The sequence below is a fragment of the Micromonospora sp. NPDC005205 genome (assembly GCF_040608275.1).
In the GTDB taxonomy this organism is placed as follows: domain Bacteria; phylum Actinomycetota; class Actinomycetes; order Mycobacteriales; family Micromonosporaceae; genus Micromonospora.
On record NZ_JBEXHV010000003.1, the window covers coordinates 347,121 to 404,075 of the forward strand.

At 72.2% G+C, this 56,955-nt stretch carries 53 protein-coding genes (2 of these 53 running past the window's edge); 24 read left to right on the forward strand and 29 right to left on the reverse strand.

The features are described 5' to 3' along the window. From panD to ABZU43_RS09015, 3 genes are all read right to left on the reverse strand, one after another. Positions 1–94, reverse strand: the 5' portion of a protein-coding gene (panD, locus tag ABZU43_RS09005; protein ID WP_355005947.1) for an aspartate 1-decarboxylase. It extends 335 nt beyond the left edge of the window; the window shows 94 of its 429 coding nt (coding positions 1–94); its start codon is at positions 92–94; its stop codon lies off the left edge, out of view. A 47-nt stretch (positions 95–141) separates the two neighbouring features. Further along, positions 142–990 (reverse strand): pantoate--beta-alanine ligase, encoded by an 849-nt coding sequence (gene panC, locus ABZU43_RS09010; RefSeq protein WP_355005948.1) that lies wholly within the window; start codon positions 988–990, stop codon positions 142–144. 114 nt (positions 991–1,104) lie between these two features. Further along, entirely contained in the window at positions 1,105–2,070 is a 966-nt protein-coding gene (locus tag ABZU43_RS09015) for a Rossmann-like and DUF2520 domain-containing protein (protein ID WP_355005949.1), read from the reverse strand. Between the two features lie 256 nt (positions 2,071–2,326). Here ABZU43_RS09015 and ABZU43_RS09020 point away from each other — a divergent pair, with 256 nt between their 5' ends. Continuing rightward, positions 2,327–3,670 carry an SAM-dependent methyltransferase gene (locus ABZU43_RS09020; RefSeq protein WP_355005950.1) on the forward strand — a complete coding sequence of 448 codons (1,344 nt, stop codon included), beginning with the start codon at positions 2,327–2,329 and terminating at the stop codon, positions 3,668–3,670. Next, entirely contained in the window at positions 3,667–4,854 is a 1,188-nt protein-coding gene (locus ABZU43_RS09025; protein ID WP_355005951.1) for an NADH-quinone oxidoreductase subunit D, read from the forward strand. Before ABZU43_RS09020 ends, ABZU43_RS09025 begins: the two co-directional genes overlap by 4 nt. Positions 4,855–4,872: 18 nt before the next feature. Here the strand turns inward: ABZU43_RS09025 and ABZU43_RS09030 are convergent, their stop codons facing one another. The 4 genes from ABZU43_RS09030 to ABZU43_RS09045 all read right to left on the reverse strand — a co-directional run bounded on the left by ABZU43_RS09030 (position 4,873) and on the right by ABZU43_RS09045 (position 9,278). Continuing rightward, entirely contained in the window at positions 4,873–6,540 is a 1,668-nt protein-coding gene (locus ABZU43_RS09030) for a hypothetical protein (protein WP_355005952.1), read from the reverse strand. Between the two features lie 109 nt (positions 6,541–6,649). Beyond that, complete coding sequence (locus ABZU43_RS09035; RefSeq protein ID WP_355005953.1) at positions 6,650–7,654, reverse strand: glycine betaine ABC transporter substrate-binding protein; 1,005 nt, start codon at positions 7,652–7,654, stop codon at positions 6,650–6,652. A 200-nt stretch (positions 7,655–7,854) separates the two neighbouring features. Continuing rightward, positions 7,855–8,595, reverse strand: a complete 741-nt coding sequence (locus ABZU43_RS09040) for an ABC transporter permease (protein ID WP_355005954.1) — start codon at positions 8,593–8,595, stop codon at positions 7,855–7,857. Next, positions 8,592–9,278 (reverse strand): ABC transporter permease, encoded by a 687-nt coding sequence (locus ABZU43_RS09045; protein ID WP_091403225.1) that lies wholly within the window; start codon positions 9,276–9,278, stop codon positions 8,592–8,594. The genes ABZU43_RS09040 and ABZU43_RS09045 overlap by 4 nt, the downstream gene beginning before the upstream one ends. Positions 9,279–9,307: 29 nt before the next feature. Here ABZU43_RS09045 and ABZU43_RS09050 point away from each other — a divergent pair, with 29 nt between their 5' ends. Beyond that, entirely contained in the window at positions 9,308–10,285 is a 978-nt protein-coding gene (locus tag ABZU43_RS09050; RefSeq protein WP_355005955.1) for an ATP-binding cassette domain-containing protein, read from the forward strand. 73 nt (positions 10,286–10,358) lie between these two features. Here ABZU43_RS09050 and ABZU43_RS09055 read toward each other — a convergent pair whose 3' ends face one another. The 7 genes from ABZU43_RS09055 to folP form a co-directional block, all read right to left on the reverse strand. Next, a complete protein-coding gene (locus tag ABZU43_RS09055) occupies positions 10,359–10,862 on the reverse strand; it encodes a hypothetical protein (RefSeq protein WP_355006089.1) in 504 nt (167 codons plus the stop codon). Between the two features lie 53 nt (positions 10,863–10,915). Continuing rightward, on the reverse strand, positions 10,916–11,224 hold the full coding sequence (locus ABZU43_RS09060) for a hypothetical protein (RefSeq protein ID WP_355005956.1): 309 nt from the start codon (positions 11,222–11,224) through the stop codon (positions 10,916–10,918). Positions 11,225–11,277: 53 nt separating this feature from the next. Continuing rightward, positions 11,278–12,492, reverse strand: a complete 1,215-nt coding sequence (locus ABZU43_RS09065) for an ABC transporter permease (protein WP_355005957.1) — start codon at positions 12,490–12,492, stop codon at positions 11,278–11,280. 119 nt (positions 12,493–12,611) lie between these two features. After that, entirely contained in the window at positions 12,612–13,148 is a 537-nt protein-coding gene (locus ABZU43_RS09070; protein ID WP_355005958.1) for a DUF3180 domain-containing protein, read from the reverse strand. 19 nt (positions 13,149–13,167) lie between these two features. Next, a complete protein-coding gene (gene folK / locus ABZU43_RS09075) occupies positions 13,168–13,695 on the reverse strand; it encodes a 2-amino-4-hydroxy-6-hydroxymethyldihydropteridine diphosphokinase (protein WP_355005959.1) in 528 nt (175 codons plus the stop codon). After that, positions 13,692–14,060 carry a dihydroneopterin aldolase gene (gene folB, locus ABZU43_RS09080; protein WP_355005960.1) on the reverse strand — a complete coding sequence of 123 codons (369 nt, stop codon included), beginning with the start codon at positions 14,058–14,060 and terminating at the stop codon, positions 13,692–13,694. The genes folK and folB overlap by 4 nt, the downstream gene beginning before the upstream one ends. Continuing rightward, a complete protein-coding gene (folP, locus tag ABZU43_RS09085) occupies positions 14,057–14,953 on the reverse strand; it encodes a dihydropteroate synthase (RefSeq protein WP_355005961.1) in 897 nt (298 codons plus the stop codon). The genes folB and folP overlap by 4 nt, the downstream gene beginning before the upstream one ends. Positions 14,954–15,309: 356 nt before the next feature. Between folP and ABZU43_RS09090 the strand changes: the two genes are divergently transcribed. The 7 genes from ABZU43_RS09090 (at position 15,310) to ABZU43_RS09120 (ending at position 23,798) form a co-directional block, all read left to right on the forward strand. Then, complete coding sequence (locus ABZU43_RS09090) at positions 15,310–15,624, forward strand: hypothetical protein (RefSeq protein ID WP_355005962.1); 315 nt, start codon at positions 15,310–15,312, stop codon at positions 15,622–15,624. Positions 15,625–15,637: 13 nt separating this feature from the next. Then, positions 15,638–16,000: a hypothetical protein gene (locus ABZU43_RS09095; protein WP_053654782.1), complete on the forward strand. Its 363-nt coding sequence runs from the start codon at positions 15,638–15,640 to the stop codon at positions 15,998–16,000. 70 nt (positions 16,001–16,070) lie between these two features. Further along, complete coding sequence (locus ABZU43_RS09100) at positions 16,071–19,505, forward strand: ATP-binding protein (RefSeq protein WP_355005963.1); 3,435 nt, start codon at positions 16,071–16,073, stop codon at positions 19,503–19,505. A gap of 1 nt (position 19,506) precedes the next feature. Continuing rightward, entirely contained in the window at positions 19,507–21,456 is a 1,950-nt protein-coding gene (locus ABZU43_RS09105; RefSeq protein WP_355005964.1) for an MFS transporter, read from the forward strand. Next, entirely contained in the window at positions 21,453–22,010 is a 558-nt protein-coding gene (locus tag ABZU43_RS09110; protein WP_355005965.1) for a hypothetical protein, read from the forward strand. Before ABZU43_RS09105 ends, ABZU43_RS09110 begins: the two co-directional genes overlap by 4 nt. Next, positions 22,007–23,185, forward strand: coding sequence for a M23 family metallopeptidase (locus ABZU43_RS09115; protein WP_355005966.1), 1,179 nt, complete (start codon positions 22,007–22,009; stop codon positions 23,183–23,185). The genes ABZU43_RS09110 and ABZU43_RS09115 overlap by 4 nt, the downstream gene beginning before the upstream one ends. A gap of 13 nt (positions 23,186–23,198) precedes the next feature. Further along, a complete protein-coding gene (locus ABZU43_RS09120; protein ID WP_355005967.1) occupies positions 23,199–23,798 on the forward strand; it encodes a hypothetical protein in 600 nt (199 codons plus the stop codon). A 3-nt stretch (positions 23,799–23,801) separates the two neighbouring features. Here ABZU43_RS09120 and ABZU43_RS09125 read toward each other — a convergent pair whose 3' ends face one another. Then, complete coding sequence (locus tag ABZU43_RS09125) at positions 23,802–24,215, reverse strand: hypothetical protein (protein WP_355005968.1); 414 nt, start codon at positions 24,213–24,215, stop codon at positions 23,802–23,804. Between the two features lie 336 nt (positions 24,216–24,551). Between ABZU43_RS09125 and ABZU43_RS09130 the strand changes: the two genes are divergently transcribed. After that, complete coding sequence (locus tag ABZU43_RS09130) at positions 24,552–27,113, forward strand: FtsK/SpoIIIE domain-containing protein (protein WP_355005969.1); 2,562 nt, start codon at positions 24,552–24,554, stop codon at positions 27,111–27,113. Positions 27,114–27,192: 79 nt separating this feature from the next. Next, entirely contained in the window at positions 27,193–27,861 is a 669-nt protein-coding gene (locus ABZU43_RS09135) for a hypothetical protein (protein ID WP_355006090.1), read from the forward strand. Between the two features lie 102 nt (positions 27,862–27,963). Here the strand turns inward: ABZU43_RS09135 and folE are convergent, their stop codons facing one another. From folE to ABZU43_RS09155, 4 genes are all read right to left on the reverse strand, one after another. After that, complete coding sequence (gene folE / locus ABZU43_RS09140) at positions 27,964–28,629, reverse strand: GTP cyclohydrolase I FolE (protein WP_091403265.1); 666 nt, start codon at positions 28,627–28,629, stop codon at positions 27,964–27,966. Between the two features lie 35 nt (positions 28,630–28,664). Then, complete coding sequence (gene ftsH, locus ABZU43_RS09145; RefSeq protein ID WP_355005970.1) at positions 28,665–30,683, reverse strand: ATP-dependent zinc metalloprotease FtsH; 2,019 nt, start codon at positions 30,681–30,683, stop codon at positions 28,665–28,667. A gap of 528 nt (positions 30,684–31,211) precedes the next feature. Continuing rightward, the gene (hpt, locus tag ABZU43_RS09150; RefSeq protein ID WP_091403272.1) at positions 31,212–31,787 is read right to left on the reverse strand and encodes a hypoxanthine phosphoribosyltransferase; all 576 of its coding nucleotides are present in this window, start codon (positions 31,785–31,787) and stop codon (positions 31,212–31,214) included. Between the two features lie 100 nt (positions 31,788–31,887). Beyond that, a complete protein-coding gene (locus ABZU43_RS09155; protein WP_355006099.1) occupies positions 31,888–32,076 on the reverse strand; it encodes a hypothetical protein in 189 nt (62 codons plus the stop codon). A gap of 99 nt (positions 32,077–32,175) precedes the next feature. Here ABZU43_RS09155 and ABZU43_RS09160 point away from each other — a divergent pair, with 99 nt between their 5' ends. Continuing rightward, complete coding sequence (locus ABZU43_RS09160; RefSeq protein WP_355005971.1) at positions 32,176–33,138, forward strand: helix-turn-helix domain-containing protein; 963 nt, start codon at positions 32,176–32,178, stop codon at positions 33,136–33,138. A 15-nt stretch (positions 33,139–33,153) separates the two neighbouring features. On the opposite strand, the gene tilS is transcribed toward ABZU43_RS09160, so the two are convergent. The 3 genes from tilS to dacB form a co-directional block, all read right to left on the reverse strand. After that, positions 33,154–34,146: a tRNA lysidine(34) synthetase TilS gene (gene tilS, locus ABZU43_RS09165; RefSeq protein ID WP_355005972.1), complete on the reverse strand. Its 993-nt coding sequence runs from the start codon at positions 34,144–34,146 to the stop codon at positions 33,154–33,156. Between the two features lie 10 nt (positions 34,147–34,156). Continuing rightward, the gene (locus ABZU43_RS09170; RefSeq protein ID WP_091403614.1) at positions 34,157–35,227 is read right to left on the reverse strand and encodes a zinc-dependent metalloprotease; all 1,071 of its coding nucleotides are present in this window, start codon (positions 35,225–35,227) and stop codon (positions 34,157–34,159) included. Positions 35,228–35,320: 93 nt separating this feature from the next. Further along, on the reverse strand, positions 35,321–36,790 hold the full coding sequence (gene dacB, locus ABZU43_RS09175; RefSeq protein ID WP_355006091.1) for a D-alanyl-D-alanine carboxypeptidase/D-alanyl-D-alanine-endopeptidase: 1,470 nt from the start codon (positions 36,788–36,790) through the stop codon (positions 35,321–35,323). Positions 36,791–37,347: 557 nt separating this feature from the next. On the opposite strand from dacB, the gene ABZU43_RS09180 reads away from it, so the two are divergent. Further along, entirely contained in the window at positions 37,348–37,854 is a 507-nt protein-coding gene (locus ABZU43_RS09180; protein ID WP_099849144.1) for an inorganic diphosphatase, read from the forward strand. Between the two features lie 31 nt (positions 37,855–37,885). Here ABZU43_RS09180 and eccD read toward each other — a convergent pair whose 3' ends face one another. Then, positions 37,886–39,289 carry a type VII secretion integral membrane protein EccD gene (eccD, locus tag ABZU43_RS09185; RefSeq protein ID WP_355005973.1) on the reverse strand — a complete coding sequence of 468 codons (1,404 nt, stop codon included), beginning with the start codon at positions 39,287–39,289 and terminating at the stop codon, positions 37,886–37,888. Between the two features lie 101 nt (positions 39,290–39,390). Between eccD and eccCa the strand changes: the two genes are divergently transcribed. The 4 genes from eccCa to ABZU43_RS09205 all read left to right on the forward strand — a co-directional run bounded on the left by eccCa (position 39,391) and on the right by ABZU43_RS09205 (position 46,378). Then, positions 39,391–43,377 (forward strand): type VII secretion protein EccCa, encoded by a 3,987-nt coding sequence (gene eccCa / locus ABZU43_RS09190; protein WP_355005974.1) that lies wholly within the window; start codon positions 39,391–39,393, stop codon positions 43,375–43,377. A gap of 74 nt (positions 43,378–43,451) precedes the next feature. Further along, positions 43,452–44,792: a type VII secretion-associated serine protease mycosin gene (mycP, locus tag ABZU43_RS09195; RefSeq protein WP_355005975.1), complete on the forward strand. Its 1,341-nt coding sequence runs from the start codon at positions 43,452–43,454 to the stop codon at positions 44,790–44,792. Positions 44,793–44,844: 52 nt separating this feature from the next. Further along, positions 44,845–45,636, forward strand: coding sequence for a phosphatase PAP2 family protein (locus ABZU43_RS09200; protein WP_355005976.1), 792 nt, complete (start codon positions 44,845–44,847; stop codon positions 45,634–45,636). 37 nt (positions 45,637–45,673) lie between these two features. Then, positions 45,674–46,378, forward strand: a complete 705-nt coding sequence (locus ABZU43_RS09205) for a phosphatase PAP2 family protein (protein WP_355005977.1) — start codon at positions 45,674–45,676, stop codon at positions 46,376–46,378. Between the two features lie 19 nt (positions 46,379–46,397). On the opposite strand, the gene ABZU43_RS09210 is transcribed toward ABZU43_RS09205, so the two are convergent. The 6 genes from ABZU43_RS09210 to ABZU43_RS09235 all read right to left on the reverse strand — a co-directional run bounded on the left by ABZU43_RS09210 (position 46,398) and on the right by ABZU43_RS09235 (position 51,745). Continuing rightward, entirely contained in the window at positions 46,398–47,576 is a 1,179-nt protein-coding gene (locus tag ABZU43_RS09210) for a MarP family serine protease (RefSeq protein ID WP_355005978.1), read from the reverse strand. Positions 47,577–47,639: 63 nt separating this feature from the next. Then, the gene (locus ABZU43_RS09215; protein WP_355005979.1) at positions 47,640–48,332 is read right to left on the reverse strand and encodes a CoA pyrophosphatase; all 693 of its coding nucleotides are present in this window, start codon (positions 48,330–48,332) and stop codon (positions 47,640–47,642) included. Beyond that, positions 48,329–49,021 carry a redoxin family protein gene (locus tag ABZU43_RS09220; protein ID WP_355005980.1) on the reverse strand — a complete coding sequence of 231 codons (693 nt, stop codon included), beginning with the start codon at positions 49,019–49,021 and terminating at the stop codon, positions 48,329–48,331. The genes ABZU43_RS09215 and ABZU43_RS09220 overlap by 4 nt, the downstream gene beginning before the upstream one ends. Beyond that, complete coding sequence (gene nth / locus ABZU43_RS09225; protein WP_355005981.1) at positions 49,018–49,806, reverse strand: endonuclease III; 789 nt, start codon at positions 49,804–49,806, stop codon at positions 49,018–49,020. Before nth ends, ABZU43_RS09220 begins: the two co-directional genes overlap by 4 nt. Before the next feature lie 41 nt (positions 49,807–49,847). Then, positions 49,848–51,026 carry a CapA family protein gene (locus ABZU43_RS09230; protein ID WP_355005982.1) on the reverse strand — a complete coding sequence of 393 codons (1,179 nt, stop codon included), beginning with the start codon at positions 51,024–51,026 and terminating at the stop codon, positions 49,848–49,850. Between the two features lie 11 nt (positions 51,027–51,037). Continuing rightward, positions 51,038–51,745, reverse strand: a complete 708-nt coding sequence (locus tag ABZU43_RS09235; RefSeq protein ID WP_355005983.1) for an adenosylcobinamide amidohydrolase — start codon at positions 51,743–51,745, stop codon at positions 51,038–51,040. 143 nt (positions 51,746–51,888) lie between these two features. Here ABZU43_RS09235 and ABZU43_RS09240 point away from each other — a divergent pair, with 143 nt between their 5' ends. The 6 genes from ABZU43_RS09240 to ABZU43_RS09265 form a co-directional block, all read left to right on the forward strand. Then, positions 51,889–52,566 (forward strand): Crp/Fnr family transcriptional regulator, encoded by a 678-nt coding sequence (locus ABZU43_RS09240; protein WP_007466162.1) that lies wholly within the window; start codon positions 51,889–51,891, stop codon positions 52,564–52,566. 110 nt (positions 52,567–52,676) lie between these two features. Next, a complete protein-coding gene (locus ABZU43_RS09245; protein ID WP_355005984.1) occupies positions 52,677–53,420 on the forward strand; it encodes a metallophosphoesterase family protein in 744 nt (247 codons plus the stop codon). 46 nt (positions 53,421–53,466) lie between these two features. Further along, positions 53,467–54,141, forward strand: coding sequence for an ATP-binding protein (locus tag ABZU43_RS09250; protein ID WP_355005985.1), 675 nt, complete (start codon positions 53,467–53,469; stop codon positions 54,139–54,141). A 174-nt stretch (positions 54,142–54,315) separates the two neighbouring features. Continuing rightward, positions 54,316–54,921 (forward strand): TetR/AcrR family transcriptional regulator, encoded by a 606-nt coding sequence (locus ABZU43_RS09255; protein ID WP_355005986.1) that lies wholly within the window; start codon positions 54,316–54,318, stop codon positions 54,919–54,921. Positions 54,922–54,958: 37 nt separating this feature from the next. Next, entirely contained in the window at positions 54,959–55,756 is a 798-nt protein-coding gene (locus ABZU43_RS09260; RefSeq protein WP_355005987.1) for a TIGR03084 family metal-binding protein, read from the forward strand. Further along, a protein-coding gene (locus tag ABZU43_RS09265; protein ID WP_355005988.1) for an acyclic terpene utilization AtuA family protein crosses the window boundary here: on the forward strand, positions 55,753–56,955 show its 5' portion. 474 nt of this gene lie beyond the right edge of the window; only the first 1,203 of its 1,677 coding nucleotides appear in the window; the start codon lies at positions 55,753–55,755; its stop codon lies off the right edge, out of view. The genes ABZU43_RS09260 and ABZU43_RS09265 overlap by 4 nt, the downstream gene beginning before the upstream one ends.

Genomic DNA, 56,955 nt, shown 5'->3' on the forward strand with positions numbered 1-56,955 from the left:
GATCCTCGTCCACGGTCACCGAACCGACGTAGTGCAGGTCGGCCTGGGTCACCGTGGCTCGGTGGATCTTCGACTTGAGCATGGTCCGCAACATCTTCAGTGGCCTTTCGCGGGTATTCGGGGGCGGGTGGTACGGCCGGGTCAGGGGCGCGGGGCGAGGTGGATCGCCGCGTTGTCGATCAACCGGGTGCCGCCCACCCAGGCGGCGATCACCAGCCGAGCCGGCCCAGCCACCGGCCCCGGTTCCAACTCGGGATCGGTGAGCACCAGGTAGTCGAGGCGGGCACCGGGCGTACCGGCGCCGAACGCGGCGTGCGCGGCGGTCAGCACCGCAGCCGCGTCCAAGCCGTCGTCGGCGGCCTGCGCGCCGGCCCGCAGCGCGGCGGACAGACTCAGCGCGGCGGCCCGCTCCGGCTCACTCAGGTAACGGTTGCGACTGGAGAGGGCCAGCCCATCCGGCTCCCGAACGGTCGGTACGCCGACCACCTCGACCGGCACGTCCAGGTCGCGGGCCATCCGCCGGACCAGGGTGAGCTGCTGATAGTCCTTCTCGCCGAAGAACGCCAGGTCCGGCCGGGTGAGCTGGAGCAGCTTCAGCACCACAGTGAGCACCCCGTGAAAGAAGCCGGGGCGGCTCGCCCCCTCCAGCTCGCCGCCGAGCTGGCCTGGATCGAGGCGTACGCGGGGCTGACCGTCCGGGTACATGTCCGCCACCGACGGGGCGAAGACCAGATCCGCGCCCGCCCGCCGGCACACCTCCAGATCGGCCTCAAGGGTGCGCGGGTAGCGGTCGAAGTCCTCGTTCGGCCCGAACTGCAACGGGTTCACGAAGACCGTAACCAGCACGTGGTCGGCCTGTTCCCGGGCCGCGCGCAGCAACGTCTCGTGGCCGGAGTGCAGCGCACCCATGGTCATCACCACCCCGACAGTGCCCTTCAGCCCGGCCCGGGCCTCGGCCAACTCGGCGCGCGTGTGCACCACCCGGGTCACAGCGCCGCCTCGGTTCGCGACTGCGGGGCTCGCACGATCGGCTCACTCCTCGCGCTCACAGCGACACCTCGGTTCGCGACTGCGGGGCTCGCACGATCGGCTCACTCCTCGCGCTCACGCGGCCACCTCCCGACCGCTGTCGGCCAGCACGCCGAGCAGCGACTGTGCGTCCACCGGCCGCAACCGGCCGGCGGCGATAGCCCGGTCGGCGGTCCGACGGGCCAACGCCAGGTACGCGGGGACGGATTCCGGTGCGGTGGCCGCCAACCGGGCCAGGTGCCGCTGCACGGTGCCCGCGTCGCCACGGGAGACCGGACCGGTCAACGCGTCGTCACCGAGCCGCAGCGCGTTCTCCAGGGCGGCCCGCAGCAGCGGGGCGAGCACCTTCTCCGGCCGGGACACCCCGGCGTCCCGCAACCGGTCGGCCGCCTCGTTGACAAGGGTCACCAGGTGGTTCGCGCCGTGGGCCAGCGCGGCGTGGTAGAGCGGGCGGTCCGACTCGGCCACCCACTCGGGCACGCCGCCGAGGTCGGCGACCAGTCGGGCAGCCAGCGGGCGCAGCTCCGCCGGGGCGGTCACCCCGTACGAGATACCGTCCAGACGGGCCAGGTCGTCCGGCGTACCGGTGAAGGTCATCGCGGGGTGCAGGGCGAGTGGCCGGGCGCCGGCCGCGACGGCCGGCCCGAGCACGGCCAGGCCGTGAGCCCCCGAGGTGTGCGCGACGACCTGACCCGGGTGCAGAGCGCCCCGCTCGGCGAGGTCGGTCACCACACCGGCCAGCCTGTCGTCCGGCACCGCGATCAGCAGCAGGTCGGCGGCGGCGTGGGCCACGGCGGTGACCGGGCGGCGGGGCACCTCGGGCAACAGCAGGGCGAGGCGGGCGCGGCTGGCTCCGGAGCTGCCGGAGACGGCGACCACCCGGTGCCCGGCGGCGGCGAGCGCAGCGCCCAGCACGGCGCCGACCCGACCGGCGCCAATGACACCGACGGTGAGCAGACGGGAGGTGCGGGGAGTGGCGGAGGCACCGAGAGCGGCGGGCCCCTGCGGGGCGGCCGAACGCGGGCGCATCGGTGCGCTCATGTCGATGATCCAGTCCTCGAGAAGGGGTACCGGTCGATCGCAAGTATGCGCCCGGCCCACCGAACCCGGACAAGCATGTGTGAAAACCTTCACCACCGCCTCAAGTGCCCTTCACCACCGTCCCCGACCGCCCCAGGCCAGCGCGTCCCCGTGCCACCATGATCAAGTGCTGAAAAGTAGGTAACCGGAGCGTTTCTGACCTACTTTTCATCACCTGATCACCGTGCGCCGCGCCCGCTGCATTCGGAGTGAACTGATGTCGATCGCCTGGCGAGACGCAATGAGCCAAGCCCTCTATGGGCCGGGCGGCTTCTTCGTCGCCGGCACCGGCCCGGCCGAACACTTCCGCACCAGCGTGCACGCGTCCCCGGCCTTCGCCACCGCGCTGCTGCGCCTGCTCACCCAGGTCGACGCGGCCCTCGGGCATCCGTCGCGGTTCGACGTGGTCGACGTGGGGGCGGGGCGGGGCGAGCTGCTACGGGCTCTCGCCGGGCTCGCTCACGATCCCGCCGGGCTCGCTCACGATTCCGCCGGGCTCGCTCACGATCCCGTCGGGCTCGCGGTGGGGGTTTCCGGGGAGCCCGCCCACTCCGGGCGGTCAGGCTTGATCCCTGCGTGGTCGGGCTCCCCGGAAACCGTGACTTCCACGACCTCCGCCCGTCCGGCACCCGACGGGCCGTCGTTGGCCGCCGTCGCTCCGTCGCTCGCCGAACGCGTCCGCTTCACAGCCGTCGAGTACGCGCCCCGCCCGGAGAACCTGCCCAAAGAGATCAACTGGTCGTCTGAGATCCCTGCCGGGATCACGGGAGTGCTGCTCGCCACCGAGTGGCTGGACAACGTCCCCCTCGACGTGGCTGTGCATTCCGAAGATGGCTGGCGATACGTGCTGGTCGACCCGGAGAGTGGTGCCGAATCGATTGGTGAGCAGGTCAGCCCTGACGATCTTGATTGGCTCAAACAGTGGTGGCCCAGCCCCACGAGCCTGCCCAGTACGGACCGTGCGCCGAATCCGGAGGTGACCTGGACGGACTCGACCAGCGACAGCGAGTCGGGTTTCGGGGCAGCCCGGCCGGCGCAGGGATCAAGCCTGACCGCCCGGAGCCGGCCGGGCTGCCCCGAAACCCCCGCCGGTGACTACCTACGAGCCGAGGTCGGCCGCAGCAGAGATGAGGCCTGGGCCGACGCGGTGCGAAAGATCAGCCGAGGGCTGGCGGTGGCAGTCGACTACGGGCACCTGATCGGCGACCGACCTGTGGACGGGACGTTGACCGGGTACCGGGGTGGGCGGCAGGTGCCTCCGGTGCCCGACGGGTCGAGTGACGTCACAGCGCACGTGGCCATGGACTCGGTCGCCTCCGCTGGTGCGGCGGTCGCCCGGTGCGCGTACTCCCTGGTCCTGCAGCGGGAGGCGCTGCGGGCGCTCGGGGCCGACGGCGGGCGACCACCGCTCAGCCTGGCCGGCACCGACCCGGTCGGCTACGTGCGGGCGCTGGCCGCCGCGTCGACGGTGGCCGAGCTGACCGACCCGGCCGGGCTCGGTGGGCACTGGTGGTTGCGCCAGCCGGTCGGCATCCCGCTCGGGTCGGCCGTGGCACGATGACGGGCATGACCACCGACGCCGGGGACCTCCGTGAACTGACCGTCGGCACCGGGGCCGGGCTGATCCCCGGCACAGGTGATCAGCAACTCGGCACCGACATGGTGCTGAACATCGGTCCGCAGCACCCCTCCACACATGGCGTGCTGCGGTTGAAGCTGGTGCTCGACGGCGAGCGGGTGGTCGCCTGTGAACCGATCGTCGGTTACATGCACCGGGGCGCGGAGAAGCTCTTCGAGGTGCGTGACTACCGGCAGATCATCGTGCTGGCCAACCGGCACGACTGGCTCTCGGCGTTCTCCAACGAGCTGGGCGTCGTGCTCGCTGTGGAACGCCTGATGGGCATGGAGGTGCCGGAGCGGGCCACCTGGCTGCGAATGGCCCTGGCGGAGCTGAACCGGGTGCTGAACCACCTGATGTTCCTCGGCTCGTACCCGTTGGAGATCGGGGCGATCACGCCGATCTTCTACGCCTTCCGGGAACGCGAGACCATCCAGGCGGTGATGGAGGAGGTCTCCGGCGGCCGGATCCACTACATGTTCAACCGGGTGGGTGGCCTCAAGGAAGAGGTCCCGTACGGGTGGACCGGGCGGGCCCGCGCGGCGATCGGCGAGGTACGCCGCCGGTTGCCCGACCTGGACCACCTGATCCGGCGTAACGAGATCTTCCTGGCCCGCACCGTCGGCGTGGGCGTGCTGTCCGCCGCGGACGCCGCCGCGTTCGGCGCGTCCGGGCCGGTGGCCCGCGCGTCCGGGCTGGACCTGGACCTGCGCCGCGACGACCCCTACCTGGCCTACGACGAGCTGGACGTGCCGGTGGTCACCAAGACCGCCGGCGACTGCCACGCCCGTTTCGAGGTACTGCTCGACCAGGTGTACGCGTCACTGGACCTCGCCGAGCAGTGCCTCGACCGGGTGGACCGGCTGACCGGGCCGATCAACACCCGGCTGCCGAAGGTGCTCAAGGCGCCGGAGGGGCACACGTACGCCTGGACGGAGAACCCGCTCGGCATCAACGGCTACTACCTGGTGTCGCGGGGTGAGAAGACGCCGTGGCGGTTGAAGCTACGCACCGCCTCGTACGCGAACGTGCAGGCGTTGGCCACCCTGCTCCCCGGCTGCCTGGTCCCCGACCTGATCGCGATCCTCGGCTCGATGTTCTTCGTGGTCGGCGACATCGACAAGTGACAGGAGCCGCCTGACCGGTCACCGCCAGCGGTCGGTGGGCGGCGCGCCCCCGGCACGCGGCACGTCGTCCTGCGGCGGGTAGCCGTAACGCTCGTCGACCCGCCGCCGGCCGGTCCGTTCCGGCGCGGGTTCCGGCTGGTGGCTGCGTTGGCGCGGTGGGCGCCACTCGTCCGGCATCGGCACACCGCCCACCGGCAGCGCGGGCCTTTCCGGCTCGGGCCGCCGACCGCCGTCGTGGCGGCGCGGTTCCTCATACCGGCCGGCGTCCTCGTAGCGGCCGGCGTCCTCGTGACGGCGCGGCTCCTCGTGACGGCGCGGCTCCTCGTGACGGCGCGGCTCCTCGTGACGGCGCGGCTCCTCGTGACGGCGCGGCTCCTCGTGACGGACGGCGGCCCAGCGGTCGGCCACCCGGTACTCGGTGCCGGTGGCGTCGGCGTGCACCTCGGCCCGACGTTCGCCGACGCGCAGCTCTCGACCGTTCTCGTCGTCACGGACGGCGGCCCACCGGTCACCGGCCCGCAGCTGAGACCAGTACTCGCCGGTGTCGTCGGCTCGCAACGGCGGCCCGGCCTGTGGCGCCGGGGCGCCCGCCCGGTCGCGCTGCTCCGACCAGCCCCGATCGTCCGGGCTGTCCCAGGATTCCGCCGCCGGCCTCTCCGGGCTGCGGTGTGACCGGGCCGGCGGGGCCGGCTCGTCGGGCTGGGCGTACGCGTCGCGCCGATCCGTCCACTCCGGTTCGTCGCGGCGGCCCGTCCAGCCCGCCTCGTCGCCGTACCCGGCTCGGGGGTGCTGCTCCGGCTCGCTCCTCGCCCGGCCGGCCGGGCGTGGGGGCTGATCGGCGTCGCCGCCCCGGGTCCACTCCTGCGCGGGTGGGGTCCACTGACCGGCGTACCCGCCGCCGTAGCGCCCGGCCGGCTCGGCCGGGCCGCCGTCCACAACTGTGTGTCGGGTGGTGACGTGCACGGTCTCGGTGTGCCGGACCACGCCACCCGGCCGGTGCGCCGCCTCGGGGCGGTCGTGCTCCCGGGGGCGCGCTGAGCCGTACGCGGTGGCAGCCGGTCGTTCCCCGCCGTACATTCCGGCGGCGGGCTTCTCGGGGGCCTCCCGGGCGTACGCCGGCTCGTCGTCGTCCGGGTGCCCGGGACGCCCCCACCGGGGCGCGTCGTCGGGGCCGGAAACCCGGGCGCGGCCGGCCGGCGCCTCGGCTCGGTTACGGGCCACCGGCGTGTCGTCCACCGGCGGCTCGACGGCAGCCACCCGGGCCCGTGCGGCACCCGCCGGCTCGACGGCGGGGGCGGCACCGGCGAGGGCGGCACCACTGGCGTCGAGACGGCGGCGCACCGCGGCGATCCCCTCATGGGCCCGTTGCGCCTGGTCGAGTGCCTGGTTACCGCGCTGGGCGGCGGCCACGATCTCGCCGCGCAACTCCCGACGCAGCTCCTCGATCTCGTCCAGCAACTCGTCGGTCCGCGCCGAGGCGCCCTCGTTGTCGGGCCGCAAGGCGATGGAGAGGCCGATCAGCACCACCGCGAGGATGGCGAGCACCGCAGCGAAACGCAACGGGCCATTGCCGTCGGCCACCAGCAGGATCAGCGCCGCCACCGGCGCGAGAGCGACGCCCGCCCAGAAGAGCATGGTCAGCAGCGTTGGTTGACGCCGGGCGTCAGAGGTGGCCGGGGCTGGCATGGATGTGCAGCCTACCCACGATATCCAGCGGAGGGAACGGGGTCCCCGGACGCGCGGACGCCCCCGCCCGGTCGGGGCGGGGGCGTCCTCAGCACCTGCGGAAAGGGGCTCAGCTGGTGGCGAAGGCGCCATCCGACGAGAAGATCAGACCCACGCTGATCGAACCGTCGCGGAGCCCGCTCTTGGTCAGCGGCCCGCCCTGGTCCAGGGAGGAGAACTTGCCGACCGACAGCCCGTAGGTCTTCTCCAGGCCCGGCTTGCAGAACGGACGCTGCTCGCACTCCGGCGGGCCACCCAGCACTGTCGCGCTGCCGGAGCACTTCGCCGCCAACTCGGAGAGGGTCCGCACGCCGTACTTGTCGGCGAATGCCTGGGTCACCGCGAAGGCGTTCTGGTCCTGTGCGGCGGCCGGGGTGCCGAAGGTGAGGCCGGCCTTGTCGCCCTCGGTCTTCAGCGCGGTCACCGTCGTGTTGATGTCCGGCGAGGAGATCGGCTGGGCGTTCTGGCCGTTGGCCTTGGTGTTGAGGAACTCGGCCATCGTCGCCGCATACTCCGGGACGACCTGGATCTCGCCCTTCTCCAGAGCCGGCGCGTAGAGCTCCCGGTTGCCGATCTGCTGCACCTTGACCTGGTAGCCGGCGGCGCTGAGCGCGATCCGGTACAGCTCACCCAGGATCTGACTCTCGGCGAAGTTGCCGGCGCCCACAGTGATGTCGCCGCCCGGGCCCTTGGCGATGCCGGCGGTGAGGTTGTTCGCGCTGGCGAACTCCTCGGCCGCCACCTTGGGGGTCTTGCGGTCCTCGTTGACGGCCTTGTTGAGCTGGATCAGCTTCGGGGTGTCGAGTGCTGCGGAAACTTTGTCCAGTGCGGCGATCAGCTGCGGGTTGGCCGCCTTGCTGTTGACCGCCGGGATGACGTTGTCGGAGTTCTGGAGCTTCTTGTCGTCCTGTAGAGCGATGAGCTGCTGGCCGGCGACCGGGGCGCACCCGGCGCCGGAGGCGCTCGTCTGGGGTGCGTCGGTGCCGGACGAGCCGGCGTCACCGCAGCCGGTGAGCAGTGCTGCCCCGGCGACGGCGCTGACCGCCCCGATCGCCAGGCGTGTACGTGCGCGCATGTGCCCGCCTTCCGTGTCCCGGCGCGGCCCGTCCCGGGCCGGCCGCGTGTCCGACGGGCGATCCTGACTGTCGGCCGCCCGCGAATGTCCACCCAACATGCTCCGGAACCGACCGACAACTTGGGATGGACTTCGTCACCCCATCGTCACCGATTTGACGGCTGTGGGTCGCCAGCTCGACGCGGGCTCACCCGGACGGGTCAGGCGCTCCCGGTGGCGTCGGCGGCCCGGGGCCGCCCGAGGCGCTGCCGCCCACGCCGCAGCGGCTTGGGGGTGACCAGCCGTTCGACGCCGCCGAGGACCACCTCGGCCAGCAGCGCGAGCCCGGCCACCAGCACACCACCGGCGACGATCTGCCCGCCGCCGGCCGCGATTCCGATGCCGAAGCCGGTCCGGATGATCTGGCCCAGGCCGCCGCCGTTGACGAAGGAGGCCAGCGCGGCGGTCGCGATCACCTGGACCGCCGCGGTGCGGAAGCCGGCCGCCAGATAGGGCACCGCGAGCGGCAACTCCACCCGGCGCAACAGCTGCGTGCTGGACAGGCCCATCCCCCGGGCCGCGTCGCGGGCCTCCGGGTCCACCTGCCGCACCCCGGTGTACGCGTTGGCCAGCAGCGGTGGCACGGCGAAGACGGCGAGCGCCACCACGACCGGCGTCTTCCCGAAGCCGCTGGCGAAGACCACCGGCAGGATGGTCAGCAGCGCCAGGGTGGGGATGGCCAGGGTGGCGTTGGAGATCAGCACCACAAGGCCGCCACCTCGACCGAGGTGCCCCAACCAGAGCCCGAGCGGCCAGGCCACCAGGCAGCCGAGCGCCACGGCCAGGGCGGAGATCGTCAGGTGCTCGCCGAGCCGGTCCAGCATGCCGCCGGGGTTGGTCCAGTTCAGTGGGTCGTTGATCCAGGTGACGGCCTGCCCGATCGGGTTCTCCGCGACGGTCACCGTGCCCTCCGGGTGGACCAGGGGGTCACCAGTCGGGCGACCAGGATGAGCAACAGGTCGAGCACGACCGCGAGCGCCACGCAGAGCAGTGCGGCCGTCATGATCTCGGCCTTGTAGAGGTTGTTCTGGAAGCCCGCGAAGATGAGCTGCCCGAGCCCGCCGTGCCCGACCAGCACCCCGACCGTGACCAACGCCACCGTCGAGACGGTCGCCAGCCGTACACCGGTCACGATGCCCGGCAACGCCAGCGGGAGGTCGATCCGGAACAGCCGCCTCCAGCGGCCGTAACCCATGCCCTCGGCGGCCTCGCGAACCTCCGGGGGCACCTGGTTGAGGCCGGCCACCACGTTGCGCACGATCAGCAGCAACGCGTAGAGGACCAGCCCGACCAGCACCGTGGTCGCACCGGTGCCCAGGTAGGGGGCGATGAACGCGAAGAGCGCCAACGACGGGATGGTGTAGACAACCCCGCTGACAGCGAGGATCGGACCGGCGAGCGGACGGACCCAGTACGCCAACACGGACAACGGCAGGGCGATCAACACCGCGATCAACACCGCTCGCCCGGTGAGGGAGGCGTGTTCGCGCACCGCGGCGAGGATCGTGTCAGAGTTGTCCCGCACGTACTGCCAGGAGAACCAGGGGTTACCCGGGTCGGCCCGGTAGCTCAGGCGGAAGGACATACGTGGACGTTACCCCGGAGGCTACCGACGTGACCCAATCCCCTCGCGCGGCGTCGATCTCCCTGGAGGGCATCCAGAAGCGCTACCCGAACGGCACCGAAGCTGTCCGGGACCTCAGCCTGGAGGTCCGGGCCGGCGAGCTGGTGGTGCTGATCGGCCCGTCCGGCTGCGGCAAGTCGACGGTGCTGCGGATGATCAATCGCCTGATCGAACCGACCGCCGGTCGCATCACGCTCGGCGACGAGGACGTCACGAACGTCGACCCGGTGCGACTGCGCCGTCGAATCGGATACGTGATCCAGAACGTCGGCCTCTTTCCACACCAGACCGTGCGGGCCAACGTGGCCACCGTGCCGGGCCTGCTCCGCTGGCCCAAGGGCCAGACCCGGGCCCGGGTCGACGAGTTGCTCGACCTCGTCGGGCTGGACCCTGCCGAGTTCGGCGGTCGCTACCCGCACGAGCTGTCGGGTGGCCAGCGGCAGCGGGTCGGGGTGGCCCGGGCGCTCGCTGCCGACCCGGTGGTGCTGTTGATGGACGAACCGTTCTCGGCCGTCGACCCGATCGTCCGGTCCCGCCTCCAGGAGGAGTTCCTGCGCCTCCAGGCCGAGGTGCGCAAGACGATCGTGCTGGTCACCCACGACCTCGACGAGGCCGTCCGACTCGGTGACCGGATCGCCGTCCTCTCCGAGGGCGGGCACCTGGAGCAGTACGACACCCCGGCCGCGCTGCTCGGCGCACCCGCCACCGCGTTCGTACGCGAGTTCGTCGGCGCCGACCGGGGCATCCGCCGGTTGGCGGTCACCCCGCTCGACCGGGAGGCGCTGGAGCCGGTGCCCGAGGACGCCGCACCGGACCTGCCCACCGTCGCCGTGGACGGCTCGGCGTACGACGCGTTGGCGGTCCTGCTCACCTCGGGCCGGGACCGGCTCCTCGTGACCGACGCCGGCCGGCCGGTGGGCGCGCTCAGCCGACAGCGCCTCCTCGACCTCGGCCGCCCGACCAGCTGACTCGCCCCGGCGCACGTACGACAGTCGCGCCTGACCCCACCTCGGTGTGGTCAGGGCGACTGTCGAGGCGGGGTCAGGCGCGACCGCCGAGGCTGGCGATGCCGATGATCCACCCGGTGAGGAAGCCGTAACCGGCGCCGGTGCTGGCGTCCTGAAGGGCCCCCAGCAGTGACGGTGCCGGGCCGAGCAGCGCCGCCAACACCGCGGCCAACCCGCCAGCCAGCACGTACGCGGCCCAGCCGGAGAAGAACTGGCTGACCGGGCCGGGCACCCGGGCGACCTGGGCGGCGGGCAACAGGTAGAGCAGCGCCACCGCGAGGACCACCAGCAGGACGGCTCGCAGGTCGGCGGCGAACAACCCGCCGGCCTGCCCGTCCGCGTCGAGCCGCCAGGCCGGCCAGGCGAGCAGGCGCGCGTAGAAGGCCCCGGCCGACTCCGGGTCGGTCAGGGTGACGGCCCACCCGGTGTACGCCGGACTGCCGCAGATGCCGACCAGCAGCAACACGGCGAGCGCGCCGGTGCCGGCGGCCGTGCCGTAGCGGCTGACCGGGCCGGAACGGTGGACCAGCGACGCGATCCGCCCAGGCCCCGAACCGGTGGATCGGGCGGACCTGGGCTGCCCCGAGCGGCTCAGTGCTTCATCAGGTAGTCGATGAAGGCGGCCCGCAGCAGCGGCGCCGACTCCTCGTAGCCGTGACCGGTCAGCTCCCGCCACAGCGCGTTGGCCTCGTCGATCGTCGGGCCAATCGAGTTCGGGGCGCCATCCAGCACCGTTGCCTCGTCCGCGTTCGGCAGGTGGCGCAGCACCGACCAGAAGAAGCCCACGTCCCGATTGTCCCGGGCCCGGGCGAACGCCCGCTCCCGCAACTCCTCGGTGGACAGCGCGTCAAGCTCCTCGAACGAGGTTCCGCCCGGGGTGGCGGCAGGTGAGTCGGTCATGTCGCCGAGCCTAACGGTCGAGATCAGCTCCGGCTCGGCGGACGCGGCGCGGCTCACCGCTCGTCGGTGTCCCACCGTCGCGGGCCGTCCTCCCACCGCGGATCCCGCCACGGGTCGATCGGCTGCGGCGCGGCCTGGGTCGGCAGCGTGGGAGGCCAGTTGTCGACGGACTGCGGCTGCGGCGTGGTCCAGCCCGAGCTGATCGTGCCGTCGCCGACCGGCTCGGGCCGCTCGGGCCTGCCCGTTCGGGGCCGCCCCAGCGTCTCGACCAGCCGAGTCGTCAGCAGCCCGACGCCGAGCGCGGCCCCACCGACCACCCAGTTGCTCAGCGTCCAGCCGCGCTCCGACGCGTACACCTGGAAGACGGTGACCAGGCCGACCGCCAACAGCATGCCGAACACACCGCCCCGGCGGCCGTACGCGCTGGTGCCGGCGAGCATGGCCACGCCGACGGCCAGCACCGTCCAGTCCAGCCCCGAGGTGGGCGCCACCGGCCCGGGGTCGTTGGCGGCGAGCAGTATGCCGGCCAGAGCGGCCAGCACGGTGGAGACGACAAGCGCGGCGGCGGTCACGACGGCGGCGACCGCGCCCCGCCGACGGGCCGGATCGGCGATCGGTCGGTATCGGCCGACGAGCCGACGGATCGCCCGGATCGCGCCGAACAACCCACCCAGGACGGCCACCGCGGCGAACCCGGCGAACAGGTAACCGGCGCTGCCCCTGGGGTCGTAGTCGCCCTGTACCAGCACGGGCGCCGATCGACGTTCGATGTACACCACCACGGCGGCGGCGACGGCCAGGCTGGCCGCCCAGCCCGGCACGTGCAGCACCACCACGGCCAGCGCCAGCGCCAGCCCGCCCACCGCGGCGACCGCCACGGCCGGGCCGAGCGACTCCGGCAGACCCCGGTCACCCTGCTCGGCGTAGTGCAGGGCGGCGGCTACCGCGATCGGGCCGACGGCCAAGTTAGGCGCGGCAGTCCGCAGGCTCAACCCTGCGGCCAGTGCGAGCAACCCCAGCCCGACCGCGTCGATCAGGAGCGTGCGCAGGTTCTCGTCGCGCACCGCAGCCGGATCCTCCCGCCAGAGCAGCCAGCTCACGACGGCCAGCCCGGCCAGCAGCAGCAGCTCCCACCCCAGGTGTACGCCGATCCGATCCCGGCCGGGCTCACCGTGGGTGGGATCGTCGAAGACGTTGTCCAGGACGGCGGCCGGCACCCCGGAAGAGGGTTCGGCCGACCGGTCCCGGCCCGCTTCTTCGTAACCCATGACGCCGCCTCCCCAGTGGCCGACCGTCCCCAGTCCGGCGCACGGACGGACCCTGGGCGGCCCTTGCTCCCCGATCGCAGGCACCGTACCCGCGACCGCAGCCGGGCGTAACCCCCTGCTCAGCGCTGGCCGGGGCGGCTCTCCCGCGGGTCCTGCTCGTGCTCGTCGTCCGGGCGTTCCGGCACCCGGCAGGAGCGCTCCAACCAGAGCGCGGCGCCGACCAGTGCCAGCGAGGCGAGCAGGCCTCCGCCGGCGGCCGGCCGATCGTCCAGGGCGGCGCGGGTGGTCTCCACGAAGAGCCAGCCGGTGAGCCCCGCGTAGAAGCCCGCGAAGATCGCGGCGGCCAGCGCCGACGCCTTGGCCAGCACCACGAAGCGGGCGACCAACAGCGGATTGACCGGCTCCCGACCCGGTTTGCGCTCGATCCGGCCCCGGGTGTTGATCGCGGCGTACGCCTCCAGCACGGCGAGCCCGGCCAGCGTCACCACCGGCAGCCAGGGCAGCCGGGGAATCCCGCTGTAGTAGAGGGTGCTGATCAGCAGCCAGGCAACCGCCGCCGCAGCCAGGCCGGCCACGACCAGGGTCGAGATCCGGGTGGGGCCCATCCGCGACCCGTCCGGGCCCGACCCGCGGGGTGGGGGCTTCGCCTGCGTCATGCCGGCCGGTTCCGCTCGGTCATGCCGTCGACTCTAACGCCAACTCCGGCCGGGGACGCAGTTCCAACGCCCCGTCCGCCGCAGGGCCGATGGTCAGCAGGTCGGTCAGCCAGCCGTGACCGGGCAGCCGTCCGTACGGCTGGATGTCGATCCACGGACGCAGCACGAAGGCGCGCAGGTGCGCCCGGGGGTGCGGCAGGGTCAACTCCGGGTCGTCGCTGAGCACCGGCTCGTCGTCGTCGCCCCAGACCGCGATCACGTCCACGTCGAGGGTGCGCGGCCCGAACCGCCGCTGCGGGTCACGGACCCGGCCGGCCGCGCGCTCCGCGTCGCGGGCCCGTTCCAGCCAGTCGCGCGGGGTCGCGCTCTCGTCCTGCACGAGCACCACCGCGTTGAGGTACGCGGGCTGATCGGTGTCGCCCCACGGTGGAGTCTCGTACACCCCGGAGAGCACGAGCACCGCGTCGCCGAGGGTGGCGACGGCCGTGCGCAGGTGCTCCAGGCGGTCGCCCAGGTTGCTGCCGAGCGAGAGAACCGCCCGGGTCACCGGGTACGCGCCCGGGTCATCGTGACGGCCACGTCGGTGAAGGTGTGCGGCACCGGCGCCTCGGGCTTGTGCACTGTGATCGTCGCGGCGTCGACCCGAACGTCTGCCAGGCAGACCGCGAGGAGCCGGTCCGCCAGGGTCTCGATCAGGTTGACCGGCTCGCCGGTCACCACCGCGACCAGGCGTTCGGCCAACTCGCCGTAGTGCACCGTGGCGGCAACGTCGTCACTGGCGGCGGCCGGGCCGAGGTCCAGCTCCAGGACGGCGTCGACCACGAAGTCCTGCCCCTGTTCGCGCTCGAAGTCGTACACCCCGTGCCGGCCGTGCGCCCGCAGGCCGGTCAGCTGGATCCGGTCCGTCGTCATCGCCGTACCCCATGCTCGTGATCGTGGTGGGTCAGCTTCCTGTCGTGCTGCGGCACGGCCAGACGAGGGCTGCCGGTCGCCGCCCAGACGGCGAGCGCGTCGGCGGTGGCCCGCACGTCGTGCACGCGTACGCCCCAGGCGCCCGCGGCGACCGCCAGCACACTGGTGGCCACGGTGGCCGCCTCCCGCTGGGCGGTCGGTCGCGGCGTACCGTCCGCGGCGGCGAGCAACCCACCGAGGTACGACTTGCGGCTCGCCCCGAAGAGCAGCGGGTAGCCGAGATCCAGCAACTCCGGCAGGCGGGCGCTGAGCTCCCAGTTGTGCGCGGCCGTCTTGGCGAAGCCGAGCCCGGGGTCGACGATGAGGCGGTCGGCGGCCACCCCGGCGGCCAGCGCCGTGTCGATCCGTTGGGACAGCTCGGCCCGGACGTCGGCCACCACGTCCGTGTAGGTGGCCAGGTCGCGCATGGCCCTGGAGTGCCCTCGCCAGTGCATCAGCACCCAGGGGCAGTGCGCGTCGCGGACCACCCGGGCCATGTCCGGGTCGGCCAGGCCACCGGAGACGTCGTTGACCACCGCCGCGCCGGCGGCCAGGGCGGCCTCCGCGACCCGCGCGCGGCTGGTGTCGACGCTGACCGCCACACCGGCGGCGGCCAGTTCGCGAATGACCGGCAACACCCGCTCGGCCTCGGTCTCGGCGTCGATCCGCGCGGCGCCCGGACGGGTCGACTCGCCGCCGATGTCGACCAGGTGCGCTCCGGCGTCCCGTAGACGGACGCCGTGTCCGACGGCGGCGTCCAGGTCGGCGTACCGTCCGCCGTCGGAGAAGGAGTCCGGTGTGACGTTGAGGACGCCCATCACCACCGGGCCCGAAGCCCGCACCAGATCGGTCACGACTAGACGGTACCGGTCGCGGCGGCGGCGCCCAGCGACCCGGGTGGGCCCCGCACCACTACCCCTGACGTGCCGATTAGAACAGGTGTACGATCGGTCATCCGGGCAGTATCGGGCAGTCCCTTCGCGGCTTGTCGCAATCCGGGGCGGCCCGTACGCTTTGGAATTGGCCAGCATCGAGATGGCGAAGCTTGGAGGGAGGGCCGAAGCGGGGAAAATCCGCCCAAACCTCGCCACCCTCCGTGGTGAGTAACGAACACAGGGTCAAGAACGCCATGCCCTGTGGAGCACTTTTCCCGCCAGGCTTGCCTATTGCACCGCCGCGGCATCGCCGGCCGCGCTATGGGGAGGTTCCAGTGATCGCCTACGAGCTCATGGAGACGGCGTCGTCCGGCGTCGCCCACGCGCTCTCCACCCTGGCGTCGACTCCACTCGCGGAGCCGGCACCGAAGGGGATCGACACCAACAGTGTCGTCACCTTCTTCGCCAGCAAGATCGCGCCGATCCTGCTCGCAGTCCTGGGCGTCATCTTCATCGGCCGTGCCAGCCGAGGCGAGATCTCCAAGGTGCTGACCAGCTCCGCGATCGCCATCGTCGGGCTCGCCTTCATCGCGGGCGCGGCAACACTTTTCTTCGTCGGCGATTACCTGATCGACCTGATCTTCGAATAGGCGCGTTCACCAGATGCGGCTGCGCACCGACGACGACATCTACCGGGCCCGCCTGGTCTACCTCGGGCCGCCCGGTTACACCCTTCCGGTCCACCTGCCCTACGCCCAGTACGGGCTCTTCATGTTGCTGGTCCCCCTCTACATGTTCATCCACTGGCTGTTCACGTTGACGGTCGAGCTCTTCCCCGCCTGGGAGATCGCGCTCGCCATCGTGACCACGTCGTTCATCTTCCGGCACGTCGACCCTGATCGGCCGGCGCGGGTGGTCATCCGCACCGCGCTGACCGACTGGCGACGCACCCGGGAGCCGGCGGTCGAGCAGCGCGATCCGCGCCTGGTCGGCAGCCGGATCAGGATTCGGGAGGAACTGGCATGACCGGACGTATGTCGAACGGCCCGTCGCAGGACGCGGGCATGGGTCTGCCGACAGCCGCCGAGGCGATCGCATGAGCCGCTCCTCCACGCCGGGCTCCCCGGCCGGCCGCCCTGGCGCACCGGTCGGTCACCGTGCGCACTCGTTCGACTACATCGAGGACGAGGACGAGGTTGCCCTCGACCCCGCGCTGGTGACGTCGCCCGGCCACGGTGCCGTCGGCGTGTTCCAGGCACCCCGGCCGGTTCCCCGCCGGCCGCCACCGGCCGAGCCCACCGCCGTGTCGGCCGGCGAGAACGCCGACATCGACTCCCCCTTCCTGGACCTCTTCGGTGGTGGAGGGCGACCCGGCACGGCGCGAGCCGTCACGGCCGGCCCGAGCACCCGCGAGCAGCCGGCGATCCCGCATCAGCCGCCACCAACCGCCGGCCCGGCACCCGCTCGCGCGGTTCCCGAGCTCGAGCCACCGTGGACCCCCGCCGACAACGGTGGCCTACCCGCCGACCCTCGGCACGGGGGCGGCCACCAGGCCAGCGAGTCCCGGGTGCCGCATCAGGCCGGGGATCGACGGCCGATGGGGCGTCCGTCCGATGAGCCCGATCCGTCCGCCGGCGGTCCGTCCGCGATCACCGGCCCCGCCCGCCGACCCGCCAGCACCGCGCCGAGTGGCCGCCCCCCAGCGACGCCGGCGGCCCGACCGGCGGCTCAGGCGCAGCCCCAGCCGACGGCCGCCAGCCGGTCCACGGCTCCGCCGGAGCAGCCGGCGATGATCACATCTGCGAATCGGCCAGCTCTCGAGCGCACCGCGCGTCGGTCCACCGACCCGGAACGACCCAGAGGCACCGGCACCGCGGCCCCCGGTAAGGAGATAGCCGCACCCCGACAGCGCACGGCCAGCCGGCCGGACCGACCGATCAAGCCGACCCGGGTTCGCGCTCCGAAGATCAAGTTCGGGGATCGGGACCCGTCGGTCGAACTGGCCATCACCGAGATCGCCGGCCACCTCACCTTCACACCGAACACCGTCACTGCCTGGTACTGGCTGCCCGAGGTGCGCTGGGCGTTCCGGCCGGACGCCGAACGCGAGGCGCTGCTGTCGGCGATCTCCGAGCAGTACGCCGGCCTGGCCGGCTTCCGACTGCACCTGCGCCGCACCACCCGGCCGTTCCCCGCTGACGAGTGGGCTCGCACCATCGACACGCACACGGCGGCGCCGCTGCCCGACGTTCCCGGGACCACCGGCTGGGCCGACCACCTGGTCGCCGCCCAACGCCACCTGATGGCGGTCAACCACGCCGAGGGCCAGACCTACCTCGGTGTCACCTTCGCCCGACGTTCCCTCGGCGACTCGCTCACCGAGCGGCTGCTGCGCACCTTCGGACGAGGCACCGCCGATGGCGAGCGCCGCAAGCTCGGCCGCACCGTCGAACAGTTCGACGAGGTGCTCGGGGCATTCGGCATGCGCGGCCGACGGGTCACCGCCCAGGAGCTGGAATGGCTGCTCTACCGCTCGGTGGCGCTGTGCATGTCACCGCCGAGCACCCTCTCCCCCGTGACCGACGGGCGCTGGGAGCGCGGCGACCTGCTCGCCATGACCGAGCAGGTCGAGCGCTACCGCACCCCGTACGGCTCGACGGTCAAGCTGGTCAACCGGATGACCGGCGAGGAGCGGCACGTGGCAGTGCTCGCCGTCGGTCGGATGGAGCCGCTGGAGATCCCCGAACGACACGAGCCCTGGCTGCACTTCCACGAGCGGCTGCCCTGGCCGATGGAGATCTCCACCCGCGTCGACATCCTCGGCTCCGGCGACTCCTTCCGTAACCTGGAACACCGGCTGCGGATGATCCGCTCGCAACAGCTCGACTACGCCGAACACGGCATCGACGCGCCCCCGGAGCTGGAACGACTGGCCAAGCGCGCCCTGGTGATCGGCGACGAGATGACCACCGGTCTCCCGGTCGACTCGGCCCGTGCGCACGGCTGGCACCGCATCGCAGTCGGCGGCCGGACCAGGGAGGAATGCCTGGAGCGGGCCCGTCGGCTCATTCAGCTCTACTCCCGGGAGCTGCGCATCTCGCTGCAGCACCCGAAGAACCAGGACTGGCTGGCCCGCGAGTTCATCCCCGGCGAGCCGATCGCCAACACCGGCTACGTGCGTCGCATGCCGGTGCCGTTGCTCGCCGCCGCGCTCCCCCAGGCCGCGTCCAACGTGGGCGACCGGCGGGGCGACCTGATCGGCCGTACCGCCGGCACCTGCCGCCGCCCGGTCTTCCTCGACCTGCACTTCCCCATGGAGGTCCGGGAACGCTCCGGGCTCGCGGTCTTCGTCGCCGAACCGGGCGGTGGCAAGTCCACCCTGCTCGGCGCCCTGGGCTACCTGGCCGCCCGCCGAGGTGTCCAGGTGACTCTGCTCGACCCGTCCGGCCCGCTGGCCCGCCTCTGCGCGATGCCCGAGCTGCGGCCGTACTCCCGGGTGTTGAACCTGACCGGCTCGGAACACGGCACCCTGGCGCCCTACTCGCTGATCCCGACGCCGCTGCGCTCCGAGTTCGGCACCGGGGCCGCCGGCGACCGCGAGTTCGAGATCGCCGTCTCCAACGCCCGGGCCGAGCGGCGGATGCTGGTCCAGGACATCTGCATGATGCTCGTCCCGCCGCAGGTGGCCAGGGAGGCGTCGACCGCCACCCTCTTCCGGCACGCGGTCCGCCAGGTCCCCGCCGAGGAGACCTCCACCCTCGACGACGTGGTGAGCTGCCTCGGACGGCTCGACGACGACGCCGGCAAGGAACTGGCCAACCTCCTGCTGGACACCGCCGAGATGCCACTGGCCATGCTCTTCTTCGGCCGACCGCCGGAAGGGCTGCTCGGTGCCGACGCGGCACTCACCGTGATCACCATGGCCGGGCTACGGTTGCCCGACCTCAAGATTGAACGCGAGTACTGGTCAGCCGAGGAAGCACTGGCCCTGCCGATGCTGCACACAGCGCACCGGCTCGCCGTCCGGCGCTGCTACGGCGGCTCGATGTCATCCCGCAAACTCGTCGGCCTCGACGAGGCGCACTTCATGGAAGGCTGGCGGTCCGGGCGCTCCTTCCTGGTCCGACTCGCCCGCGACTCCCGCAAGTGGAACCTGGCCGCACTGGTCGCCTCCCAGAACCCCCGCGACATCCTCGGCCTCGACGTGCAGAACCTCGTCTCCACCGTCTTCGTCGGCCGCATCGCCGAGGACGCCGAGATCGCCTCCGAAGCGCTACGACTGCTGCGTGTGCCGGTCAACGACGGGTACGAGGCCACCCTCGCCTCGCTCTCCGCCGCCGACGCCAGCTCGTCCAGCCGGCTCGGCTTCCGCGAGTTCGTGATGCGCGACGTAGACGGACGGGTGCAGAAGGTCCGAGTCGACGTCTCGTACGTCGAAGGGCTACTGGACCACCTCGACACGACGCCAGCCGCGATAGCCGCGGCGGCCGGAGTCCTGCCGAGCATTCCCCTGCCGGATCTGGAGGCGTGACATGGCTAGGGCCTGGGCAAGGACCGCGTCGTTCCTGCTCGCCCTTGGCGTACTGGCCGGGGCTACCCTCACCTGGCCGCTGATCGGCGCGGAGGCCGCAGCCGCCGCACCGCCCACCGCCCAGGCCCGCGCCGACCTCTGCACGACCGCCGAATGGCAAGCCGACTTCCGCGCCTGCGTGGCAAAGCTACAAGCGGTCAGCGAAGACCAGGTCACGTGCCGCAACGCACCAACCCCGGGTACGCCGGACTCCGGGCTCGCCGGCTGGTTCGCCGCCGCGCCACCGACGGAGGCCGCGAATGGAGTAGCTGGTCGGTACAGCCTCTATGGCTACGGCGGCTACAGCTATAACACCTATGACATCGACGGTGGCTGCGCCTCAAGCGTGCTTCATCCGGACTACAAGTTCACCACGACGATCGCCAATGGCGAGTTCATGGCCGCAACGGCGATCATCGGTGCGTCAAATGCGCTCAGAGAGCGCGCCTGGGACCCCGGTTCGATGTGGGGATGGGCTGACCCGCTTGTCGAACAGGCGACTAAGGCCGTGTACCAGAAGGTGTTCAGCGTCTTCGGAATCGTCACCCTGTGTGTAGTGGGACTCTATCTACTCTGGCGGTCCCGACAGTCAGACATGAGCAACGCGATGACCACCGCGGGCTGGGCTCTGCTGGTGATGGTCGCGGTCACGGCGCTGGCTGCGTGGCCGGTCAAGTCAGCGAACATCGCCGACGGCGCACTTGTCACCAGTCTGGGAGTGGTGCATGACGCCGTTGGGCCGCAGGCGAAGGAGCCGGACCCTGGGCGCTGCATCGATCCTGACCGCTGCAAGGACCTTCGAACCCCCGCCGTCCGAGCCAGCGACACCGCTACCGAGACAATGCTGTACCGGAATTGGCTCCGGGGCGTATTAGGTTCAGCAGAAAGCGAGACCGCGATCAAATACGGCCCCGCACTCTACGATGCAAAATCTTTGACGTGGGGCGAAGCCAAGTCAATGCGCGCCAGCTCGGCGGCCCGAGAAGCGACGATCAAGGCCAAGCAGCAGCAGTGGGCCCGGGTGGCGCAGCAAATCAAGGCCGAGGACCCAGAGGCGTACGAATATCTCCAGGGTGTCCGCGATATGGATCGGGTCGGCGCAGGTTTCATCGCCGTGCTCGCGGCTCTGCTCTTTGCGATGTTCGACCTGACCGCGTCGCTACTGGTCCTGCTGGGTTTCCTGATCTTCCGGTGGGCGGTGATCGCGGCACCGATCCTGGGCACCATCGGTCTGCTGCGGCCGGCCAGCGCCGGTCTGCGGCGATTGGCGAACGCCGTGGTCGCCGCGCTGTTCAATATCGCCATCTTCGGTACCGGGGCAGCGATCTACCTGTTCGCCGTCGACCTGATCATGAGCACTCCCACCATGGCGGGTTGGCTTCAGGTGGTGCTGGTCTGGCTCTGCGGGGTGGTCGGGTGGCTGCTGCTGCGGCCGTACCGGCGGATCACGCAACTCGGCGGCAAGGACAGCAGCGAAGCGGTCAGTTCGGCCGGATCCTGGCACCGCCGGTTCTTTCGCGACATGCGGACCGCCGCTCGGCTGGACGTAGCCGAGCCGGGCGGGACCGCCGAGCCGGTGGGCGGACGTCGACGGTCCCCCACGGTGGAACAGACCCGACTACGCCCGGAGGCGCGGCGGGAGGACCCGGCTCCGGTGCCGACAGCCGCGGCCGAGGGCCGGCGCGCAGACACGGCGCGCCCCGACGGCCGAGAGCGGCCCGACGAGGCGCCGGCGGAGGAGGGCAAAGGTCGGAGCCGCCCAACCGCCCCGCAGCCCCGACGCCGACAGCCGGCGACCTGGACCGAGCCGGATGTTCCGGCTGAGAACCCGTCGTTCGTTGTCTACCGCCCAGGCTCCACCGAGCGTGTACCGGATCGCACCGGACCTCGGGTGCGCTCAGAGGCGAGGTGACGGCGATGCGACGGGCGCTGGAATTTCTCTTCACCCGGGCGCTGCGGTCCCGGCTGGGCGTTGCGCTCGTGATCGGGGTGGTGGTCGTCGGTGTGCTCGGGGCGGCCAGGCTGATCTCCAGCCCGGGTGACTCAGCCGATGGGTTGAGCAGCCGTCCGGATGGGCCGATCATCACGGTGGACCCGACGGCCGGCGACGACGGTCTACTCAACAGCGCGGCTCCGCCGTCACCAGTGACGTCGCCCGGCGGCCGCACGCCCGAACAGACCGCCGACCGCTTCGCCAAGGCATGGCTGGGCAGTCCCGGGATGACCACCGAAGAGTGGCAGGCTGGCCTGCGGCCGCTTTCCACGCCGGCGCTGAGGGAGAAGTTGACCGGCGCCGAGCCCGAGAGCGTGCCGGCCGAGAAGGTCACCGGTCCTCCAACCATGCGGGAGCGGACCGAGACGTTCGTCGAATTGCTGCTACCCCTTGATGCCGGCGGGCTCCGGTTGGAGCTGGTCACCTCCGATGATGGTTGGCTGGTCGACGTTCTGGACTGGGAGCGGCCATGAGCGACGTTGGTAACGCCGAAACTCGGCGCGGGCCCCTCCGGCTCGGTGTGGTCGCCGCGGTGCTCACCGGGATGCTGCTTCTGCTCTGCTGCACCGGCGGCACCGCGGCGTTCTTCCTCACCGGGCTCGGAGGCGACGACGCCGAGAACGGCGACACCATGGCAGGCATGGAGTGCGGGCCGGTCCGAGCGGTGAACATCGCGGGCAAGCTGCCGCGATTCGCCCAGTACGGCGACACACAGGTCCGCAATGCCGCGATCATCATCAAGGTCGGCCAGGACATGGGCGTGCCCTCGCGAGGCTGGGTGGTCGCCCTCGCCACCGCGATGCAGGAGTCCGCGCTGCGCAACCTCGCCAACAGCGGCGTACCCGAATCCCTGGCCCTGCCACACGAGGGTGTTGGCGCGGACCACGACTCGCTGGGCCTGTTCCAGCAGCGGCCGGGGTGGGGCAGTGTCGCCGAGCGGTTGAACCCCGCGTACGCGGCCCGCAAGTTCTACGAGAAGCTCGTGAAGGTGGAGAGCTGGCAACAACGACCGCTGACCGTGGTCGCGCAGCGGGTCCAGGTCAGCGCCTACCCGGACGCGTACGCCAAGCACGAAGAGGTAGCCAGCCGGATCGTGGACGCACTGGCCGGCGGGGCGGCCCGCACCGTCGAGATCAACGGCAAGGCGGTGTGCAACGCGGCCGAACGCGGTCAGATCGCCGCCTCCGGCTGGACCGCGCCGATCCCCGGCGGAGTCGGCTCCGGTTTCCGCACCGCCAGCCGACCCAGCCACAACGGAGTCGACATCGGCGCGGCCAAGGGTACCGAGATCCGCGCCGCAGCGACTGGCCGGGTGCTGGTCTCGACCTGCGACGAGGACCGCCGCGGCCGGCAGGACTGCAACGTGGACGGATTTCCCGGAAAGGGGGGCTGCGGCTGGTTCGTCGACCTGCTGCACGCGGGCGGCTACATCACCCGGTACTGCCACATGGTGGTTCAGCCCTTCGTCAAGAAGGACCAGATCGTGACGGCCGGTCAGGTGATCGGCAAGGTCGGCAGCAGTGGCAACTCCTCCGGCCCGCACCTGCACTTCGAGGTGCACCTGCGCAACGACCGTAACGCGTCTGGCGCGGTGAATCCGGTCCCGTTCATGCGCGGGCGGGGTGCCCCGCTGCGCGCCGCTGAGTGAGGCCAGCACCTGTATGACCGGACCGTTACCTGACCCCTTCGCCGACCAGCCGGACTGGGCACCGCAGCCGCCGAGACCGCTGACCATCGTCCCCGCGACTGAGCGGGTCGAGCTACGCGGCCAACGGGTGCTGGTCGGGTTGCCCGGGATGGGTTGGCGCGGAGACCTGCGCGCGGACGACCGGGTCGTGCAGAGCGCCCGGACCTACGTTCCCGTGATCCCCGAGCACGAGTGGTACCGGGCCGAAGCCGACCAGGTTGAGGTGTTCGCGCCTTTGGTGCCGGTGGAGCGGGTCTGGGTGGAGACGGTCGGCAGCCGTCCGGCAGTGGACGACGCCCGGGACACGGGCATCCGGTTGGTCTCGCTGGACGGCCCGGCACACCGGACCCCCACGCCGGTCTTCGAAGCGGACGCGGTCACCGGTCGGCGGGTGGTGCACGTCGAGGGCGGCCGGGAGCACCGTGACCTTCGAGCGGTCACCGAGACCTACTCAGGCGCCGAAGGGGACATCTGCGTGCGAGTCACAACCGAGGTGGAGTGGTACCGCTGGGCCTGGCGAGGCCAGTCACCCACCACGCTGGAGGTGCCGGTTCATCTCTTGTGGATTGAATGAAAGTTAACTAATCCGGGAGCCAGCACAAACACGCCAGCCGTCCCGGTTGTTCAAATCGAACTGCCACGTGTCTGCCAAGCTCTGATAAATTCCGTCAATTGCGGCGCTCCGCCGGATGACAGCGACAACGGTGGCGTCGGCGCCGGCAGTCTCAGTAACGGCAACGTCCTCGATGTTGATCGAAAAAGAGACGCCAAGTTCCCGCTCACGTCCGGCAACATCCGCAGCGAACTCATCGACCGAGGGGACCGCGCCCTCGCAGGTGAACAACCCCGCTCGGTTCGGGTCGCGAGAGACGAGCGTCGCCTGAAGGTAATTGATCACCGCGACGTCGGGGGTGCTGCGGTCGGGTGTCGAGGCGCGGTTGTACCAGACCACGGCGGTGGCGATGCCTCCGAGGCAGAGCAGGGCGAGCACGCCAGCGACGACTGTGAGCACCGTCCGCGTTCGGCGGCGTGGCGGCTGCGGTGCCGGCGTTGCCGGGGCGGGCGGCAGCTGCTCGGACGGTGTCCGCTGGGCCGGTACGCGGGAGACCTGGGAACCGGCGGGGGGCTGCACTGATTCCACCTCCTGAAGTTATCGGCTGGACGCTCCGGAGCCAATGCCTCAGATCCAGCGGATCGTGACGGACCCCTCCCCACCGGTGAGATCCACGACAACACCGGCGCAGCGCCGAGGCACCTCCCGGAGGAGGACCGTCGGCTGGGATACCGTCTCTGCTCGGGGAGGGGTTGCCAACCTCGGGTAGAGGGGGTGGACGCGGTGGCCGGTCCGAAGGCTCGCACGAACCGCGCCGCAGCCCTGCACCGTCGGGCGTCGGCCGTCGCGACCGCGGCTGCCGGGATCCTGGACGAGACGCGGCCGGCTCCGGCCGATCAGCGCCGCCAGTACGAGGTGGCCGACCGGTTGCGGACAGCTGCGGCCTTGCTGGCGCCGGGCTGGTCGGGTGCTGCACTGGACTCACTCACCGTGGACTCGCCGGCCGGTGATGGTCCGCCACCGTTCGTTCGGGTCGGTACTGCGGCGCCGTTGGACGACGCTCGTTTCCCCGCGTTGGTGCCACTTGTCGGCACCGGTCACCTCAGCGTGGACGCTGACGCACGGGAGCCACGGGTTGCGGGGTTGCTCCGGGCCGTACTCCTGCGGTTGTTGGGTGCGGCCCCGGCGGGTGCCCTGCTGATTCGCGCTGTGGATGCCACCGGGGCTGTGCTGACACCGTTCGGGGCACTCGCGGATGCTGGCCTGTTGCCGCCACCGGCGGTGGACGTGGTGGGTCTGCGCGCGGTGCTGACCGAGGCGGAGCAGTGGGTGACGCCGGGGGCGAGTGGGCGACGCCGCCACGATCGGACGCTGTTGCTGGTGGTGGCCGCGCTTCCGGAGTCGACAGGCCCGACCGATCTGGCGCGTATCGAGACGTTGGCCGAGCAGGGGCCGGCCGCTGGGCTGCACCTGGTGGTGGCGGGTTGGCCGCCCGCCGGCCCGTACTCGGCCCGGGCACCGCTGCCGCACACCACTGCACTGGCGTTGCGGAATGCGTACGCGCTGCTCGGCGATCCGCCGGGGGCGTCGTTCGCCGGGCCGGGCGCTGATCCGCCGGGCGGTTTGAACTCGCCGGTCTTCGTCGAGTCGGACCCGCCGGCCGAGCTGGTCGACGCGGTTTGTCGGCGGCTCGCCGAGCAGGTGGAGGCGGGTTCCCGGTTGGCGTTGGGTGCTCTGCTACCGCCGACGGGTGAGCGACTGTGGGAATCGGACTCGGCCGACGGGCTGACCACGACCGTCGGCGATGCCGGAGGCCGGTCGGTGCCGTTGGGCTTCACCGAGTTGACCCCGCACTGGCTGGTGAGCGGCCGGTCCGCAGCGGGCCGGGCGGCGTTCCTGACCACCGCGTTGCTCGGCCTGGCCGCCCGGTACGGCCCGGACGACGTGGCGTTCTACCTGGCGGATCTCGGCGACGGCGAGTCCTTCGTGGAGTTCCTGCAGACCGAGCGGGACCGGTCGTGGGTTCCGCAGGTGCGCGCGGCGGCGATGGCCGCCGACCGGGAGTACGTCCGGGATCTGCTGGACGAGTTGACGGCCGAGGTCCAGCGCCGCACGGAGGCGGGTGCTCGGGCCGGGGGGCAACGCTTCGCGGAGCTGCGTCAGCACCAGTCGCTGCCCCGGATCGTCTGTGTGGTGGACAATGTTCCGCTGCTCTTCGCCGAGCGGGACCGGCTGGCCGCCGAGGTGGCCGCCCAGTTGGACGGGCTGGCCCGGGCGGGTCGGGCGTACGGCGTGCATCTGGTCCTGGCGGGTGCTGGCGAGTTGGGGCTGAGTGCGCGGGCGGATGCTGGTCATCGGGATTCGGTGCTCGGGCAGTTCCCGGTGCGGGTGGCGCTGCCGGGTGGCAGTCCGGTGTTGGAGCCGACAAACGACTCGGCGGCCGGCCTGCCGGTGGGCAGCGCGGTGGTGAACACGGCCGGCGGGCTCGGCGGCCCACGGGGCGCGATCCGGGGTCACGAGCGGTTGATCCGTCACCCGGACCCGCAGGATCATCCGGAGGTCGTGGAGAAGCTGCGGCACGAGTTGTGGGAGGCCCGTCCGGCGGGGTCGGTGCCGCCGGTGGTCTTCGCGGGTTACGCCCGCCCGCTGCTGGGCAATGATCCGCGCCACCGGGCGGCCCTGGCGGGACAGGCTCACGGGCCGGCCGCCCTGTTGGGCCGGGCGGTGGACGTGGCCCGCTCGACGGTCGCCGTGCCGTTGGGGCCGGCGGCTGGGCGCAACCTCGCGGTGTTGGGGTCGGGCACCGCGGCGGGCGGGCTGTTGGCGACGGCGGCGCGGAGCACGTCGGCTCATCACGCGCCGGGCAGTGCCCGCTTCCTGGTGGCGGCGCCGGATCCCGGGGCCCGGGTCCTGGCGGAGGCGTTGACGGCCGATCTGGCGGCCCGGCATTCGGCCGAGTTGGTGGATCTGCCGATGCTGCTCGCGGACGCGGCCCACGACCTGCCGACGTATCTGGTGGTCTTCGGGCTGGACCGGCCGGGGCCCCGGGATCTGCCGCTGGACCGGCTGCGGTCGCTCCTACGGGACGGGCCGCCGGCGGGGCGGCATCTGCTGGGCTGGTGGCGTGCGGTGCCGCCGTTCGCCGCGTTGTTCGAGCCGGCGGGTGAGGTCGACAAGCTCGCTGCGGTGGCCGTGCTGGACGTGCCGGTCGCGCAGCTCACGGCGGTCTTCGGTCGGCCGGTCGAGTGGCAGGTGCGCCCCGACCGGGCGGTGCTCTGGGACGGTCCGGACGAGCGGGGCACGGTCCTGGTGCCGTTCGCCGACGTGGCCGGCTGATCGGGTGGCGCACGTGGAGGGTGTCGAGGTGGATTCGATCGCGACGGTGACCGGGCCGGGGCGGCAGCGGGCAGCTGCGGTGACCGGGGACGCCACGCCGGGGGCGGTCGAGCCCGGCAATGCCTGGACTGAGTATCTTGCGGCCGCCCGCCAGCTGGACGGGGTACGCCGGGGTGCGGCTGCCGCCGCCGGTGAGCAGGCCCGGTCGGCGGAGGCCGCCCGGGAGGAGCTGACGGTGCTCCGTACCGGGCTGGCGAGTCAGCAGGAACGGTTGCGCGAGTTGGGCGTACCGGCGATCTCCCTGGTGCCGTCACCGCCGGAGCTGACCGAGGCGGCCCGGTCGATGGCGGGCGGCCCGGCGGCCGTGTTGGCGGCGCTGCGGACCGCGCGTGGCTGGGCCGAGGCGGCGGACGGGGCGCTGGCCGCGCGCCGCCGGTTCCGGCCGGGGTCCTGGCCCGCGAGGGCGCGCAACCTCCTGGTGTACGGGCCGTTCGCGCTGTTGGTGCCGCTGATCCAGGTCGTGGTTCTGGCGGCGACGGGGGTGGGACCGGCCACCGTGGCGGCGTTGATCTGCGGGCTGCCGATGCCGGCGGTCGCGTTCGTCGCCGGTTGGATCGGCATTGGCCGGTTGTTCCGGGTCAGCCCCACCGAGCGGCTGGACCGTACGGTGCGTTTCGGTGCGTTGGTGTGCCTGGTGCCGGCGGTGCTGGCCACGGCCGGCCTGCTGTTGGCCCTGCTCGCTGGCTGACGGGCGGGACCCACTCGGCCGGGGCACGGCCCGAGCTGGTGCGGAAACGCGACGGCCGGCCGTCCCGGTTGGGGTGGCGGCCGGCCGTGGTGCGACGCGATCTCAGCGGGGGATGATCAGCGCCATCGCCTCGGCCCGCGACTTGGAGTCCGACTGCAGGATGCCGCGTACTGCCGACGTGATGGTCTTGGCACCGGACTTCTGGATGCCGCGCATCGCCATGCACATGTGTTCGCATTCGAGCACGACGACAACGCCGCGGGGCGCGAGTTTGCTCATCAGCAGGTCGGCGACCTGTGAGGTGAGCCGTTCCTGCACCTGCGGACGACGGGCGAAGACCTCGACGAGTCGGGCCAACTTGGACAGGCCGGTGATCCGCCCGTCGGGGCCCGGGATGTAGCCGATGTGCGCGCTGCCCCGGAAGGGCAGCAGGTGGTGCTCACAGAGGCTCATCACGTCGATGTCCCGGACGATGACCAGCTCTTCGTGGTTGGCCTCGAAGGTGGTGCTGAGCACCTGGGCCGGGTCGACCCGCAGGCCGGCGAAGAGTTCGGCGTACGCACGGGCGACCCGGGCCGGGGTCTGCTGGAGTCCGTCGCGGTCCGGGTCCTCGCCGACGGCGATCAGGATCTCGCGGACGGCCTTCTCGATCCGGCCGAGGTCGACGGCGTCCTCGACGGGCCGGCCGGTCAGTTTGCCGCTGATCAGCCGCGCGGCCACGTAGTCCAGCTCGTCGTCGCCGTCGGGTTCGGTCGCGGAGACGGCCAGCTCCCGGTGTGGGGAGCTGGCCGTCGGGTCGTTGCTCAGTGCGTGCCGTCCGAGTTGTTGGACGGCGCCACGCCCCCAACCGACGCCTGCGCGCCGTCGGCCTGGGCCTGCGCCTTGAGCTTGTCCTTCTCCGCAGGGGTGAGCACGGGCGGCTCGGTGGAGGGCTGACGCTTGCCGAAGCCGTTGTACGGCGCCAGCGGCGGGCGCTTGACCACCCGGGAGCAGATCCGCGCCATGTCGGCCGTGGAGAGGGTTTCCTTCTCCATCAGCTCGAGCACGATGTTGTCCAGGACGTCCCGGTATTCCACCAGGATTTCCCAGGCCTCGTCGTGCGCCAGCTCGACCAGTGCCCGCATCTCGCCGTCGATCTCGGCGGCCACCGAGTCCGAGTAGTCCCGCTCGTGGCCCATGTTGCGGCCGAGGAACGGCTCGTCCCCGCTGGTGCCGTACTTGATCGCGCCGAGCTTGGAGCTCATGCCGTACTGGGTGATCATCGCGCGGGCCAGTTGGGTGGCCTTCTCGATGTCGTTGCCGGCGCCGGTGGTCGGCTCGTGGAAGACCAGTTCCTCGGCAGCGCGACCGCCCAGCGCGTACGCCAGGGTGTCGATCATTTCGGCGCGGGTCTGCGTGTACTTGTCTTCGGTGGGGAGCACCAGGGTGTGGCCCAGCGAGCGGCCACGGGACAGGATCGTCACCTTGTGCACCGGCGCGGCGTGCGGCAGCGCCCAGGCGACCAACGCGTGGCCACCCTCGTGGTACGCGGTGATCTTCTTTTCGTTGTCGCTCATGACGCGGGTCCGCCGCTGCGGACCAGCGACCACCCGGTCGATCGACTCTTCGAGCGAGTCGTTGGAGATCGCGCGCTGCTCCTTACGAGCGGTGAGCAGGGCCGACTCGTTGATCACGTTGGCCAGGTCGGCACCGCTGAAGCCCGGCGTGCGACGGGCTACCGCGTCGAGGTCGACGTCGGGCGTGAACGGCTTGCCCTTGGCGTGCACCCGCAGGATGGCCTTGCGGCCCTCCATGTCGGGGGCGTCCACCGGGATCTGCCGGTCGAACCGGCCCGGGCGCAGCAGCGCCGGGTCGAGGATGTCCGGCCGGTTGGTGGCCGCGATCAGGATGACGCCGCCCTTGGTGTCGAAGCCGTCCATCTCGACGAGCAGCTGGTTGAGCGTCTGCTCCCGCTCGTCGTGGCCGCCACCCATGCCGGCGCCACGGTGCCGGCCGACGGCGTCGATCTCGTCGACGAAGACGATCGCCGGGGCGTTCGTCTTGGCCTGCTCGAACAGGTCACGGACCCGGCTGGCGCCGACGCCGACGAACATCTCCACGAAGTCGGAGCCGGAGATGGAGTAGAAGGGCACCCCGGCCTCGCCGGCGACCGCGCGGGCCAGCAGCGTCTTACCGGTGCCGGGCGGGCCGAACAGCAGCACGCCCTTCGGGATCTTGGCGCCCAGGGCCTGGTACTTGGCCGGGTTCTGCAGGAAGTCCTTGATCTCGTACAGCTCTTCGACGGCCTCCTCGGAACCCGCGACGTCCGCGAAGGTCGTCTTCGGAGTGTCCTTGGTGATCATCTTGGCCTTGGACTTGCCGAAGTTGAGCACCCGGGAGCCGCCGCCCTGCATCTGCGACATGAAGAACAGCAGCAGGAGCACGAGCAGCGCGATCGGCAGCAGGTTGACCAGCAGGCTCACCCAGATGCTGTCCGAGGAGACCTTGGCGTCGGCCGGGCCGGTGACCCGGTTGTTCGCCTTGGCGTCCAGCACCTCGTTCCAGATCTGGTCGCCAGCCTGGTACGGGAACTGGGCCTCGATCTTGTTGGTCTCGGTCTTGCCGAACTTGGTCTTCTGGGCCAGGTCCAGCTGGAGCGTCTGCTCCTTGTCCTGGAAGACCACCTTGTTGATCTTGGCGGTGTGCAGTTGATCGAGCGCAACGGAAGTGTCCACGCGGTGGTAGCTGGGACCACTGGTGAACAGCTGACTGAGCACAACGGCGCCGAGGATGACCAGGATGATCCAGACCACCGGTCGGCGGAAGAAACGCGTACGTTCCATACTGTTGTCGAGCGCCGGGGCGCCCGCATCCTCCTGATCGACGTCCTGACCGTCTGATGGTGTCGCCGCATTGAGCGGCGGCCGGAGCCGCCGTGCGGGCCGACTCGACCCCGAGGCGCGAAAACTACCGCGCCGCGGTCATTCGACGGTACACCGTGTACGCGAGGCGTGAGCTTGCGAGCCCCGCAGTCGTGCACCATCAAAAGACCGTGTACGCCAGCAGCGAACCTGCGAGCCTCCGCACTTCACGCGCCTTCGACATCGACGACACGCACCGTGGGCAGGCCCACCAGCCCCGCAGCCAACGTACGGCGAGTCCGGGTGGAAGCCGGCGTGGCGGGGAGTCCGGCTCGGCCACCCGAGCGCCCGGTCACGCGATCGAGTGGGTCGAGCGCGGAGGAACCTCCGGGCCACCGTGCTACACGGTAACCGCATCAGCTGAGAGCGCGCTGAACGTCGGCTTGATGGATGCCGATAGAAGTCGGGCTCATGTCGGCCCGCGGGCCGTCGCGACGGGTCGGCCCGGCGTCAGGAGCGGGCGTAGACCTCGGGCTTGAGCACCCCGACGTACGGCAGCTCCCGGTAGCGCTCAGCGAAGTCGAGGCCGTACCCGACCACGAACTCGGTGGGGATGTCGAAGCCGACGTACTTCACCGGTACCGGCACCTTCACCGCGTCCGGCTTGCGGAACAGGGCGACCACCTCGACGCTCGCCGCCGAGCGCGACTCGAGGTAGCGCAGCAGCCAGGAGAGCGTGAGCCCGGAGTCGACGATGTCCTCGACGACGATCACGTGCCGACCGGCGATGTCCCGGTCCAGATCCTTGAGGATGCGGACCACCCCGGAGGAGGTGGTGCCCTGGCCGTAGGACGAGATGGCCATGAAGTCGAGCTCCGCCGGCGGGCCGTTGCGGCCCAGCGCCCGGGCGAAGTCCGCCATGAACATCACCGCGCCCTTGAGTACGCACACCAGCAGCAGCCCGTCGCCCACGTGGGAGTAGTCGGCGGAGACCTGCTTGGCCAGCTCCGCCGTCTTCTCGCGGATCTGCGCCTCAGAGATGATCACGTGGTCGATGTCGGCGTCGTACCAGGAGCCGTCAGCCATGACTCCTAGCCTGCCGTACGTCGGATGGCCTCCGTCGGCGGGGCCGCACCTTTTGGCGCGGTCCCGGCGAGGATTTTCTGCGCAAACAACGCTAATCACATCAGTTGGTGCGTGACCGCCAGCGGCGGCCATCGTCGCTCGGCTTCCAGTCGGCCGAATCGTGGCTGTCGACGGTGAGGCCGGCCGCCGAGGCGGTGGCGAGGAGGACGAGGAACAGGAGGATGAACAGGAACTCCATGGCGGCGCTCGCTTTCGCATGATTGCTGTCGGTTTCGCCGCCGGTGCGCACCGGACTGAGACAAGTCTGCGACCTCGCGAAGCGATCGGACAGTGGCAGGAATGCCAGTGGTCATCGATTTACTGCCACCTGTCGGGTTACCCTCGTCACATGCTGCGGTCCGTTGCCGTCCTCGCCCTCGACCAGGTCGCTCCCTTCGAGCTCGGCGTGCTCGCCGAGGTGTTCGGCACCGACCGGACAGCCGACGGTTTCCCCGCCTACCGCTTCCAGGTGTGCAGCCCGGACGGCGCTCCCGTGCGTACCTCGTCCGGCTTCCACCTCACCCCACACGCCGACCTCGGCCCGGTCGACGAGGCCGACCTGGTGGCCATCCCCGCGCACAGCCAGGGCACCACGGTCCCCGGCCCGGTGCTCGACGCGCTCCGCCGGGCCGACGCCCGCGGAGCGCACCTGTTCAGCGTCTGCTCCGGAGCCTTCCTGCTCGGCGAGGCCGGGCTGCTCGACGACCGCGAGTGCACTACCCACTGGCGGTACGTCGACGAGCTGCAACGCCGGCACCCGCGCGCCCGGGTCCGATGCAACTCGCTCTACGTCCAGGACGGTCGGTTGCTCACCAGCGCAGGCACGGCGGCCGGCATCGACGCGTGCCTGCACCTGATCCGCCAGGAGCACGGCTCGGCCACCGCGACCCGGCTGGCCCGGCGGATGGTGGTCCCACCGCACCGCGACGGCGGCCAGTCCCAGTACGTCGAGGCGCCCATCCCGAAGGCGCCCGAGGCACCCACCCTCGAACCGGTGCTGGAGTGGCTGATGGGCCACCTGGACCGGACGATCACCGTGGAGGAGTTGGCCGCCCGCGCCGGCATGGCGCCCCGCACGTTCGCCCGCCGGTTCCGCGCCGAGACCGGCACCACCCCGCACGACTGGCTCACCAACCAGCGGGTGCTGCTCGCCCGGCGGCTGCTGGAGGAGACCCCGTTGAGCGTGGAGGCGGTCGCCGACCAGGCCGGCTTCGGCGACGCGGCCGCGTTGCGCCACCACTTCAGTCGCCGGGTCGGTGCCACCCCACACAGTTACCGGACCACCTTCCGGGACCGGGCACACAGCGGCTGAGACCGGCCGGTCAGGTCAGGCGGGGCGCACCGATGCCAGCCGGCCGTCGCGGCGGAGCACCCGGACACCGCCGGGCAGGTCGGTCGGGCCCTGACCGTGCCAATCGGTCACCAGGGCGTCCAGAGCGGCCACGTGCCGGTGCGACAGGGCACCGGGCAGCGCACCCAACTCGCGGGCCCAGGAGTGCAGCACCCGGCCGCGTACGGCGGGAACCAGGCCGAGCAGGGCCGGTACGGACAGCCCTCCGTCGGGGCACCGGGCCGCCGCCAGAGCCGTCCCCGCCAACTCGTCGAGCGCGGCGTTGTCGGCGGCCACCAGCCGGGCGGTACGCGCCAGGTTGTCCACCACACCTGGCCCGAGCGCCCGCACCAGCGCCGGCAGGAGGTCGCCCCGCACCCTCGACCGGGCGTACGACGGGTCGCTGTTGTGCGGGTCCTGCCACGGGCTCAGCCCGAGGACGGCGCAGGCGGCGCGGGTCTGGTCCCGACCGATCTCCAGCAGCGGACGCAGCAGTGGCACCCCGCCCAGGTCGCGGCGGGCGGGCATTCCGGCCAGCCCCCGTGGGCCGGCGCCCCGGGCGAGCGCGAGCAGCACCGTTTCCGCCTGGTCGTCACGGGTGTGCCCGGTGAGCACCGCGACGGCGTTCTGTTGCCGGGCCGCCTCGGTCAGCGCCTGGTAGCGGGCCTCCCGGGCGGCCGCCTCCGGCCCGCCGGGACGCCCGGCCACCTCCACCCGGGCCACCGTCGCCGACACGAAGCCGACCCCTCGCCCCCACGTGGCTACCGCCTCGGCGCGCTCCGCGGAGCCGTCCTGCAAGCCGTGGTCGACGGTGACGAGCCCCGCGACGCGGCCCAGCCGTGGTGCCACGAAGGCGGTGGCCGCCGCGAGCGCGAGCGAGTCGGCACCACCGGAGCAGGCGACCAGCACCGGCCCGCCGGACGGCAGGCCGGTCAGGGCGCGGCGAACCGCCACCCGGATCGCGGCCACCGGCGGAGCGAGCGCGGCCACCGGCGGGTGGTCAGCCAGCGGCCGGGATGGTGCCGGCGGGGCCGTGCACCCGGGCGACCCAGGCGTCCGGGTCACCCAACTCCGACAGCCGAGGCAGGGTCAGCGGCGAGTTGAAGATCGAGTTGAAGCCGTCCATGCCGACGCGTTCCACCACCCCGTGCACGAACTTGCGCCCCTCGGCGTACTGGCGCATCTTGACGTCCACGCCGAGCAGCCGGCGGATCGCCTTCTCCAGCGGGTTGCCCGCCTCCCGGCGTCGGTTGAACGACGCCCGGATCCGCTCCACGCTCGGGATCACCTGCGGGCCGACGCCGTCCATCACGAACTCGGCGTGCCCCTCCAGCAGGGTCATCAACGCGGTGAGCCGGTCCAGTACGGCCCGCTGCGCCGGGGTCTGCACGATGTCCAGCACGCTGGTGCGGCTCTCCGGATCACGGACCGCGTCGGACAACGTGGCCACCCCGCGCCGCAACCGCTCGACCAGGTGCTCGCTTCCGCTGGACGAGGCGTCGACGAACGCCTGCACCTCGCTGAGGAAGTAGGCCCGCATCCACGGCACCGCCGTGAACTGGGTGCGGTGGGTGACCTCGTGCAGACACACCCAGAGCCGGAAGTCCCGAGGGTCGGCGCCGAGCTTGCGCTCCACCTCGACGATGTTCGGCGCGACCAGCAGCAGCTGGCCCGGGTCGGCCGAGAAGACCTCGTACTGGCCGAGCACCCGGCCGGAGAGGTAGGCCAGCACCGTCCCGGCCTGCACCCCGGTGAGCCGGGAACCGATCGCCTCGGTCAACGCGCCCGGTTGTTTGTCGCCGGAGAGCCGACTCACCAGCGGTGTGATCACCTCGCGGAGACCGGCGATGTTGGTCGCGGCCCAGTCGCGGCGGTCGACCACCCGGACCGGCGGATGCGACACCTGCGCCCGCAACCCCGTGTAGTCGGCCACGTGCCCGGCCGCCTCGTCGGTAAGCCGACGCAGGTCGCCGACCACGTCGGTGGCTTCCGCGTACGACACGCGGGGGCCAGACTTGCTCAACGCCCCCGCAGTGGCGGCGGCCAGATCCCAGTCCACGAACTGCGCCATGAACCCACCGTACCCGCGCCGCGACACCCCGGCCCGGGCTCGCGCCCTCGATCGACGCCGATGACGACCCCGTCGCCCCCGAACCGGCGACGGTCAGCCGCAGCCGCAACCGGCCAGCGCAGCGGCGATCCGGTCCAGTGCCGGCTGGGCGGTGTCCCGGTCCCCCGGCACCTTGTCGGTGAGCACCGCGAAGGTCAACAGCCGACCGTCGGCGGTGGTGACCAGGCCCGCGACGGAGTGCACGCCAGTCAGGGTGCCGGTCTTGGCCCGGACGCTGCCCGCGCCCGCGGCCGTGCCCGCAGCGGTGCGGTAGCGCTCGTTCAGAGTCCCGGACCAACCGCCCACCGGCAGACCACCGAAGACACCGGCCAGGTCCGGATGGTCCGGACTGGCAGCCAGGCGGATCAGATCGGTCAGCAGCGACGGGCTGATCCGGTTGAGCCGGGACAGGCCGCTGCCGTCGGAGACGCTGATCTCGTCGGCGGGCAGGCCAAGCTCAGCCACCTCGGCGTCCATGGCGGCGGCGCCGCCGTCGAACGAGGCGGGTTGACCGCGGGCCAACGCGACCTGCCGGGCGAGCGCCTCGGCCACCAGGTTGTCACTCTCGCTGATCATGACGTCGACCAGCCTGATCAGCGGCGGGGACTGCACCACGCCCAGTTCGGTGCCCGGTGCCGGGCTGGCACCGGCCGCCGCCTGGGGCGGGGCCGCGCCCCGCTTCACGGAGTCGGTCGGCACCCCGAGCAACCGGGCGAACGCCTTGCCGGCGGCCAGGTCCGGCTCGGCGAACCGCGGGGCGGACCCGTGCTCGACGCCCGGGTCGGTACGCGCGCCGTCGGTCATCAGCGCGGTCACCGCGCCCCCCGAACCGCCGGTGGGGATGTCGTCGTCCCAGCCGGGGCCGTAGACCGGGCCGGAGTAGACCGAACCGTCGACGGTGACACTGGTCGGGGGCGTGCCGCCGAGCGCGGTACGCACCTGGGCGGCCAGATCGTCGAGGCGCGCCGCGCCCGGGTAGTAACCCTTCTTGTTGATCGCGAGGGTCGGGTCACCACCCCCGATGATCACCACCTCGCCGGCCTTCGCGCCGGCCACGGCACGAGTGGGAATCCGGTAGCCGGGACCCCGGGCCGCCAGCACCGTCACCGCGGTCGCCAGCTTCGTCACCGAGGCGGGCACTGTGCCGTCGTCCGCCCCCTTGGCGAACAACGTCTGACCGGTGATCACGTCGGCGACCGAGACGTTCACCCGGTCGCCCAGGGCGGCGACGCCGACCAGTGGATCGAGCACTGCCCGAACCCCGTCCGGGGTGGGCACCGGGGCGTTCGAATCCGGGCCGCCCAGCACGTCCGACGGGGCGGGTTCCGGAGTCACGCCGACCGCGTTCGGCCCGGACCCGGCATCGTCGCCCAGCCACCCGGCGACCGGGCCGGGACGGGTGATCACGACTCCGACGCTGGCGAGCACCAGCAGGAGCACAGCGGCCAGCACCACCGGCAGCCGCCTCCGGCGGCGCGGCGCGGCAGGTACGGGCGCTGGCGCGGCGTCGGCGGGTGCCGGCAACGCGGAGATCGGCGGCCCCACCGGTGGGACCTCACCTGGGTCGGGGGCGGTCGGCCCGGGACCGAACGACGGGCTGACCGGCGCAGGGCTCACCGGGACCGTGGCACTGCCGCGTGGCGGGCCGCTCACCGGTTGGTCACCACCGGCTACCGGGAACCGACCCGCGTTCGGAGCGGGCGACGCCGGCCCCACCGGTGGGCGCCAGGGCAGCGGCGGGGGCCGCTCGGGCACCGTCTCCGGTGCCGGGGTCGTTACTTCGTCCGGTGCCGGGGTCGTTACTTCGGGAGCCCGTGGGAGGTGCGCCTCCGGCACCGGGACCCGCCCCTTGGCGCTGCCGGAGCCGGATCGTCCGGTACCGTGCGCGGAGCCCCCATCCGGGCGGTAGTGTGAATCTTCCCTCCCCACGACCCCCTCCTCCCCCAGCGAAAATCGGCTTGGGTGACACTACTTCGGTCCGAAGACTATGCGGCGGCCGGAGTCGGCGGGTGGGCATTCACCTGTCCGGAGGGCCGCCAGTGGTTCCGTTAGCCAGCGTGGGCAGACGAGGGAGCGTGCAGATGGATTTCGACGTGACGGTTGAGATCCCCAAGGGTCACCGGAACAAGTACGAGGTGGACCACAAGACCGGCCGGATCCGGTTGGACCGCACCCTCTTCACCTCCACCCAGTACCCGGCCGACTACGGGTTCATCGAGGGCACCCTGGGCGAGGACGGCGACCCGCTGGACGCCCTCGTGCTGGTCCCCGAGCCGACCTTCCCGGGCTGTCTGATCCGCTGCCGCACCATCGGCATGTTCCGGATGACCGACGAGAAGGGCGGGGACGACAAGGTCCTCTGCGTGCCCTACGAGGACCCTCGCCAGGAGCACCTGCGCGACATCCACCACCTGGGCGAGTTCGACCGCCTGGAGATCCAGCACTTCTTCGAGGTCTACAAGGACCTGGAGCCCGGCAAGTCGGTGGAGGGCGCGACCTGGGTCGGCCGCACCGAGGCCGAGGCCGAGATCCACGCCTCCTACAAGCGGGCCCGCGACGCCGAGGCGCGCGGCGAATCCATGCACTGACGATCGCTGACGCACAGGGCCCGAGGGTCGCTCAACCGAGCAGCCCTCGGGCCCTGTCGTACAGGTCGAGCACCGCGCAGGCGATCGGCACCACGGCGACCACCAGGGCCGTGTCGGTGAGGTCCGCGACCCTCCCGAGGTACGGCGAGACCGGCCGGCGGGCGTACCCGGTGCCGCTGGCGACCGCCACCAGGGCCAGCGCCGCCCCGCCCAGAACCAGCACCAGTCGCCATGTCTCGTCGGCCGGACCGACCAGCACGGCGCCCAGCGCCGCGTAGCCGGCCAGCCCGGCGAGCACCGTCGGCACCCGGTGTCGCAGCGCCACGAACAGCCGCGACCGCAGCAGCAGCACAGCCGAGGTGACCGCCACCAGCACCCGGCCCGCCGTGCCACCGGCGACCACGAGGACCACCGCTGTGGCCACCACCAGCAGCGCGTGGCCGATGAGCATCCCGGTGAGCATCTCCTCGGTGCGGATCACCGCGGCGAGCACCCGGCCCCGGTCCGGCAGATCCCGGACCCGCTCCGGCTCCTCGGCGGGGGTGGCGGCCGGCAGGGTGATCGGCGGCAGCGGCAGCTTGCCCAGCCGGATGGCCAGCAGCGGGATGACGCCGACGGCGAAGACCAGTGCGCTGAGCAGCACCGCCGCCGTATCGGCAGTGGTAGTCAGCAGCCCACCGAGCGCGGCCCCCGCGCCGATCAGGCCGACAGTGACGCCGGCCACGAAGATCCGCAGCCGACTGGCCACTCCGAGGAGACCGATCAACGCCACCAGCAGCAGCGCTACCGAGCCGGCCAGCAGTTCGGGAGCGCCCACCCAGCGGGCCGGTCCGATCGGCCCGACCGGATCACCGGAGCCGACGGCCAGGGCACCGGCCGTGAAAGCGTAGGGCAGGGCGTAGCCGCCGAGCGTCGCCCCGGCGGTGCCGTCGCCGTTGGCGCGGGAGGCCACCGTGCCGGCCACGGTGAGCACCAGCGCCACCGCGACGGCCGCCAGCCAGCCGGCCCGGTGCGTCGGACCGCCGGCGAGCAGCGCGAGCAGTCCGACCGCGAGCGGTACGGCGGCACCGGCCAGACCGGCGGCCCGGGTGGCGGTGGGCGACCAGGCGCCGCCGCGGCGGCGAGCACCGTCGGCGATGGCCTCGATGACGTCGTCGTACTCCAACTCGGGCCAGTGCGCGCGGGCCGGCACGAGGTGCAGCACCTCACCGTCGCGGACCCCCTGCGGCAGCAGCGCCTGTGCGGTCACCAGCAGCGCCCCGTCGGTGCGGCGGAGGACCCAACCGCCGTGCTGCTCGCCGTCGTCGGCGAGCCCGACACCGGCGTGCCGGAGCACGTCGGGCAGCAGCTCAGCCAGGGGCACCTGCTCCGGCAGGGCGACGTCCACCCGTCGTTGCGGCGCGCTGATGGTGACGCGTGCCAGCCCGGTAGTCATCGACTGGTCTCCATATCGACTGGGATCGGAGGCTGCGCGGACGACAGGACTTTACCTACCATGAGCCAGGCTCGGGTTACCCAGCGCTGTCAGGAGGCCGAGTGTCCACCGTCGTCATCAAGCGCCCACCGCGCCGACCAGCGCCGGAGATTCCCGCCGGTGAGCTGTCGGTCGACGCGCCACCGGAGATCCCCGTGGTGACCGGCGGGCGGTGGCAGCAACTGCTCATGCTGCTGCCCATGCTCGGCGGCACCGTGGCGATGGCGATGATGTTCGGCCGGGGCGGCGGCGCCTACTCGTACGTGGTGGGCGGGATGTTCGGGCTCTCCTCGTTGGCGATGCTGGTGACGTCCTGGGGCAGCGCCTCCGGCACCCCGAAGAAGTCCGAGATGATGGCCGCCCGCAGGGAGTACCTGCGCCACCTGGCCACACTGCGGCGGCGGGTACGGCGGACCGCGGGCCAGCAACGGGCCGGGCTCTACTACCGGCACCCGGATCCGGGCCGGCTGTGGTCGACGGTGGACAGCCACCGGGTCTGGGAACGGCGCCCCGCCGACCCCGACTTCGCTGTGGTGCGGGTCGCCGTCGGGCCGCAGACCCTGGCCACCCCACTGGTCCCACCGGTCACCCGGCCGCTGGAGGAGCTCGAGCCGATGACCGCCGGCGCGCTGCGCCGCTTCCTGGACGCGTACTCAGTGGTGCCGGATCTGCCGGTGGCGCTGTCGCTGCGCAGCTTCGCCCGGGTGCACGTGCGTTCCGCCGCCCGTGGCCGGGCCGCGACCACTCCGACCACCGGCGGGCCACCCACCGGCGACCCGGCGGCGCAGGCGCTGGTCCGGGCCGTGCTGACCCAGTTGGCCGTCTTCCACGCCCCCGACGAGCTGCTCGTCGCGGTCTGTGCCGGGCCGGAGCGCCGCGCCTGCTGGGAGTGGGTGAAGTGGCTCCCGCACGCCCACCATCCCGGCCGCGCCGACGCGCTCGGCCCGGTACGCCTGGTCACCAGCTCGGCCGCCGAGTTGGAGTCGCTGCTGGCCGATGTCCTGGCCACCCGGTCCCGGTTCAGCCCGGCCGGCCCGGCCACCGACGGCCAGCACGTGGTGGTGGTCCTCGACGGCGGCGACCTGACCGGTGCCAGTGACCTGACCGGCGACGGCGGCATCGACGCGGTCACAGTGCTGGACCTGGACACCCCGCCGCCCCGACTGCTGGACCGGTACGCGCTGCTGCTGGAGTTGCACGGCCGGCGGCTGCACTCGCGGTCGTCCGACGGGCATGCCGAGGTGGGCACCGCCGACCAGTTGGACCTGGCCGACGCCGAGGCGGTCGCCCGACGGTTGGCACCGCTGCGGCTCGCCGGCGCGGCCCGCGGGCCGGACTCCCCACTCCAGGCCGACCTGGGCCTCCCCGAGCTGCTCGGCCTCGGTGACCCGGAGAGCTTCAGCGCGGAACAGGGCTGGTTGCCGCGCTCGGCACGGGACCGGTTGCGGGTGCCGATCGGTGTGGGCGCGGACGGCGGCGCCATCGAGCTGGACCTCAAGGAGTCCGCCCAGGACGGCATGGGCCCGCACGGCCTGCTCATCGGGGCGACCGGCTCCGGCAAGTCCGAGCTGCTCCGCACGCTGGTGCTGGGGCTCGCCGCCACGCACAGCTCCGAGCAGCTCAACTTCGTGCTCGTCGACTTCAAGGGTGGCGCCACCTTCACCTCGTTCGACCGGCTGCCGCACACCGCGGCCGTGATCACCAACCTGGCCGACGCGTTGCCCCTTGTCGATCGCATGGTGGACGCGATCAACGGGGAGTTGGTCCGCCGCCAGGAGCTGCTGCGGAGGGCGGGCAACTTCGCCAGCGTGCGCGACTACGAGCGGGCCAGGGCGGCCGGCAGTCCCCTCGCCCCGCTGCCGTCGTTGCTGCTGATCTGCGACGAATTCTCGGAGCTGCTTTCCGCCAAGCCCGACTTCATCGACCTGTTCGTGCAGATCGGCCGGCTGGGCCGGTCGCTCGGCGTGCACCTGCTGCTCGCCAGCCAGCGCCTGGAGGAGGGCCGGCTCCGCGGGTTGGACACCCACCTCTCGTACCGGATCGGGTTGCGCACCTTCTCGGCGTTGGAGTCCCGGACGGTGCTCGGCGTGGCGGACGCGCACGAGCTGCCCCGCTCACCGGGCCACGGCTACCTGCGTGCCGGCACCGACCCGCTGGCCCGCTTCAAGGCCGCGTACGTCTCCGGTGCCGTCCGCCGTCGGGCCGCGCCGGGCGGCGTCGCCACCGAGGGAGGCGCACGGCTGCTCACCTTCACCACCCACGTCGTACCGGTGCCCGAGCCGGCGACCCCGGCCCTGCCCGTCGTGGCGGAGGAGGAGGGGACCAGGACGCTGCTCGACCTGCTGGTGGACCGGCTCGTCGGGCAGGGCCCGCCGGCGCACCAGGTCTGGCTTCCGCCGCTCGGCCAGCCGCCCGCCCTGGACGAGTTGCTCGGTCCGGTCGAGGTGCACCCGAAACGCGGGCTGACAGTGGGCAACCCTGAGCTGCACGGGGCACTCGGTGTGCCGATGGCGGTGGTGGACAAACCATTGGAGCAGCGCCGGGACCTGCTCTGGCTGGCGCTGGACGGCGCTGCCGGCCACGTCGCGGTGGTCGGCGCGCCGCAGAGCGGCAAGTCCACCGCCCTGCGCACGCTGATCTGCGCGCTGGCGCTCACCCACACACCGGCCGAGGTGCAGGTCTACTGTCTCGACTTCGGCGGCGGCGGGTTGGCCGCGCTGCGCGACCTTCCGCACGTCGGCGGGGTGACCAGCCGCGCCGACCCGACCGCCGTACGACGCACCGTCGGCGAGATGACCACGCTGCTGGTCGACCGGGAACGCCGCTTCGCCGAGCTGGGCGTGGAGTCGATGGCCGCGTACCGGCAGCGTCGAGCGGCAGCGGGGACCGTGGGCCAGCCGGGCACCGACCCGTACGGCGACGTGTTCCTGGTGATCGACGGGTGGACCACCATCCGCGGCGAGTACGACGACCTGGAGCCACTCGTCACCGACCTGGCCACCCGGGGCCTGTCGTACGGGCTGCACGTGGTCGCCACCGGGCTGCGGTGGCTGGATTTCCGCCCGGCGATCCGGGACCTGTTCGGCTCCCGGCTGGAGCTGCGCCTCGGTGACCCGGCCGACTCGTTGGTGGCCCGGCGTGCGGCCGCCAACGTGCCGGAGCGCTCCGGCCGAGGGGTGACCGCGGAGGGCCTGCACTTCCTCGCCGCGCTGCCGCAGCTTGGTACCGCCGGCGGAGACACCGCCGACCTGGTCAAGAGGGCCGCCGACGGGTGGGCGGGTGCTCGGGCGCCCCGGGTGCGGCTGCTCCCGCCGGTGCTGCCGTACGCCGATCTGGACCTCACCTCGACGACCGGGCTGCGGCTGCCGATCGGGATCGCGGAGGCGGACCTGCGCCCGGTGTCGATCGACTTCGCCACCGAGCCGCACTTCGTGGTCTTCGGGGACTCGGAGTGCGGCAAGTCGTCGTTCCTGCGCGCGCTGGCCACGTCGATCATCGCCCGGTTCACTCCCGAGCAGGCCCGGGTGATCCTCGTCGACTACCGGCGCAGCCTGCTCGGTGCCATCGAGACGCCACACCTGATCGGGTACGGCACCGCGGCGGCTCACACCGCCGACCTGGTCGAGTCGGCCGCCGGGTACCTGGAGCGGCGGGCTCCCGGGCCGGAGGTCACCCCGCAGCAGTTGCGGGACCGGTCCTGGTGGTCCGGGCCGGAGCTGTTCGTGCTGGTGGACGACTACGACCTGGTGGCGGCCGGGCCGGCGAACCCGTTACGCACACTGGAGGAGCACCTGCCGCACGCCCGGGACATCGGGCTGCACCTGGTGCTGGCCCGCCGGTCCGGTGGGGCGAGCCGGGCCCAGTACGAGCCGATCGTGCAGCGCCTGCGGGAGCTGTCCACCGCCGGCCTGGTGATGGCGGGCAGCCCCGAGGAGGGCGCACTCGTCGGGGCGGTGCGACCCGGACCGCTGCCGCCGGGGCGTGGTCGGCTGGTCACCCGACGGGAGGGCGTACGCCTTGTTCAGCTGGCACAACTGCCGCCGCAATGACCTGACTCGCCGGTTCTTCCCGTGACGGGTGGGGAAACCGGTAATCTCCGATCGTCATGGTTCCGTCGGGATGAATGGCTGGGTATGTGACTGGGGTGCGGCACAGCGGTCCGTCGGCGGCCCGACGAGCGACCAGCAGGGCGCTGCTCGGCGTGGCCGCGGCGCTTGCTGTCGTGGCTCCGACCGCGGCAGTCGTGCCGGTCGCCGCGCCCACGAACGGTGGACAGCTCGCCGGCGCGCCGATGGCGTTCGCCCCCGGTGACGCCGTCGCCCGCACCGACCAGGTCCGCGACGAGCAGTGGCAGCTCGACGAGTTGCAGGCCGAAACGGCGTGGCGCAGCTCGACCGGCCGGGGCGTGACAGTGGCGGTGGTCGACTCCGGAGTGGACGGCAACCACCCCGACCTGGTTGGTCAGGTGCTTCCTGGCAAGGACCTGGTCGGCCCCGGTGGTGCGCCGGGCCCGGATCCGGTGGGTCACGGCACCACCGTCGCCGGCCTGATCGCCGGGCGCAACGACGACAAGCGGGGCGTGGTCGGCCTCGCACCGGACGCCCGGATCCTGCCGGTCCGCGTGCTGGACGAGGAGAACCGTTACGACGACGCGCTGATCGTCGCCCAGGGGGTCCGCTGGGCGGTCGACAACGGCGCGCGTGTGATCAACCTGTCGCTGGGCGGCAGCGGTGACAGCCCGGCCCTGGCCGCCGCTCTGGACTACGCGTTCGTCCGGGACGTGGTCGTGATCGCCTGCACCGGCAACCTGGCCACCTCCACCAGCACCAAGGTCTGGTACCCGGCTCGGGAGCCGGGTGTGATCGCGGTGTCCGGTCTCGAACGCAGCAGCGACAACCTGTGGTCCGGCTCGATCACCGGCCGGGCGACGGTGCTCACCGCTCCCGCCAGCGGCCTGGTCGGCGCCAAGCCTCCGGGCGGGTACTGGCGGGTGCAGGGCACCAGCTTCGCCGCGCCACTGGTGGCGGCGACCGCCGCGCTGGTCCGGTCCCGCTATCCGCGGATGCCCGCCGGTGAGGTGGTCAACCGGTTGTTGGCCACCGCCCGGGACCTGGGCCCGACCGGGCGGGACGACCGCTTCGGGTACGGGGTGGTCGACCCGGTCGCCGCGTTGACCGCTCAGGTGCCGCCGGTGACCGCCAACCCGTTGGACGACCAGACGTCGCCGGGCGTGACCGGGTTCGGCCCGGCGCCCGGCTCGGTCGATGACGATCCGGTGGCCGGCGCGGGCGCCGATCCACTCGGTCTCGCCGCAGCCGGTCAGCAGAGCCGCTGGACGGCTCGGGCGGCGGGCGGTCAGGACACGTCAGCGCCGGAGCAGATGTGGGTCACTGTCGTGCTCCTCGTCGCTCTGGTCGGCGGTGCGGCCCTGATGGTGCGCCGGTTGCGTCAGCGGACCCGTTGATCGCGACCGGCCGGCAGGCCTGAGCGGCTGCCCGGCCGGGTAGAACGGACCCATGAGTACGCACCGGCCGCCCACCCTCGCTCCCACCGGCCAGCCGTCCTGGCGGCGCCGCCGATTCGACCCGGACCATGCGCTGGGTCTGCGGCTCACTCTCGCCGCGACAGCGGCGTTCCTGGTGCTGGTGCCGTTCGCGCTGCTCACCCTGCTGGTGCTCGGTGCCTGGGCGCCGCTGCACCGGCTGGACGCGGCGGTCACCGACGCGCTGCACGGCTACGCCCAGGATCACCCGGCCTGGGTCGCGCTGATGCGAGGCTGGACCGAGGTGTTCGCACCGATGCCACTGCGCGCCGTGGTCCTGCTCCTGGTGGTCTGGTTGCTGCGCCGGGGAGCCCGTCGGCTGGCCCTCTGGGCGGCCACCACAATGGTCGTCGGCGGGTTGGTCGGTCCGTTGCTCAAGTTGCTGGTCGGCCGGGACCGACCGGAGTTGCTGGACCCGGTGGCCCGGGCCGCCGGCTACTCGTTCCCCTCCGGGCACGCGCTGAACGCCACCCTGGCCGCCGGGGTGCTGCTGCTGGTGCTCCTGCCCTACGCCCGGCGTGGGGTGGCGCGGGCCGCGCTCTGGGTGGCGGCGGTCCTGGTCACAGTGGTGACCGGGCTGAGCAGGGTGACGCTGGGCGTGCACTTCACCAGCGACGTGGTGGGTGGATGGTTGCTCGGTGTGGCGGTGGTCGCTGCCACCACCGCCGCGTTCACCAGTTGGCGGGCACACACCGGTCTTCGGCCGGTCCGGCCGACCCGCGACGGCGTTGCTCCCGAGGTTGAGCGGCACCCGGGAGCGGCCTGAGGAGTGACGACGAGTTCGGCCGGGTACTGGGCGACCCATGTCCGAGACCGTGGTCCAGATCCTCCGGCGGGTGCTGCTGCCGGTGTCCCTCCTGCTGGGGCTCATGGTGCTGCTCGGGGTGCTGGTCACCCGGGTGTTCTCCCGTACCTGGCCGTTCACCGTCGAGGACGCGGTGAACCGAGAGTTGGCCGCCGACCGCACCGGCGGCTGGAACAACGTCTCGCTGGTGTTCAGCACGCTGGCCAGCACCCAGATGATCGTCGTGGTCACAGTGCTGGTGGCGTTGGCGCTACGGCTCTGGCTGAAGCGCTGGCGCGAGCCGCTGTTCCTGTGCGCGGCGGTGACCGCCCAGGCACTGGTGTTCCTTCTGACCACGCTGGCGATCGACCGGCGGCGGCCGGCGGTGGAGCACATGGACGTCTCGCCACCCACGTCGAGCTTCCCGTCCGGGCACACCTCGGCGGCGGTGGCGCTCTACGTCGGCATCGCCGTGCTGCTGGCGCTGCGGGCACGGAGCACCGGCGCGAAGGTCGCCTGGTGGACGCTGCTGCTGATGGTGCCGCTGGGCGTGGCGCTGACCCGGATGTACCGGGGCATGCACCACCCGAGCGACGTGGTGGCGTCCTTCGTCAACGGCGGCACGTGCGTCGCGATCATGGCCCGTGCCGTGCTGGACCGGGGGCTGCGGTGGGGCCGGGCGAAGCTACCGGCCGTCAGGCGTCCCGCCCCGGCTCAAAGCTGAGCCGACCTCGCGGCGACGCTCAGGTGCACTCGCCGGTGCCGACCTGCCTGTTGCGTTCGGCACCGGCCAACGCCACCGGGCGGGCCTCGGCCGCCGTCACGGCGAAGCCGGTGTTCGGGTCGTCGGACGCCGCCGCGAAGATGACACCGAGCACCAGGCCATTGGCGGAGAGCAGCGGACCCCCCGAGTTACCGCTGCGAACCAGCGCCCGGATCGTGTAGATCTCCCGGGTCACCTCGTTGGACGAGTAGATGTCCGGGCCCTTGATCCGGTCGACGTCCCGGACCCGCGCCGACTGCGCGTTGTACGGGCCGTCGAGCGGGAAGCCGAGCACTATCGCGTCGGAGCCACTGCCCGCGTTGCCGGCGGCGAACCGCAGGGACGGCCCGGGCAGCCCGGGCACGAGCAGCACCGCCAGGTCCCGGCTCGGGTCGTAGACCACCACCTTGCCGTCGTACCGCTCGCCGCCCAGCTCCACGGCGACCGAACGGGTGCCGGCCACCACGTGCGCGTTGGTCATCACCCGGTCGTCCGCGTACACGAAGCCGGAACCCTCGATCCGGCGTGAGCAGCTGGGCGCGGAGCCGAGCACCTTCACGACCGACTGCCGACCGCTGACCACCACCTGCGAGCCGGCCAGTGCCGGGTCCGGCGGGTCGACCTGCCGGGCCCGGGTGGGCGCGAGGTCACCGAAGACGTCCGGGAACCCGTCGGTGTCGACGGTGTCCTCCAGCGCCGTGGACAGCTGGTGGGCCTGCTCCGGCAGGACCTGGTTGACCACCGTGATCAACGCGCTGTTGCGGACCGAGGCGGCGAGCCAGGGCACCGAGGACGAGCCGAGCGGCACGGCGACCAGCCAGGCGAGCAGGAGCACCGCGAACAGCGAGACGAGCGCCCCACCGACGTCGTCGGCCCGTTTGCCCACGTCGCTGGTGATCGTCTTGCGCAGGTGCGAGCCGAGCCAACCGGCGAGTGCCTGCCCGACCACTGCCAGCCCGAAGATGGCCACCAGCGAGATCAGCACACGGGTGCCGGCGTCCACGAACTGTCTGGCGAACAGCGGCCCGAGCTGGAGACCCAGCAGCAGACCCAGGAAGAAGCCGGACAACGACGTGACGCCGATGACGAAACCCTGGCGGTATCCGCTGATCGCGAACACGAGCATGAGCAGCAGCAGGACGAGATCCACGACGGACACGGGTCAAGCGTACGGGCAGTGTGCCCGCCGGATGACCATCGCTTGCGGATGGTGACCGCGCGGTCAGCGCAGGGCGTTCTCGTCAGCCTCGTCGGTGCCGGCGGACGGTGCCGGTGTCGCCCTGGTCGGCGGAAGCTCCACCACCCGGTCGAGCGACCACGGGCGAGCCCAGCCGCCCATCTCGAGCAGGGTGGCGAGCACCCCGGCGGTGAAGCCCCAGACGAGCATCCCGCGCGCCGAGAACGCCGGCCCGATCCAGCCGCTCGGGTGCCGGACCCGCAGTCGGTTGGCCGGGTCGACCAGCTCACTGACCGGCAGGCGGGCGACGTGCGCCACCTCGGCCGGCTCCCGTGGGTGCACCGGGTGCGGGTCGTGCCACCAGGCCAGCACCGGCGTGACCACGAAGTCGCTGACCGGGATCCACAGTTTCGGCAGCTCGGCCAGCACTGTCACGCTGGCCGGGTCGAGACCGACCTCCTCGTTCGCCTCACGCAGGGCGGTGGCGCGGACGTCGGCGTCCTCCGGGTCGGCCGCACCCCCGGGAAAGGCGGGCTGGCCGGCGTGGTTGCGCAGGGTGGCGGCGCGTTGCAGGACCAGCACGTCGGGACCCGCGCCGGGCTGCTCACCGAGCAGCACCAGCACGGCGCTCTCCCGACCGCCCTCGGTCGGCGTGGTCAGCCGGGTGAAGTCCTCGGCGCGGGCGGTGCCCAGCCGGGTCAGCAACGGATCGATCCATCCGGGTGGCCGACGGGTCACGCCGGCACCGCCAGGCCGAGGTGCTGGCGGACCAGCTCGGCGAGCCTGGTGTCGTCGAGAGCGCCGCTGGCGTCGATGTGCCGGACCTGACCGTCGCCGTCGACGAAGAGGGTCAGCGGAATGGCGTTGCGCTTCAGCTCGCGCTGCAGCGCCTCGCCCTGGTCCACCAGGATCGGGAACCGGACGCCGAAGTCCTCACCGATGGACTGGGCGCCGCCCCGGCTGTCCCGACTGTTGACCCCGATCACCTGGAGCTGACCGGTGGCCCGCTCGCTGAGGCGTTGGAAGGCGGGCAGCTCCTTGCGGCACGGCGGGCACCAGGAGGCCCACACGTTGATCACCGCCGGCCCGGCCACCTCCCGCAGCACGACGGGGGCCCCGCCGGTGAAGCAGGAGAGCGTCAGCTCCGGCAGCGCCGACCCGCCAGCGGCGGGGGCCGTCGTGCCAGGCGTACCGGAGGCCGTCGGGCCCGAGCCGGGCGACGGCGGAATCGCCGTTGCCGGGGTCGCCGTGCCGGAGCCGGGCGACGGTGCCGTGGGCGCCGTGCTCAGCGTCGAACAGTCCCGGAACGGCGATGGTCGCTCAGCGGCGGCCGGGCGGGGAGCTGGCTCGTTGTCGGCAGTGCCGCTGGTGCAACCGGTGACCGCCAGCAGCAGCGGCAGGACGGCGAGGGCGAGGCGGCGGTTCACGGCACCTCCGCAGCGACCGCCTGCGCGGGCACCAGATCCGGGTCGACCCCGGCAGCCACCGCGAGGTCGCGCGCCCGAGGGCCCTTGAGCAGCTTGGCGGCGGCCGCCGGCTCGATCGGGCCGGTGCCGTACGAAGGGCAGAGCTTCGCGAGCGTGCAGGCGCCGCAGGCCGGCTTGCGGGCGTGGCAGACCCGTCGCCCGTGGAAGATGATCCGGTGCGAGAGCATGGTCCAGTCGCGCTTGTCGTACAGCGCGCCGATCGCGTGCTCGATCTTGACCGGGTCGGTCTCGGTGGTCAGCCGCCACCGGTGGACCAGCCGCTGAAAGTGCGTGTCGACGGTGATGCCCGGGACGTCGAAGGCGTTGCCCAGGATCACGTTGGCGGTCTTGCGGCCGATGCCCGGGAGCGTCACCAGGTCGACGAGCCGCCCCGGAACCCTGCCGTCGTACCGGTCGAGAAGGGCCTGACCGAGCTTGAGCAGTGAGTCGGTCTTGTTGCGGTAGAAGCCGGTGGGCCGGATCAACTCCTCCATCTCGCCCCGGTCGGCGCCGGCGTACGCGGCAGCGCTCGGGTAGCGGGCGAAGAGCTTCGGGGTGACCTCGTTGACCTTCTTGTCCGTGCACTGGGCGGACAGGATCGTGGCGACGGCCAACTCCAGGGCGTTGGAGTGGTCCAGCTCACAATGCGCGTCGGGATGCGTCTCGGCCAGCACCCGGCCGATCTTGCGAGCACGGCGTTTGCGCCCGAGATCGGTCTCGCTGGCACCGGGAGGGCTACTGGTCACGACGGTCAGCCTACGTCGCACCCCGGACGTTCCCCGTCGGGTCAGCCGGCGGTCGGCGCCGTGATCTTCCCCTGCCCGTCGAGGCGAGCGCCGCCCTTCGGGAAGTCGGCGCGACTCAACTCGGTGACCAGGCCCAGGCCCCGGTCGTCCGGGTCCATGGTCGGCTTGCCGGCGGAGTTCATGTACGTGGAGGTGAACGAGCCGCCGGCCCAGCTGCCGTCCGGCTTGAGCGACACCTTCAGCACCCCGCCCCAGCCGAGGCGACCGTCGTTGCTCAGCGAGTTGCCGCCGCCGGCGAAGTTGCCCAGGCTGTACGCGATCAGGCGCCCCTTGTAGAACTCCATCCCGCGCAACACGTGCGGGCCGTGCCCGACGATCAGGTCGGCGCCAGCGTCGATCATCGCGTGCGAGAACTTCACCGGATCGCCCCGGTTCTCGCCCAGGAACATCTCGGTGCCCGGCTTCACCCGGGTCTTGTCGACACCCTCGCCACCCATGTGCACCTGCACCACGACCAGGTCGGCCATGGTGGCGGCCTTGGCGACCACCGCCTTGGCCTTGTCGATGTCGACGAGGCTGTTGGACCAGACGTACGACGAGAAGCCGGCGACGGCGACCTTGACGCCCTTGACGTCGACCACGGTGATCTCGTTCGGCGCGCCGGTGTGCTCCAGGTCGTACTTCTTCAGCGCCTTCTGGGTGTTCTCGTAGCCCTTGGGCCCGTAGTCGTAGCCATGGTTGTTGGCCTGGTTGAGCACGTCGAAGCCGGCGTCACGCAGGTGGGCGGCGTACTCCGGCGGGGCGCGGAACTGGAAGCAGCGGGTGGAGTTCGCCCCGCACTTGCCGGTGCCCGTGTCGACAGTCAGCGGCTCCTCCAGGTTGCCCATCACCAGGTCGGCCTTGAGCGCGTCGGTGACCGAGTTGAAGAAGCCCTTACCGCCGGCGGCGGGCAGCCGACTGGGCGCGTTGCCCATGATGATGTCGCCGGTGGCGGAGAGCGAGATCGCGCCACCCTGACCGGACGACGCGGGCCCGGTGGCCTTCGGGCCGGTCGTGGAGACCGGCGCGCCGGTCCCACCACCTCCCGCGCCGGGCTGCCAGACGGGTGCCTCACCACCGGGGTCGGCACAGCCGGCCACGAGGAGGGCGGCCAGCAGCGCGGCGAGGCCGAGGGCGACGCGGCGGCGCGGGCGGGACGCGAGGGGGGCGGGAGCATACATCGCCCGCGACCCTACCGGTCGTTAAACGCGCCAACGACAGCCGATCGGTTGGACTTTGCGCCCCTGAGCTGGTCGGACCACGGCACCACCGGCCGGGAACCACCGGCGAGCACCGCCGCGTGCACCGCTCGGGCGAGCGGGGCGCCCCAGGTGGAGCGCGGCCCGCCGTACGCGGCCTCCGGCCCGTCCACCGGGCAGAGCACCGTGACCGCGTCGGTGGGCGTGCCGGTCCCCGGCAACCCCAGCTCGGCGATCGCCTGGGTCTTCGCCTCGGTCGCGGTGGACACCGCGTTGACCAGCGCGGAGTCGGCGAGCCGGGCCGGCACGTACACCACGATGTTGACAGTGCCGACGCGGGGGCCGAGCGCGGCCGGCGTCGGCGCGGCAGCGGGCACCGGTGTGCCGAGCCCGACCGTCGCCCAGGCCCGCACCCCGGCGTCGCTACGCGCCACCACCTCGGCCACATCGACGCCGGTCAGCAGGCCGATCCCGGGCCCGTCGAGGGTCAGCTCGGCGGCGAGCGAGGCCAGGTGCGCCGCGGGGTCCTCCCGGTCGTACGACATCGGGACCGTCGCGTTCAACACCCACCCCCGGACCCCGATGCCACCGCCCAGCGGGGCACTGCTGGCCGCCCGCAGGGGCACGTCCGCACGCCAGACGAGCAGCGGTACATGCCGCCCATCCTCGGCGCGGCTGGTCAGAGTCGGCTCGCTCAGCACGTCCGGCAGGTTACGCCCACCGATCAAGATTCCAGGGGCGACCTCTGATTCGTGCTCACGTGCGCCTAGACTTGGCGGCGCGCGAGGGGATCAGCGGACGGCGGCCCCGGCCGACGGACGGCACGCGCAACCGGAGGTGCGCAATGGACGAGGTACTGGCCCGCAGCGGGATCTTCCAGGGTGTTGACCCGGAAGCTGCCGAGGCGCTTGCCAAGGAGATGGAGACGATCGAGGTCCGCAAGGGCGAGATCGTCTTCAATGAGGGCGAGCCCGGTGACAGCCTCTACATCCTGCTGTCCGGGAAGATCAAGGTTGGTCGCCGCGCAGCGGACGGCCGGCAGAACCTCATCGCGGTGATGGGGCCGTCGGACATGGTCGGTGAGCTGTCGCTCTTCGACCCGGGTCCGCGTACGGCGACCGCCACCGCGGTGACCGACACCCGGCTGGTGCGGCTGCGTAAGCAGGCGCTGCGGCCGTGGCTCAACAACCGCCCGGAGATCGCCGAGCAGTTGCTGCGGGTGCTCGCCCGACGGCTGCGTCGGACCAACGACTCGCTCGCCGACCTGATCTTCACGGACGTGCCGGGCCGGGTCGCCAAGAACCTGCTCCAGATGGCGGGCCGCTTCGGCACCCGCGACGGCGGCGTTCTGCGGGTGACCCACGACCTCACCCAGGAGGAGATCGCCCAGCTCGTCGGCGCCTCCCGGGAGACCGTCAACAAGGCGCTGGCCGACTTCGCCTCGCGCGGCTGGCTGCGGTTGGACGGCAAGAGCATCATCATCCTGGACCCGGAGCGCCTGGCCCGCCGCGCCCGCGTCTGAGCAGTACAACGCGTCCCCGCCTGCCGTCACCGGCCGCAGGCGGGGACGTCTGCCGTCTGCCTGGCGCAGAATCGCTGGCCTCGATGGAGGTCAGCGGTGAGGGTGGGGCCATGGTGAATCGTGTTGCGGTGCTCTCCGACATCCACGGCGTCCTGCCGGCGTTGGAGGCCGTCCTGGCCGAGCCGGACGTGGCCGCCGCCGATCTGATCGTGCTCACCGGTGACATCGCCGCCGGCCCGCAACCGGTCGAGGTGCTGGACGTGCTCGCCGGTTTGGGCGAGCGGGTGTGCTGGGTCGGCGGCAATTGCGAGCGCGAGCTGGTCGAGGCCCGGGCCGGTCGCCCGGCGTCGATCGAGGTGTCTAACTGGGCCGCCGGGCAGCTACGCGACGACCAGGTGGCCCGGCTCGCCGCACTGCCGACGACGGCGACGCTGGACATCGACGGCCTCGGGCGGACGCTGTTCTGCCACGCGACGCCCCGCGACGACGAGGAGGTCGTGCTCGTCGACTCCCGGATGGCGCGCTGGGCGGACGTGTTCGACGGTCTTCCCGCCGAGGTTTCCACTGTCGTCTGCGGCCACACGCACATGCCCTTCACCCGGTTGGTCGATCGGCGCCTGGTGGTCAATCCGGGCAGCATCGGCATGCCGTACGGGGGCGCGGGCGCGTGGTGGGCGCTGCTCGGGCCGGGCGTCCAGCTACGCCGCACCGCCTTCGACGTGGACGCGGCCTGCGCCCGGGTGGCGGCCGAGTCGACCTTCCCCGACGCTGCCGCCTGGGCTGACGAGTACCTGCGCTCCCAGCACAGCGACGCGGAGGCGCTGACCGTCTTCGGCCCCCGCGACGGCCGCTGAGCCCTACGTACGGCAGCGGACCGGTCAGGGACGGCAGGATAGGGCCGTGCCGAAGAACCCGCCCGAGTCCGTGCAGCAACCTCACCCGCCGGGCGGGTCCGGCCCGATCCGAGTGTCAGCGGGACTCGTGCTCCTCGTCGGCCCGCCGGCCTCCGGCAAGACCAGCCTCCTGCGGGCACTGATCGCGCTCGGCCAGATCGACGCGGATGCCGTGGTCTCCAGCGACGAGATTCGCGCGGAGTTATTCGGCACCTCACCCACCGCCGTGAACTCCGACGCGGCGGACGCTCGAATCTTCGAGGAACGCGACCGCAGGATCGTCGCCCGGCTCGCCGCCGGGCGCAGCGCGGTCGCCGAGTCAACGAACGTCACGCCGCAGGCGCGCGCTCGACTCATCGCCATCGCCAGACGGTTCGACGCCCCGGTGACCATGCTGCGATTCAATCCGGACGTCGCCGACCTCCTCCACCAGTACACCGAGCGAGGCCGCACCGACGTCACCGCCGCAGACGTCCGCGCTTACGCCGCTGTCATGGCCCGGCACGCCGACGCCAACCAACTGCGTTTCGAGGGCGCGGACGCCGTCCACGACGTCCCCGGACGCCGGGAGGGCGCCACGCCCGCCGAGGCCGCGGCCCACTTCTCATTCACCTGGCACCCGACGCCTCCAGACTCGCCTTCCCCCGGCCCCCACGAACGTCCGCAGAGCAGCACCCCCTGACGAGGCCGCTCCGTCCCGGTGGATCATGGAGTTGTGGTGCCCGTTACGAGCTATAAAATGGCTTTTGTCAACCACCACAACTGCATGATCGACCCGGGGAGGCGGGCGCCGGGAGACGGCTCTCGAGAAAAAGTCAGGCTTGACTGTTTGTTTCTTAGGCAGCAGGCTGTCTCCGTGCCCACCGCATCGACACGTGTCCCCCAGCAGGAACGCAGCCGCGCCACCCAGGCCCGGCTGCTGGAGGCGACCGTCGACTGCCTGATCGAGCACGGCTGGTCCGGCACCACGACCACAGTCGTCGCGGCGCGGGCCGGTGTTTCGCGTGGGGCGCAGCTGCACCACTACCCGACGAAGGCGGCGCTGGTGACGGCCGCTGTGGCTCATCTGGCCGAGCGCCGGGCCGACGAGTTGCGCACCGAGGCCGAGGCACTGCCGGCTGGCCCGCAGCGGTTGGACCGGGTCGTCGACCTGCTCGCCGTGGCGTTCACCGGGCCGCTGTTCGTGGCCGCGCTTGAGCTCTGGGTCGCCGCCCGCACCGATCGGGAGCTGCGGGACGCCCTGGTGCCGCTGGAAGCGAGGGTGGGGCGGGAAATGCACCGGCTCACCGTCGCCCTGCTCGGTGTCGACGAGCGTCGACCGGGTGTCCGCGAAGCGGTGCAGGCCACGCTCGACCTGCTCCGCGGGCTCGGAGTGGCCAACCTGCTCAGCGACGACTCCGCCCGCCGGGCCGCTCTTCTGACCACCTGGAAGCGCCAGCTCGCCACCCTGCTCACGCCCTGACCGCCGGCCGCAGCGGCCACCACCGACCGGAGGCACCATGGTCGACCTCAGCGACCTGCTCACGGACCTGGCCGACGAGTCCGCCCAACTGGACGCCCTGGTGGCGCCACTGCCCGTGGCCGACTGGGCGAGGCCGACCCCCGCGCCGGGCTGGAGCATCGGGCATCAGATCGCCCACCTCGCCTGGACCGACCACGTCGCGCTGTTGGCCGCGACCGATCCCGAGGCGTTCTACGCGACGGTCACCGCCGCGCCGGACGTGACCCGACTCGTAGACGTCGGCGCTGAGGAGTTCCTCGCCCCGCCGGCCGAGCTGCTCCCCCGCTGGCGGGCCGGGCGCACCGCGCTCGTCGACGCACTGGCCGCCGTCCCGGCCGGCGGCAAACTGCCCTGGTACGGCACCAGGATGTCGGCCACCTCGATGGCAACCGCCCGGATCATGGAGACCTGGGCGCACGGCGCGGACGTGGCCGACGCCCTCGGCGTGGTCCGCCCCGACAGCGACCGACTCCGGCACGTCGCGCACCTGGGCGTGCGTACCCTCGGGCACGGTTTCGCCGCGCACGGCCGGGAGGCACCGGCGGCGCCGGTCCGGGTCGAGCTGGTCGGGCCCGGCGGCGACACCTGGAGCTGGGGTCCGGCGGAGGCCGCCGACCGGGTCACCGGCCCGGCTCGGGACTTCTGCCTGCTGGTCACCCAGCGCCGGCACCGCGCGGACCTCGCTCTGGTCGCCACCGGGCCGGTCGCCGACGAATGGCTCGACGTGGCGCAGGCCTTCGCCGGGCCGCCGGGTGACGGCCGGCAGCCGGCCGGCGGGATCGGGGTACCGGCATGATCCGCATCGGCAACGCCTCCGGCTTCTACGGCGACCGGTTCACCGCCTGGCGGGAGATGCTCGACGGCGGTGAGCTGGACGTGCTGACCGGCGACTACCTCGCCGAGTTGACCATGCTGATCCTTGCCCGGGACCGTATGCGCGACCCCGACCTGGGCTACGCGAAGACGTTCCTGCGGCAACTGGAGACCTGCCTCGGCACCGCCCTCGACCGAGGGGTACGGATCGTGACGAACGCCGGCGGGTTGAACCCGGCCGGCCTGGCCGCCGCGATCGGGAAGCTCGCCGACCGGCTCGGGCTACCGACTCAGGTCGGGTACGTCGAGGGCGACACGATCCAGCGACCGGACGCGTTGAGCGCCAACGCCTACCTCGGCGCGTTCGGGATCGCCGCCTGCCTCGACGCCGGCGCGGACGTGGTGGTCACCGGCCGGGTCACCGACGCGTCGCTGGTGGTCGGCCCGGCCATCGCCCGGTACGGGTGGGGCCGCGACGACCTCGACGAGCTGGCCGGGGCCACCGTCGCGGGGCACCTCGTCGAGTGCGGCGCGCAGGTCACCGGCGGCAACTTCAGCTTCTTCACCGAGCTGCCCGACGGCGGCCACCGGCCCGGGTTCCCGATCGCCGAGGTGCACCCCGACGGCTCGTCGGTGCTCACCAAGCATCCGGGCACCGGCGGCGCGGTCACAGTGGAAACCGTCACCGCCCAACTGCTCTACGAGATCGGCGGGCCGTCGTACCTCGGGCCGGACGTGGTCACCCGACTGGACACTGTGACGCTGCACCCCGACGGGGCGGACCGGGTCCGGGTCTCCGGTGTACGGGGAACCCCGCCCCCGCCCACGCTGAAGGTGGGCGTCAACAACCTCGGCGGCTTCCGCAACTCGATGACGTTCGTCCTGTGCGGCCTGCAGATCGAGGAGAAGGCGGCACTGGTCCGGGGGCAGGTCGAGGAGGCGGTGGGCAAGGACGGGCTGGAGTTCATTCTCGCTCGGACCGACCATCCGGACGCCGTCGACACCGAGGCGGCCAGCGCCCTGCTGCACGTACACCTGCGCGACGGCGACAAGGCGCGGGCCGGGCGGGCGTTCTCGGCCGCCGCCGTGGAGTTGGCCCTGGCCTCGTACCCGGGCTGCACGCTGACCACACTGCCCGGTGACGCGACACCGTACGGCGTCTTCACCGCCGACGCGGTGCCG

What these genes read in the sequence shown, in the direction of transcription:
- ABZU43_RS09045 (WP_091403225.1), bottom strand. Translation starts at nt 9,278, where the DNA reads ATGTCCTTCCGCCTGAGCTACCGGGCCGACCCGGGTAACCCCTGGTTC.
- ABZU43_RS09020 (WP_355005950.1), top strand. Translation starts at nt 2,327, where the DNA reads ATGTCGATCGCCTGGCGAGACGCAATGAGCCAAGCCCTCTATGGGCCG.
- eccD (WP_355005973.1), bottom strand. Translation starts at nt 39,289, where the DNA reads ATGACTACCGGGCTGGCACGCGTCACCATCAGCGCGCCGCAACGACGG.
- ABZU43_RS09205 (WP_355005977.1), top strand. Translation starts at nt 45,674, where the DNA reads ATGTCCGAGACCGTGGTCCAGATCCTCCGGCGGGTGCTGCTGCCGGTG.
- ABZU43_RS09170 (WP_091403614.1), bottom strand. Translation starts at nt 35,227, where the DNA reads ATGGCGCAGTTCGTGGACTGGGATCTGGCCGCCGCCACTGCGGGGGCG.
- folB (WP_355005960.1), bottom strand. Translation starts at nt 14,060, where the DNA reads ATGACGACGGACCGGATCCAGCTGACCGGCCTGCGGGCGCACGGCCGG.
- ABZU43_RS09180 (WP_099849144.1), top strand. Translation starts at nt 37,348, where the DNA reads ATGGATTTCGACGTGACGGTTGAGATCCCCAAGGGTCACCGGAACAAG.
- ABZU43_RS09060 (WP_355005956.1), bottom strand. Translation starts at nt 11,224, where the DNA reads ATGACCGACTCACCTGCCGCCACCCCGGGCGGAACCTCGTTCGAGGAG.
- ABZU43_RS09200 (WP_355005976.1), top strand. Translation starts at nt 44,845, where the DNA reads ATGAGTACGCACCGGCCGCCCACCCTCGCTCCCACCGGCCAGCCGTCC.
- ftsH (WP_355005970.1), bottom strand. Translation starts at nt 30,683, where the DNA reads ATGGAACGTACGCGTTTCTTCCGCCGACCGGTGGTCTGGATCATCCTG.
- ABZU43_RS09230 (WP_355005982.1), bottom strand. Translation starts at nt 51,026, where the DNA reads ATGTATGCTCCCGCCCCCCTCGCGTCCCGCCCGCGCCGCCGCGTCGCC.
- ABZU43_RS09120 (WP_355005967.1), top strand. Translation starts at nt 23,199, where the DNA reads ATGACCGGACCGTTACCTGACCCCTTCGCCGACCAGCCGGACTGGGCA.
- ABZU43_RS09015 (WP_355005949.1), bottom strand. Translation starts at nt 2,070, where the DNA reads ATGAGCGCACCGATGCGCCCGCGTTCGGCCGCCCCGCAGGGGCCCGCC.
- ABZU43_RS09245 (WP_355005984.1), top strand. Translation starts at nt 52,677, where the DNA reads ATGGTGAATCGTGTTGCGGTGCTCTCCGACATCCACGGCGTCCTGCCG.
- ABZU43_RS09065 (WP_355005957.1), bottom strand. Translation starts at nt 12,492, where the DNA reads ATGGGTTACGAAGAAGCGGGCCGGGACCGGTCGGCCGAACCCTCTTCC.
- ABZU43_RS09100 (WP_355005963.1), top strand. Translation starts at nt 16,071, where the DNA reads ATGAGCCGCTCCTCCACGCCGGGCTCCCCGGCCGGCCGCCCTGGCGCA.
- ABZU43_RS09025 (WP_355005951.1), top strand. Translation starts at nt 3,667, where the DNA reads ATGACGGGCATGACCACCGACGCCGGGGACCTCCGTGAACTGACCGTC.
- ABZU43_RS09240 (WP_007466162.1), top strand. Translation starts at nt 51,889, where the DNA reads ATGGACGAGGTACTGGCCCGCAGCGGGATCTTCCAGGGTGTTGACCCG.
- ABZU43_RS09160 (WP_355005971.1), top strand. Translation starts at nt 32,176, where the DNA reads ATGCTGCGGTCCGTTGCCGTCCTCGCCCTCGACCAGGTCGCTCCCTTC.
- hpt (WP_091403272.1), bottom strand. Translation starts at nt 31,787, where the DNA reads ATGGCTGACGGCTCCTGGTACGACGCCGACATCGACCACGTGATCATC.
- ABZU43_RS09030 (WP_355005952.1), bottom strand. Translation starts at nt 6,540, where the DNA reads ATGCCAGCCCCGGCCACCTCTGACGCCCGGCGTCAACCAACGCTGCTG.
- ABZU43_RS09260 (WP_355005987.1), top strand. Translation starts at nt 54,959, where the DNA reads ATGGTCGACCTCAGCGACCTGCTCACGGACCTGGCCGACGAGTCCGCC.
- ABZU43_RS09095 (WP_053654782.1), top strand. Translation starts at nt 15,638, where the DNA reads ATGCGGCTGCGCACCGACGACGACATCTACCGGGCCCGCCTGGTCTAC.
- ABZU43_RS09035 (WP_355005953.1), bottom strand. Translation starts at nt 7,654, where the DNA reads ATGCGCGCACGTACACGCCTGGCGATCGGGGCGGTCAGCGCCGTCGCC.
- mycP (WP_355005975.1), top strand. Translation starts at nt 43,452, where the DNA reads ATGGCTGGGTATGTGACTGGGGTGCGGCACAGCGGTCCGTCGGCGGCC.
- ABZU43_RS09105 (WP_355005964.1), top strand. Translation starts at nt 19,507, where the DNA reads ATGGCTAGGGCCTGGGCAAGGACCGCGTCGTTCCTGCTCGCCCTTGGC.
- ABZU43_RS09115 (WP_355005966.1), top strand. Translation starts at nt 22,007, where the DNA reads ATGAGCGACGTTGGTAACGCCGAAACTCGGCGCGGGCCCCTCCGGCTC.
- ABZU43_RS09070 (WP_355005958.1), bottom strand. Translation starts at nt 13,148, where the DNA reads ATGACGCAGGCGAAGCCCCCACCCCGCGGGTCGGGCCCGGACGGGTCG.